Below are 55357 nucleotides of genomic sequence, written 5' to 3'. Positions count from 1 at the left end.
CTTGGCTATCGTATCGACAGCCTCGGCCTGGATCCCAAAGTAGCCGTGCGCCGCTTTGCCGCTCGGATATTGGCCCCGGCGTAACTCCTCAGCTAATGTTGGTCCGTCGTTCGGTTCGATTGGAGGATTTTGGATGGCTGACGCTCGATGCAGCTGCGGTGCAGTCACGCTCTCGCTTCCGGAAGAGCCATCCAAGATAGTCGTTGCTTGTCACTGCCTCGACTGTCAACGCCGAACCGGCGCGCCGTTCGGTGTCGGGCGCTTACTACCCCGACGAGGTTGTCATCATCTCGGGAATCTCAAAGAAGTTTACGCACGCTGCCGCAAGCGGTGGGGAAATGCATAACTATTTTTGTCCACAGTGCGGCACAACAGTCTATTGGAAAGTAACCAATTTGCCTGCGCTGATCGGCGTTGCAGTGGGCACGATGGCGAATCCAAATTATCCAGCGCCAGTTATCTCGGTTTTTGAGCAATCGAAACATTACTGGGTTCAAATTGACGGCGCCATTCAACATTTCCGGGAAAACTACGTCGCGAAGGGATCAAACTGAGGCTACTCGCCTCTGCAACGGGCCCATTTCCTGCCATTTAGTGCGGGATCGAAAGGTCTAGATGACCAAGCGATTTGCCAGATGATCCCAGCCGCTTGCTCCATCCTCATTGAAGAGTTTGCGTTAAGAACTCCCGAATAAACAAGCGAGCTTGGTTGGTTGCAGCCTCGTCGTAAGCGAGAGTCGGGTCTTTTCCAACGCAAGCATCGTTATAGGTGAAGGGCTTCTGTGTCTCACGATTAATTATTGTATGGTCGCTATCCTCCGCCAAGCGGCACCGGCGCACCACAATCGCCCCCCTCGACACTACGGGTGTCTTGAAGACCGGAACATCGAAGTTGTGATGTGCGCCTTGATACTCAATCAGCGTGGCGTCTTTGCCCGCTTTTGCTAGTCGATCCACGTAGCTGCGACAGGCGTCAATGGAACTGTAGTTATCCTCCGTGCCAATGAGGATGCGAATGGGCTTGCCAGCCACGTCGCCGTCTTTGAGATATGTCGTCGTGCAGTCCGGATAGAAGGCAACGTGTGCTGAAAAACGCAAGTTATTGGCCGGGCCGAACGTTTCGTACAGCACATTCATGGCCGAGTAGAGTGCTGCCTGACCTCCTCGCGAGAAACCCATGATAGCAATGCGGTTCGGGTCAATTCGCGGGTGCTTGGCCAGTAGGTCGAGAGCCCGATAGGCGTCGACAACCATGTTGAGGCGGCCAAGTTGCGCTTGATCATTCACCGTCGTGACGATCCCGCGTCCTGAGAAGCTGTCGACTACAAATGAAGCTATGCCGAGTTGGTGTAACTCCTTCGACCAATCCTCCATCCATGCGGCGATACCGGCTGAGCCATGAAGTAGGACCACAGCAGGCAACTTTTCAGTTTTAGTTCTTGGGATACGCAACTCACCCGCAATAGTGACCGGTTGCCCATCTCTTCGACCAGCCAAAAGCTCTGGGTCTTTGAGAGTGACAGACGTGATCGGATAGACTTCTATTCGTGGCATTTGAGCGTTGGCCGTTAAGACCGTTGCCGCAAAAATCGACGCTGTAGCAATTCCTGTCTTCATCGCGCACTCCATCGAAATCTCATAGGCACTGGCAGGCCTTCGAAAGGCAGCTAAGGGCCAAAGGCGGACGTTCAGAACGTCCTGACAAATGGTCCCCGGAACTGACTTCTCGCTCGAAGCGTCAGGGCGGCCTTCTCCGCGTCGTGCGGGAAGATCCATTCCGCCGCCGACATCCAGGCCCGCAATCTTTGCGACTGTGCGGGATCGCCCACAGATCGGTAGAACCGGCCGGCCAATCGTGAGGCGGCCTGCACCCGGCTGGTCCGCTTCCATCTGAGATCCTGATACGCCTTGAGGCGCGCCGGAATCTCGTTGCGTTTGGCGTGCTCCAGAACGACGGCAAGCGCGAAGGCATCCTCATGGCTTGCGCGGCGCCCTGCCCAAAATGCGGTACCATCGGATGGGCGGCGTCGCCGAGCAGTGTCACATGTCCGCGCGACCAATACGGCAATGGCGGCCGATCGTAGATACCCCAGCGAAACGTATGCTCGAGCGCGGCAATTAAATCTCGGACCGGTGCATCCCAGCTCTCGTACTCGGCTGCGAGAGCCCTGAGATCTCCCGGTGCGGACCAGGTCTCTTCCATGTCATGCATGGTCGGGACGAACGCGACGATGTTGATCAGCCGCCCCTGCGACACCGGAAAGCAGATGAAGCTGCGGCCCTCGCCCATCCACATGTGCAGGCCGCGCAGCTCTGCGCCCCATGAAAGCTTTTGCGAGGGCACCAAGCCGCGATAGGCCACGATGCCTTCACTCTTTGGGTGCGCCGTCAGCCCGATGTGCCGCTGGACCACAGAATGGATGCCATCCGCACCGATAACCACGTCCGCACCGTAGACCATGCCATTGGCAAAGGTCAGTCGCGCTCCGCTCTGCGTAGCTTCGACGGCCATACAACGATGTCCGAACCGAACTGATCCCTTCACGGCGCCAAGAAGCATCTCGAGAAACTCGACGCGGTGAACCTGATAGCTCAGGACGGTGGGGGAGCCAGTGGAGATAGGCTCTCCCATTGACGTCCGTCGCGTTAGTCCCTGGCTCCTCGTGGTGATCTTCTCGAGCTCGCCGCAAAGCGCCGTGCGGTTGAGCAAGATGAGCGCATTCGGTGGGATGGACAGCCCGGCCCCGGCCTCTCGCGGCGACTCTGCGCCTTCGAAAACCGTCACGGTCATGCCCCGCGCGCTCAGCGCAACCGCCGCAGATAATCCGCCGACCCCCGCGCCGACGATTGCGATGTTCAGCCTTTCGGCCATTCGTTCAACCCACTTAGCCGAGCATTCGATTTCGCATAACGATGAATCGTCAATTGCCGACGACATCATCGAGCAGCACCCACCTGGTACCGTCGAAACGCGCCATCCTGGCCTTTCTCCAGCCGATCCGGCTCGATGGACTAACGTTGATGGTGATGCCCGGCAGAAATGTCGGCAGCTGGAGCTCCTGGATGTTAGTGGCCTGCTTGATGAGGTTCTCCCGCGATAGGTCGTGACCGCATTTCTTCAGGACCTCGACGATGATCTGAGCTGTTGCATAGGGGAAAATGGATTCCTCGACATCGTCGTTCGGCGCCCACTCCTTCATAAAGGCTCGAAACTCGCGCATGCCGGCATCGTCGTCCCACATCGGGTCTTCAGATGTCTTCAGCCAGAACGCGCTGACCGCCCCTTTCGCGGCTGCAAGTCCTGCAGGACGCAGGACGGCTGAAATGCTGCTGACGCCGGACAGAAGCACATGCTGGACCTTCCAGTTCAGCTCATGCGCCTTGCGGATGGCCTGAGCGGCAAAGCGCGCATTGGCGGCGTGAAACAACGTATCGGCACCGGAGGCCTTAAGCGCGACGATATGTGAGTCGACCGTCGGCTCCATGATATCGTAGGCAGCCTCTGCGACCACCATCGTAGAAGCGCGGGACCCGAGAGCGGCCTTAAGGCCGGCCAAATTTCCCTTCCCGAGATCGTCGTTCTGATAGATGACGGCGACTTTCGCATCAGGCTTGGTCTTCAGCAGATAATCGGCGTAGATCTTGGTCTCGACCGGCTGCGGCATCATGAACGTGGTGGTCCACGGCAGGTTCTCGGGATCGTCGAGCTTGGGCGTGCTCGCGAGCAGCAGGATCTGCGGAACCTGCTTGCTGTTGAGGTACTTCGCCACCGCAAGGTTGGTCGGCGTGCCGATCGATCCAACGATCGCCAGCACGTCGTCGTCCTCGACCAGCTTGCGTGTCTGCTGCACCGTTTTGGCCGGCGTGAAGGCGTCATCGAGCGACACGAGCGTCACCTTGCGGCCGTTGATGCCTCCGGCCGCGTTGATCATTTTGAGATAGGCCGCCTCGATCCGGCCGAAGCGGCTCAGCGACGAGATCGGTCCGCTATAGGGAACCGTCTGGCCGATCTTGATCTCAGTATCGGTGACGCCAGGGCCGTATTTCTTGTCCGCTCCGGCAACGGGTGCAAGACCGGCGATCGAGAAACTGAGGGTGGCAAGGATCAGGGGCCGGATCATGGGAGGACGCACCTCGGTTTGGCGGCTTCGATAACGTTTTGCTATCCCGGACTGTAAGATGATGCTGTAGAATTGTCGCTGCGTCCCGAAACTTTGCCGAAATTTTCCGAAAGAAGTTCACGAGCAGCCTTGTTGAAGTCGTCACACCATTCGATTGTCGTGGGCGACCGGGTCGTGGACCTGGCAAGTGAAACATTGCGGGACAGGTGCGGCGACGTCGTCCCCCTGCGTCCGCGCGCCTGGGCAGTGCTGCGGCTGCTTGCGGCACGGGCGGGGCAACTAGTGGGCAAGAACGAGATCATGGATGAGGTCTGGTCGGACTGCGAGGTCACGGAGGATTCCCTCATTCAGGCGATCGGCGACATCAGGCGAGCTCTGGGCGACGGCGGCAGATCGGCCCTGAAGACACTCCCTCGCCGCGGCTACATGTTGGTGGCCGATGAAAGGCCGATCGATACAAAAGTCGTCTCAGGCAATACGCCGCAGCCCGCCGGTATCGAAGAGCTATCGGGATATTCGTCAACGCCGCATCTGTCGATCATCGTCCTGCCTTTCGCCAATATCGGCGGTGATCCTGCGCAGGACTATTTCGTCGATGGCGTGACCGAAAGCCTAACGACAGATTTGTCGCGCATCGCCGGCTCGTTCGTGATCGGCCGCAACACCGCGTTTACGTTCAAAGGAAAACCGGTCGACGCCAGGCAGATCGGCCGCGACCTCAACGTGCGCTACGTGCTGGAAGGCTCCGTGCAGCGTGGCAGCAACCGTTTCCGCCTGAATGCGCAGCTCATCGATACCGAAACCGGGAGCCATGTTTGGGCGGACCGCTTCGATAAGCCGGCGGCCGAACTATTGGACATGCAAGACGAGATCGTGTCCCGGCTAGCCAACACCTTGAACGCGGAGCTCATAGCCGCCGAAGCGCGACGCGCGGAACGATCACCCCGCCCGGACGCGATGGATCTGTATTTCCAGGGCCGCGCGCTCCAGAACAAAGGCGTGACGCGAGCGCTTTTGACTCAGGCCAGGGATTTCTTTGCGCGATCCCTTGCACTCGATCCCGGCAGCATCGAAGCGGCTATTGCCGCCGCTCAGGTCGACGTGTCCGTGGGATCGGCCTTCATGGCCGATGACGTCAACGTGCACTTTGGCGCCGCAGAGGCGGCCTTAAACAGCGCGTTGCTTCATGCTCCCAATCATCCCAGAGCGCACATGCTTCTCGGCGCCGTGCAGATCCAGACGAATCGTATCGACAATGGTATCGCCCAATGCCGGCGGTCATTGGTGCTCGATCCAAATCTGGCCGATGCACATGGGTTTATTGGCCTCGGCAAGTATCAATCGGGACGAAGCGAGGAGGTCGAGGGGCACATTCAGGAGGCGCTCCGGCTGTCTCCGCGTGATACGCGCGCTTTCCTGTGGTACATGTTTGTTGGGCTGGCCAAGTTGAGCGTCAACGCAGATCGCGAGGCCCTCGATTGGTTTGGCCGGAGCCTCCAAGCGAACCGAAATCACGCGCTTTCTCATTTTCACTTTGCGACCGCCCTGGCCCTGGTGGGAGACCTTCAGGAGGCTCGATCGATCGCTACAGCAGGACTCGCACTCGATCCTGGCTTTACGATCCGTCGCTACCGCATCAACGCCAAAGGCGACAATCCAATCTATCTCGCGCGACGCCAACGCTGCTTTGAGGGTTTGCGCCTAGCCGGCGTGCCGGAGGGGTGATCCGCAAAAAAGAAGGCTGTTCAGGCAGCCGCAAATCTCCGCTCCGGGTCAAAACGCGAAGAACTCAGGTTTGGCGAATCTGGTCCGCTCTGCCGCGATGAGCGGACCTCCGTCAGACCCCACGCAACTTCGCAGAGGCCACAAGCCGCGAGCACCTCGAAGCCGGCAGCGGGTATCGCAGGCCCTTGCTGGGCTGCCGGCAATCAAGCGATCAGGGGCACCTCCGCCTGCAGCGAGCCTCGGAACGGATTGCGCGCGGGACGCGGTCGTGAGCTCGATGACGCTTGGCACAACGGAAGGGCTCCCGATCCCGGTCCTTCCGATGCTGTCATTCTGCTCCTGTTTTGCCCGACGAAGCAATGGTTTCGCAAAATCAGCAAAATGCGCAGCGATCATTCGTCGAGGTCGTGCTCGCTCGAGCAGCGAGGGCGCCGTGACGATCCACCCGTCTCGTCGCGCTCTAACTCGTTGATTTTGCTATCCCCGGCTACTGTGCATGGGGTTGTTTTCGAGCTTTTTGTTTTGGAGGGCGCGAAAGCGCCACCGACCCGCGCCCTATCCGGCTCTCGCGCGCTACTTCATCACCCGCAGGCCCTTGGTCGTGAACCGCTGCGTCCTGCCGCCGGGCCGCAGGGGGCGCTTGGTACCAGCCGCCTTGCCGGTGCCGGGCGGCTGGTGCGCAGGCACGAGCTGGTGCGGCTGCGAGCCGATCAGGTCGCGGCGGCCCATCTCGATCAAGGCCTCGCGCAGCAGCGGCCAATTGTCGGGGTCGTGGTAGCGCAGGAAGGCCTTGTGCAGGCGGCGCTGGCGCAGGCCCTTGATAGCCTCGACCTTGTCGCTGCCGCCGTGGCGCACGCCGCGCAACGGGTTGACGCCGGTGTGGTACATCGCGGTCGCGGTCGCCATCGGCGAGGGCAGGAAGGTCTGTACCTGGTCGGCGCGGTAGCGGTTCTTCTTCAGCCACAGCGCGAGGTTCATCATGTCCTCGTCGGTCGTGCCCGGATGCGCCGCGATGAAGTAGGGGATCAGGTAATATTTCTTGCCGGCGCGTTCGGCCGCTTCGTCGAACATGCGCTTGAACTTGTTGTAGGCGCCGATGCCCGGCTTCATCATCTTGTCAAGCGGGCCGCGCTCGGTATGTTCGGGCGCGATCTTCAGGTAGCCGCCGACGTGATGGGTGACGAGCTCCTTGATGTATTCGGGGCTCTCCACCGCGAGGTCGTAGCGCACGCCGGAGGCGACCATCACCTTCTTGATGCCTTTCGTCTCCCGCACCTTGCGATAGAGCCGGATCAGATCGTCATGCGAGGTGTTGAGGTTCGGGCAGATCTCGGGGAAGACGCAGGACGGCCGGCGGCACGCCGCCTCGACCTTCGGGTCCTTGCACGCCATCCGGTACATGTTGGCGGTGGGGCCGCCGATGTCGGAGATGACGCCGGTGAAGCCCGGCGTCTTGTCGCGGATGCGCTCGATCTCGCGCAGGATCGATTCCTCCGAGCGGTTCTGGATGATGCGGCCCTCGTGCTCGGTGATCGAGCAGAAGGTGCAGCCGCCGAAGCAGCCGCGCATGATCGTCACCGAGAACTTGATCATCTCCCAGGCGGGGATGCGCGCATCGCCATAGGACGGGTGCGGGGCGCGCGCGTATGGCAGATCGTAGACCGCGTCCATCTCTTTCGTCGTGAGCGGGATCGGCGGCGGATTGAGCCAGAGGTCGCGGTCGCCGTGACGCTGCACCAGCGGCCTTGCATTGCCGGGATTGCTCTCCCGGTGCAGCACGCGCGAGGCGCGCGCATAGGCTTCCTTGTCCTGCTCGACCTGCTCCAGCGCCGGCAGGCGGATCACGGTCGCCCCTGGCTTGCGCGATGCGCCCTCGTCGGCGGAATCGAGATCGTCGGCGTGCAGCTCGGTGTAATCGTCCGGGACCTTGCGGAACAGCGCCACGCCCCTGATGTCGTCGAGCTCGCGCGGGGCTTCGCCGGCGGCGAGCCGGTGCGCCACCTCGACGACGGCACGCTCGGCGTTGCCGTAGAGCAGGAGATCCGCCTTGGCGTCGGCCAGCACGGAGCGGCGCACCTTGTCGGACCAGTAATCGTAATGCGCGATCCGGCGCAGCGAGGCCTCGATGCCGCCGAGCACGATCGGGGTGTCCTTGAACGCCTCGCGGCAGCGCTGGGCGTAGACGATCGTGCAGCGGTCTGGCCGCTTGCCGCCTTCGCCGCCCGCCGTGTAGGCGTCGTCGCTGCGGATGCGGCGGTCCGCGGTGTAGCGGTTCACCATGGAATCCATGTTGCCGCCGGTGACGCCGAAGAACACTTTTGGTTTGCCGAGCGCCCTAAACGGCTCCGCCGAATGCCAGTCCGGCTGGGCGATGATGCCGACCCGAAAACCCTGCGCCTCCAGCAGGCGGCCGATGATCGCCATGCCGAAGCTCGGATGGTCGACATAGGCATCCCCGGTCACCAGCACGATGTCGCAGGCATCCCAGCCGAGCGCGTCCATCTCGGCGCGGCTCATGGGGAGGAACGGCGCCGGCTTGCGCGGGCGGGCCTGGGCCATCAGCGGCTTTTCGGCGGTGATCATCTGGGTGTCCATGGCGCCTACGCATAGGGCCGGGGGCGGGCGAATTCAACCGCTCGGTGTGCCGGTGACGGAAGTTCCGGCGCCGATCGGATCTGGCCGCAGGAACCAACCGCGTTCGTGAGCATTCTGGCTTAAGGGTTCGACGCGAGCCCGGGTTGCGCGCGCCTTCAATCGATTCGGCGCTCGTGACGTCGCCTCTGGCGATGGGGGAATCGTGGGTACGGTCATAGAGAACTTGCTGATGCGGAAGCAGAAGCTGGTGGAACAGCTCGAAGCGGCGCCATCGGTCGAGGATCGCGACAGGATCGAGCACCAGCTCGAGCAGATCAACACCGCGCTCGATTTTCTGGACAGGCCGGGATCGAAGGAGGAGCGGTAGAGCATGATCCGGAAAAGTGCGTAGCGGTTTTCCAAAAAGATCATGCTCAAAACAATAACGCGCTCAATCCACCTTCAGCGCCTTGGCATAGACGATCCCCGAATTCGTGATGTGCGTCGTCATCAGGCCTTCGAAGGCGACGAACTCGCCGCGCGCGAACAGATCGAGCAGCTTGCGGTGCTCATCGAAGGACGTGCGGGTGCGCACGTCGATCGGCGAGGTCAGATTGGTGCGGAGCGCGGCGACGCGGCCGGAGACGAGCTGATAGGATTCGGCGAGATAGCGGTTGCCGCAATGGGCGAACAGCGCCTCGTGAAACGCGGCATCGGCACGGCCATAGGCGATGTTGTCCTTGGCCGCGACGGCCGGCTCCATCGCCGCGATCGCAGCGCTCATGGTCGCAATCGCACCGTTGCGGTCGTGGCGGAAGGCGAGCTCGGCCGCCTTGGGTTCGAGCGCGATGCGGAAGGTGCAGAGCGCATTGATGTCGTCCGCGCTCGGCGTGAAGACGAAGCTGCCGACCTGCGGCCGGATCACGACGAGCCCCTGCGCCTGCAACTGTCCCATCGCCTCGCGCACCGGCGTGCGGCTGACGCCGAAAGAATTGGCCACCATCTCTTCCGAGATCGCAGCGCCCAGCGCGAACTCGCCGTCGATGATGGCCTGGCGCAGTCGCTGCATCACCCGCTGCGATAGCGATTTCGGCGTATCGAGCTTGAGCGATCGCATGGTGCGTTCAGATCACCTTGCCGGGATTGAGCAGGTGATCGGGGTCGAGCGCCGCCTTGAGCGTGCGCATCAGCGCGATCTCGGCCTCGCTCCGGGCATGGCCCAGCCATTGCTTCTTCAATGTGCCGATGCCGTGCTCGGCGGAGATGCTGCCGCCGAGCTTGCGGACGAGACCGTAGATGATCGCGTCCATCTCCTCCTTCGGCTGCTGCGCGACGGAAAGGCCGGTGACCCAGGAGACGAGATGCAGATTGCCGTCGCCGATATGGCCGTAATAGACACTCTCGCAGCCCTTGATGCCGTCCGCGAGCGCGGCCTTGCAGCGACTGACGAACTCGTCCATCCGTGCCACCGCAAGGCCGATGTCGTAGGCGATGTGCGGCCCCAGCACCTGGCCGAACTCGGCGCAGATGTCGCGCACGCGCCAGAAGCTCAGCGTCTGCGCCAGCGATTGCGCGACAGCGGCATCCGCGAGCAGCCCGCGTTCCATCAACTCCTCGAGCCAGCTCTGGAAGCGCGGCGCATCGACGCTCTCGTCGGTGCCCTGCGCTTCCACCAGCACGTAGAGACCGTGGCCCGCGGTGACCGGCGGCTTCACGCCGGCGCGCGCCGTGATCACGTCCCAATAATCCGGCCACATCACCTCGAAGGCGGACAGCAGCGGGCCGAGCCCTGAGCGCGCCGCATCGAGCAGCGCAATCACGGCGGCATAATCCTTCAACGCGCACAGCGCGGCCATGGTCGAGCGCGGCTTCGGGAACAGCTTCAGCACGACGCGGGTGATGATGCCGAGCGTGCCTTCCGAGCCGATGAACAGATGCTTCAGATCGTAACCAGCATTGTTCTTCATCAGCTTGTTGAGGCTGGTGATGATGGTGCCGTCGGGCAGCACCACTTCGAGACCAAGCACCAGCTCGCGGGTCATGCCGTAACGGATCACGCGGTTGCCGCCGGCATTGGTCGAGAGATTGCCGCCGATCGCGCAGGAGCCGCGCGAGCCGAGATCGAGCGGAAAGAAGAAGCCGGCCTCATCGGCCGCCTTCTGGATCGTCTCCAGCGGCGTGCCGGCTTTCACCGTCATCGTCATCGAGGCGCGATCGATCTCTTCGATGCCGGTCATGCGCTCCAGCGAGATCGCGACCCAGCCTGTTTCGGGCGAAGCGCCGCGGCACAGCCCGGTCAGTCCGCCCTGCGGCACGAACGGCAGACGCGCCTGCCGGCAGGTCATAATCGCATCGGCAACGCCCTGCGCATCGACGGGGCGGATCACCGCCAGCGGCGTCTGCGGCAGGCTCGCGCTCCAGTCGTTGCAATTGCGCGCCGGCACATCGGTGCCAACAAGCACCGCGGCCGCGCCGAGCCTGTCGCGCAACGCGCCGAGCAATTGGTCGGGGCGTCCGGCGGGGGTCACCATGTCCATGCGAGACCTCCTGAAGATCTGGCTGCGCCCAAGGCGCGGGGGATTTGCATCAATGTTGTATGTAAGGTACAAGAACAAAAGTAAAGTGAAAACAAGGTCTCGGCAAGCGCGGAAGATCGTTGAAGATCAGCGGCTTGGCCGGGGGCGGCAGCAAAGGGTGGTGTGATGACCGAGGCAATTCGCGGGTTCTGGGTGGCGTCGGCGACGCCGCTGGCGACGGACGGCAGTGTGGACATCGCCAAGCTCGCCTCTCACGCCAAGCAGCTGTTCAGCAAGGGCGTCGACGGCGTCGTGCTGTTCGGCACCACCGGCGAGGGGACCTCATTCAATGTCACCGAACGCATTGCGACAATCGAAGCGATGCTCAAGGCCGGAATCGCGGCGGAGCGCATCGGAATCGGCGGCGGCTTCCCTGCCATCACAGACAGCATCGCGCTGACGCGCGCCGTGCTCGGCCTCGGCCTGCGCCATATCCTATTGCTGCCGCCCTATTTCGACCGCAGCGTCACCGCCGAAGGCATCGAGGACGCTTTCGCTGCTATCATTGACGCCGTCGGCGACGATCGCCTGCGTGCCTATCTTTATCACATCCCGCAGATCTCGGGCGTTGCGATCCCGACCAATGTCGCTGCTAGTCTGCGCAAACGTTACGGCAACGTGGTCGCCGGTCTGAAAGACTCCAGCGGCGACTTCAAGCAGTTCCAGGCATTCCGTGCCGCCGCGCCGGAGCTTGCCATCACCGTCGGCAACGAAGCCGATATCACTCGCGCGATCGCCGCCGGCGGCGCCGGCACCATCTGCGGCATGGCCAACATTGCGCCGGAGCTGGTCAAGGCGATGGTCGACGGCAAGGACGTCGAAGCGCGCATGCAGGCGGCGATCGACATCGTGGTGAAATCGCCGTCCTTCCTCACGACGCTGAAGGCGATCCTTGCGGCGCAGACCGGCGATGCAAGCTGGCTGCGCGTGCGACCGCCGCTCCGCGCCTTGTCCGACGGCACCGCGCTCAAGCGGAAGCTCGACCAACTGGTGGAGCCCGCCATCGCGTGAGATCGCGATGGCGTCCCGACGTGCTCTCGCAATTTCACGTGCAGCGTGTCACGCACGGTGCACCGGCAATTTATGATTGCCGTTCAGCGTCCGCCTCCTCTTAGAATGATTCAACACTAGAGCGATTCAAGCTCGGCTACGGTTCTCCTCGATCTCGGCGGCTGTTACACGCGCACACTTCAATGCTCCTGACTTGAAGTGGAATGAACTTGCGTGCCTTCGTGGATGGCCAACGTGACAACGGCCATCGAACCCGTGCCGGCAAGAGCCGTGCAGGACTTCTCATGGGAGCAGCGGTGCTGCTCATCGAATATCCCTCCATCACGACGAGTGCACAGGCGCAATCGGCTCTGCCGCCGGTGACGGTGGAGGCGCCGGCGCCACGACCGAAGCCGGCACGTGCATCGGAGCAGTCGTCACGCCGCACGCAAACGGCGGCGCGCCGCCAGCCCAGTCGCAATCCCGCACCCACAGCGCCGACGCTGTCGGAGCGTGCCGCCGCGGAAGCCGCCGCGCAACAGGCCGCCAAGCTCGGCTATCGTGCGATGCCGAGCTCGACCACGCTGCGCAGCGGCGCCTCGCCGCTCGACACCTCGCAGTCCGTCAACGTGGTTCCTGCGCAAGTGTTGAAGGACCAGCTCCCGCGCAACATCGATGACGCTCTCGTCAATATTTCCGGCATCACACAGACCAACACGCTCGCCGGCACACAGGACGCGGTGATCCGCCGCGGCTTCGGCGACAACCGCGACGGCTCGATCATGCGCAACGGCATGCCGCTGGTGCAGGGCCGCAGCCTGAATGCCGCGGTCGAGAGCGTCGAGGTGCTGAAGGGGCCGGCCTCGCTGCTCTACGGCATCATGGATCCCGGCGGCATCGTCAACACCATCAGCAAGCGGCCCGAGCTCTATCAGCACGGCTCGGTCACGCTGCTCGGCTCGGCCTACGCGAACAACCGTAATGGCGCCGACGGCACACTCGACATCACCGGTCCGATCGGCGACGGCGGTCTCGCCTATCGCTTCATCGGCTACGGCGTCAGCGAGGACTATTGGCGCAATTTCGGTCGCCACAGGGAAATGCTGGTGAACCCGTCGCTCGCCTGGTACGGCGACACCACGACAGTCCAGCTCACCTATGAGCACCGCGAGTTCATCTATCCGTTCGACCGCGGCACCGCCTTCGTCAACGGCGCTCCGCTGGCGATTCCGAAGACTCGCCGACTCGACGAGCCCTTCAACAACATGTGGGGCGCCTCCGACCTGATCCAGGGCTCGGTCGAGCAGAAGCTGGACGACAATTGGAAGGTCACGGCGGCCTACAGCTACAACACCGAGACCTACAGCGCCAATCAGCTTCGCATCACCAGCGTCAACGCCAAGACCGGCGTCGAGACCCGGAGCAACGACGGCACCCGGAACTCGCTGAGCAACGCCAGCTACGGCACCTCCTATCTGCAGGGGGACGTCTGGGTGGGTGGCTTCCGCAACGAGATCCTGTTCGGGGGCGAGGCGCTGTATCGCACCATCGACCGTCACGATTTGATCCGCCAGGCGACGCCGAGCTTCAATTTCTACAATCCCGTTTACGGACTCGTCACGCCGGGCACGACCGTTTCGCCTGTTGACAGCGAGCAGACCGACAAGCTCGGCACCCGCGGCTTCTTCGCCCAGGACACGTTCCACGTGACCAACTGGCTGTCAGTGGTCGGCGGCGTGCGCTGGATGGAATACGAGCAAATCGCCGGAAAGGGCCGGCCGAAATTCGTCACGAACACCAACTTGTCGGGAGACAAGGTGCTGCCGCTCGGCGGCGTCATCTTCAAGCTGAACGACCAGCTCTCCTACTACGTGAGCTACACGCAGTCACTGAAGCCGACCTCGACCATCGCGCCCTTCACCGGTGCTCCCATCGGCTTCGTCGTCGACTCCACCATTCTGCCCGAGGAGGGCACCCAATGGGAAACCGGCGTCAAATTCGATGTCAACAAGCGGCTGTCCGGCACTCTGGCGGTCTACGACATCGAGAAGAAGAACGTGCTGGTCTCCGACCCGTTTTCCAGCGGCACGATCTTGGTACGAACGTCCGCGAAGGCGCGGTCGCGCGGCGTCGAGTTGGACGTGACCGGCAAGCTGAGCGATCAATGGAGCATGATCGGAAGCTACGGCTACACCGATGCCCGCCTGGAGAACGATCCCGTCAACGGCAACGCCAAGTTGCTGAATGCTGCGATGAACACGGCTTCGCTCTATCTCGTTTACGATTTCGGCGATGCGCTCCCCGGACGCCTGCGGCTCGGCGGCGGCGCGCACTACGTCGGTGACCGGCCGGGCGACTCCGCCAACAAGTTCTTCCTGCCGGCTTATACGGTCGCAGACGTCTTTGCGACTTACGACACGAAGATCGATAATCTGCCGGTGACCTACCAGTTCAACGTCAAGAACCTGTTCGACAAGGTCTACTACACGTCCAGCACCGGAAACGCGCTCAACGTCGCGATCGGCGACGCGCGGCGCTTCTCCCTGGCGGCGACGGTGAAGTTCTAGCCATGGCTGCACGGCTGGGCCACACCATCAAAGCCGCCCTGCTCCAGGTCCATTCCATCGCGGGCCTGGTGCTCGCGCTGCTGCTTGCCCTGATCGCGCTGACCGGCGCGATCATGAGTTTCGAGGACGAGATCGTCGCTCATCTCAACGCCGGCATCATGCACGTCGTGCCGCGCGAGACGCCGGCGCTGATGCCGGACGAGCTGGTCGCGCGACTGAAGGCGCGGCAGGATTTCGGCCAAATCTCGGGTCAAGTCTCGGGTCAAGTCTCGGCCGTCATGCTGTCGAGCGATCCGACTGCGGCCGCGCGGGTCCGCTTCGCGCGCGACGAGCAGGGCGCGCGGCCGAATTCGCTCTATGTCGACCCCTATGATGCGCGCGTGCTGGGTGTGCCGCGTGGCGAGGCGTTCTTCGCGACGGTTCGGAAGCTGCACCGCTGGCTGCTGATCCCTGGCGATGCCAAGGGCTGGGGACGCCAGATCACCGGCGTCGTCGCGCTCGGCCTGATCGTCATGCTGGTCTCGGGTCTCGTGCTGCGCTGGCCGCGTCGCGTGCGCAGCGTGAAGATGTGGCTCAAGCCCAATGTCGGTCTCAGCGGGCGCGGGCTGCACCGCTCGCTGCATGCGGTCATCGGCACCTGGGTTCTTCCGGTCTATCTGGTGATGACGCTCACGGGGCTCTGGTACTCGTTCGACTGGTACAAGGACGGCGTCGTTTGGCTGCTGGCGCGCCCGGAGATCAGTGCCGCGAAGATGCAGCCAAAAATGTCCGCGAAGGCGCCGCGTGCGGCGGCCCGTGCCGAGCCGGCGCAGCCGATCGGGTTCGACCAGGCCTGGACGACGTTCCGGCGTGAGGAGGGCGACCGCTTTGCCAGGGCTCTGCTGACGCTGCCGCCAGGGCCCGGCACGGTGATACGGATCAGGTCGTGGGGAAGGGACCGGGCGCTCGACACCTCGCGCGATGAATTCCGCATCGATGCCGTCAACGGTCAGTTGGTCTCCGCCGAGCGCTATTCCGACAAGACATTCGGCGAGAAGATCATCGCCAACGTGCTCGATATCCATCGCGGCGCTGTCCTGGGCTGGCCCGGCAAGCTGGTGTTCATGATTGCCGCCGCCCTGATGCCGCTGTTCTCGGTCACCGGCATTTTGCTCTATCTGTCGCGCCGCAAGTTGCGACGCCCGGCGCAGGCGCCGCTGGGGCGGCTGGTTCCGGGCGAGTGAGTTGCTGCCGAAGGGCTAGCCAACACCTCGACAATCGTTCAAAAGCCCGTGGCACGTCCTTATCAGGTTTTCGCCATGAAGCTTCCGACCGTCACCCCCGCCGATATCCGCCGCGCGCTGCTTCTGCGCGAGGAGATCGCGCTGCTCGATCTCAGATATGAGGCAGCGTTTGCTACCGGCCATCCGCTGTTCGCCGCAAACATGGCCGCCGACCGGATTGCGATCGAGGCCGAGCTGCGGCTGCCGCGCAAGGACGTGGCGATCGTGCTCTATGATGACGGCGAGGGGCTGGTCGCCTCCGGCGCCGAGCGTCTGGCTGCACTCGGCTACAGCAATGTCAGCGCACTCGCCGGCGGGTTGAGGGCGTGGCACGATGCGGGCTTCGAGGTGTTCGAGGACGTCAATTCCTATTCCAAGGCTTTCGGCGAGCTGGTCGAGGCGCGTCGCCACACGCCCTCGCTGAGCGCCGACCAGGTGGCAAAGCTGATCGCCGACAAGGCCAATATCGCCATCCTCGACGTCCGCCGTTTCGACGAATATGCGACCATGAACATCCCGGGCTCGGTCAGCGTGCCCGGCGCGGAGCTGGTGCTGCGGGCAGGCAAGGCCGCGCCTGATCCCGACACCACCATCATCGTCAACTGCGCCGGCCGCACCCGCTCGATCATCGGCACCCAGTCGCTGATCAATGCCGGCGTGCCCAACAAGGTGCGGGCGCTGCGCAACGGCACCATCGGCTGGACGTTGGCGCGGCATGCGCTCGATCACGGCGCCGACAGGCGCGGTGCGATCGGCCCGTTCGAGGGCGGCCCGGCCAATGCTCGCGATGTCGCCTATCGCGCCGGTGTCCGCCATATCGGTGCCAGCGAGATGGCTGCGCTTGCCGCGCAGACCCATCGCACGCTCTATCGCTTCGACGTGCGTGAGGCGGAAGAGTATGCGGCCGGGCATCTCCCCGGCTTCCGCCATTATCCCGGCGGCCAGCTCGTGCAGGAAACCGACATGGCCGCGCCCGTGCGCGGCGCGCGCATCGTTCTGACCGACGACAGATGCGTCCGCGCCGACATGACGGCGTCCTGGCTGGCGCAGATGGGCTGGGAAGTCTACGTGCTCGAAGGCGGCTATGACGGCGCGCTGGAAGTCGGTCCACCGTTGGTCATGCCGAAGCCCGACCCGACCCACCGCTACCGCCGGCCCTATGAAGGCACCGATGTGGCTGAAGCTGCGATGCAGGCCTATCTCGATTGGGAACACGGCCTCGTCGAGCAGCTCCGCCGCGACGGCACGCACGGCTTCTACGTGATTTGACCTGGGCGCGCGAATAACGGGCCTGGTACACCAAGCACCGCTCCGGCCATCTTCTCCCCGTATCCGTTCCCTATTGTGCTGCGCACCGCCCGCGGTCTATGAGCTGCGGCAAAGCTGCCATTTACGGAGATGTCATGTCCGCCCCAGGCCAAAGCCCTGAGCGAAGCGCCAAGGCGCTGCTGCTCGAAGGCGTCAATGATAGCGCTGTCGATCTGTTCAGGAGCGCGGGCTTCACCAATGTCGAACGGCTGACCAAGGCGCTGGACGGCGCAGATCTGCGGCGCGCGCTCGAGGGCGTGTCGCTGCTCGGCATCCGTTCGCGCACCCAGATCACCGAAGAGGTGCTCGGGGCGGCCGGCCAGTTGCTCGCGATCGGCTGCTTCAGCGTCGGCACCAACCAGGTCGATCTTTCGGCGGCGCGCAAGCGCGGTATTCCCGTCTTCAACGCGCCGTTCTCCAACACGCGCAGCGTCGCCGAGCTCGTGATCGGCGAGATCGTGATGCTGCTGCGGCGGATCTTTCCGCGCTCGGTGTCGGCCCACGCGGGGGGCTGGGACAAGTCGGCGGCCGGCAGCCGCGAGGTGCGCGGCCGCACGCTCGGCATCGTCGGCTACGGCAATATCGGCTCGCAGCTTTCGACCTTGGCCGAAGCGATGGGCATGCGCGTGATCTATTTCGACCGCACCGACAAGCTTCGCCACGGCAACACCGAGCCGGTCGAGAAGCTCGAAGATCTGCTGGCTCAGAGCGATGTGGTCAGCCTGCACGTGCCGGAGACGCCTGAGACTGCGGGCATGATCGGCGAGAAGGAGCTGCGGGCCATGAAGCCGGGCTCGTTCCTGATCAACAACAGCCGCGGCACCGTGGTCGATCTCGATGCGCTGGCGCGCGCCTTGCACGATGGCCATCTCGCCGGCGCGGCTGTCGACGTCTTTCCCGTCGAGCCTTCGTCGAATGCCGATCGTTTCAAGAGTCCCATTCAGGGCCTCGAGAACGTCATCCTCACCCCGCATATCGGGGGCTCGACTGAGGAGGCGCAGGAGCGGATCGGCGGCGAGGTGGCGCGCAAGCTGGTCGACTATTTCATCACCGGCTCGACCATGGGCGCGGTCAACTTCCCGGAGGTGCAGCTGCATCTTCGTCCCTCCGGTGCACGCTTCAGCCATGTCCATCGCAACGTGCCGGGCATGCTGCGGCGGCTGAACGAGGTCTTCCTTCAGCGCGACATCAACATCGCCGCCCAATATCTGGAGACCGCCGGCGACCTCGGCTACGTCGTGCTCGACGCCGATCTCGGTGGACAGGATTCCGGCGAGCTGCTGCAGCAGATCCGCGGCCTCGAGGGAACAGTCGGCGCGCGGCTGGTGTTCGAGCATTAGTGGCTTGTTGACTGCCGTCGAGAGGTCGCATTCAATGCGATCTTCGGACAGACGAACGAACAAAAGTTGGGTGGAAACAATGACGCTGACGAGGGCGAAGCTGTGCGCATGGCTCCTCGGGACCGCAGCTGCGTTGAGCGCGAACGCCGCGTGCGCCGCGACATTGGCGGAAGACGCCGAGACCGTCTGCAACGGCCTCGTCGGTGGCGCTGACGCCGTGAAGATCGATTCCGCGATCCTGCAGGCGCCGTCGCAACTGGCCGTGGCCGAGCGAGGGCCGACGCCGTCGGGGCGCATCACACCGGCCAATCCGCGCTTCTGCAAGGTGCTCGGCCATATCGATCCCACCGATCCCAAGGCGCCCCCGATCAAATTCCAGGTCAACCTTCCCGTCGAATGGAACGGTCGCTCGCTGCAATATGGCGGCGGCGGCTTCAACGGCGTGCTGATCACGGGCCTTGCGCTGCCGCCGGCCTACCCCTTCGACAAGCCGTCGCCGCTGGCGCGCGGCTTCGTCACCTACGGCACGGACTCTGGCCACGAGACCAAGCAGGGCGAGCCGCCGCAGGTCTTTGCGCTGAACGACGAAGCCTTCGAGAATTTCGCCCATCGCGCCTACAAGAAGGTGCGCGACGCTGCGGTCGGGCTGATGCAGCGGGCCTACGGCAGGAAGCCGGAGAAGATGTACTTCATGGGCTCGTCCGAGGGCGGCCGCGAAGGCCTCACCATGGCGCAGCGCTATCCGGATGATTTCGACGGCATCTTCGCCCGCGTGCCCGTGATCAACTGGGTCGGCCTGCAGCATGCCGGCACGCGCTCGGGTCTCGTCACCATGGGCGAGGGCTGGATCAACCCGGCACAGGTCAAGCTCGTCGGTGAGGCCGTGCGCGCGGCTTGCGACAAGGCCGACGGCTCCGACGATGCGCTGGTGCAGGATCCCGTCGGCTGCAAGGCGGCATTCAAGGTCGAGACGCTGCGCTGCGCGGCCGGGCAGAGCGGTGACCAATGTCTCACCGACGCGCAGATCAAGGCGGTGAACACGCTGCATGCCACCTACAAATTCCCGTTCGCGCTCGCCAACGGTCTCGACGACTATCCGGGCTGGGGCGTCTCCGGCGAGGACATCCCCGCGGTCGGGCCGACCGGCGGCTGGGTCTCCTGGTGGCTCGGCACCGCGCCGCCGGCACAGCCGCCTGCACCGAACAACGGCATCGCCTGGATCTACGGCGCCGGCGGCATCCAATATGTCTTTGCGCGCGATCCCAAGCTCGACGTCACCACCTACAAGGTGGAAGAGCACAAGGCGCGGCTGCTCGAGGTGTCGAACCTGATGGATTCGACCGATCCTGATCTCAGCCGTTTCCGCGCGCGGGGCGGCCGGCTGATCGTGCTCGAGCACATGGCCGACTACGCCCAGAGCCCCTATGCCGGCATCCGCTATTTCGAGAGCGTCGAGCGCAAGATGGGCAAGGCCGAGACCGCCGAATTCGCGCGCCTCTACACCGCTCCCGGCGTCGATCATGTCGGCTCCGGCGCGCCGGCCAATGTCGACATGCTGAGCGTGCTGGTCGACTGGGTCGAGAACGGCAAGGCGCCCGGCGACCTCGTCGTTGCCGAGCAGAAGGTCGAGGCGCCGTCCTTCGCGACGTTGCGCGCACTGCCGCTATGCCGCTGGCCGGCCTGGCCGCACTACAAGAGCGGCCCGGTGACGGAGGCATCGAGCTTCACCTGCGCGCCCTAAGGCGCGACAGGCCGGATGGATGACAGCGAACGTCACTCCGCTGCCATCGCCTGAGCCGCGCCGAGCAGACGCGCATTGAGCCGGCCGCCGGAGAACAGCATGTCGTCGAGGGCTTCGTCGATATCGGCCGAGACGATCGACTTGCCGCCGTCGCGCGCCAAGCTCGCTTGCGCCAGCCGCCGCATCAGCTCCTTGATGAAGGCGCAACTCGTCCCCTCGCTGCGGCGGGCAGCCTCGATGACGATCGCGTCGTCGAGCGGCAATCCCTTGCCATACAGGCGCACTAGCTTCTTGCGGCCATTTTCGTCGGGGAGTGGCACTTCAATGGCCTGGTCGATGCGGCCGGGGCGACCGGCAAGGGCGGCTTCGAGGTCCTGTGGCCGATTGGTGGTGAGAACGAAGAGGATGTCGGCATCCTGCTTCAGCCCGTCCATCTCATTGAGCAGCCTGTTGAGCATGGATTCTTCGCACGGCCCCATGTTGCGGCGGTCGCGCGCGATCAGGTCGACGTCCTCAATCACCACCATGGAGGGCTGCAGCAGCCGTGCCAGGCTCATATAGGCGCTGAGAAGGCCGATCTGCTCAGCCGTGATGATCAGGGTGGTTTGTTCAGGCAGATGCGTTGCGAGATAGCGAATCGTATGGGTCTTGCCTGTGCCGGGCGCTCCATAAAGCAGGATGCCCTTGCGCGTCGATTGCCCAAGCCGCCGCAACTGCTCGCGGGTGCCGACTGAAATTCAGTACATTGCGATCGAGCAGCCGCAAAGTCCGCTCCGGCAGGATCACCTCGTCGCGTCCGACGGTCGGCAGCCGGTGCACATTGATGCCGCTGGACTGGCCGCGGTCGTCGGAAGACGCCTCGAGCGACAGGATCTTGCCGCGATAGGTGCGCGACGCCTGCACGGCGTTTTCGAGCTCTCCGAAGCAACGCTGCACCACGGTCGCCCCCGCGCTTCCGGCGGACACCATGATTTCGATCCGGACGCCGGCCTGGCGACCAGGTTCGCGATTGGCGCAGAGCAGGACCGCATATCGCAAACCGTCCAGCTCGCAAAGCCACAAACCGTTGTCGAGGCATCGGGACGGACTGCTCTCGCCAACATCACCTCTGAATATTGCAGCGGTGCGATCGCCACGGCGGCTCGATCGTCGCTGAGCAGGCGCGCAAACGAAAGCGTCTCGTAATGTGCCTCGGCGAGTCCGAACAAGTCGACGTGCGCTCCCAGCAGCTTCTCAAGCGCGGCTTGGACGTCCACTCGCATGTGGCCGGGAAATTGCCGGGTGGTCGTCACGAGCTTGCTGAGCGGAACGTCCTCGAAGTACGCGTCCAGAACTCCGAACGCATAGGCGAGCTCACCTTCCGTTGCTTGCTCTTGGTCTGCCTCTTCCGCCTGCTCCTGCCCCTGCGTCACGGCGTTCCTCTTCTCTGCAACTGAAACGAGTGTAGAACAAATAACGAACATGAGAGCGAGAGAACGTCAAGCGCTTTGACAAGGAAATTGGCAGGCGCTATTTTACTTCGCATGCGAAATAACGGCGCCGGCACGGGGCACCATCGGCTGATCTACCTGCTGAGTGTCGCCCATCGCCGGCTGCAGCGCTGGATGGTGGCGCGGCCGGAGAGCGAGGTGACGCCGGCGCAGGCCGGGCTGCTGTTCATCCTCGGCAAGCAGGACGGCATCCTAATGGGCGAGGCGGGCGCGGCGCTCGACATGGGGCCGGCCGGCATTTCCGGTCTCGTCGACCGCACGGTGGCCGCGAAGCTGGTCGAGCGGCGGGCCGATCGCGACGACGGTCGCGCCTTTCGCATCTGGTTGACGCCGAAGGGGCGCACCGCGCTGGCACAGGCGAAGACGAGCGCAGCGGAGGTCAATGCGGCGCTGACGGAAGGTTTCACGGCCGCGGAAATCGACATCGTCGCACGCTGGCTGACGAGCATTCAGGACAAGTTTCCAAGAAGTTCAGATGAATAACCACGGAGCAGACGAATGACCGAGCACGTCCGGATCGAGAACAGCGGCGGAATCCTCACCCTTACGCTGGCGCGTCCCGACAAGAAGAACGCGCTGACGGACGCGATGTACGGCAAGCTTGCCGACACGATCGAGGCCGCCGAGCTGGACCCGTCCACCCGCGTGATCCTGATCCGCGGCGAGGGCGACATGTTCACCGCCGGCAACGACGTCGGCGAATTCGCGGCTGTCGCGGCCGGCATGTCCGAGGGCAGCCGCAACGTGGTTCGCTTCATCCAGTCGCTGGCGTGCTGCATCCGGCCGCTGGTCGCTGCCGTACAGGGCCGTGCCGTCGGCGTCGGCACCACGATGCTGCTGCATTGCGACCTCGTCGTGCTCGCCGACAATGCGCAATTGTCGACGCCGTTCGTCAGCCTCGCGCTGGTGCCCGAAGCCGCCTCCAGCCTATTGATGCCGGCGCGCATCGGCCACGCGCGCGCCTATGAGATGTTCGCGCTTGGCGAAACCGTGCCGGCCAAGTCCGCGCTGGACTGGGGCCTCGCCAACCGCGTGGTGCCGCTCGACAAGCTCGACGCCGAAGCGCTTGCGCTGGCGCAGCGTCTCGCCCGCCAGCCGGCCGGGGCCCTCATCGCGACCAAGCGGCTGATGCGCAACGGCGAGGCGCTGGTCGCGCAAATGCAGGCCGAAGGCGAGCAATTCGCGCAGCGCCTGCGCACCGCCGAAGCGCGCGAGGCGTTTACAGCGTTTGCGGAGCGCCGCCCGCCGGATTTCACGAAGGTGGCGTGAGCCTGCCGTCTCCACAGCGGGCAACTCCGCGGCGCGCTTATCATTTGATATAAAGCTTAACGAAACTTTGGCATGTGGCCGTGCAAGATGCCCGCTCGCGGCGAGCGGGTCTTTGGGTCCATGTCCATTTTTAAGAAATCGGTAAGCACGCTCCTTCTGGTCCTGATGACGCTGCTGGCGGCCGGCGCGCTGACCAGCACGGCCATCCAGATGGGCGGGGCTTTCGGCCGGTACAGCGACAGTCTGGAGACCGAGCGGCTCGCGAATGCCGACAAGTCGATCTTCCATGGCGTGGTTGCCCTGCGCAGCAATCGTGGCGATGCCCAGAGCGCGCTGCTCGGCGAGGACGATCCGCGCGCCAAGCTCGGCGTTGCCGAGAAAGCCGAGCAGGCCGGTTTCGACGCCATCAGCGCTGCGCTCTCCACCGTCGAATTCGCCCGCCGCGACGAGCTCGCCAGCACGCTGAAGCAGCGCTGGAGCGAGGCCGCACCAAAATTCCAGTTGTTCTACGACGAGGCCAGGCTGCCGCGCGCCGAGCGCAAGCTGGAGCGCACCGCACCCTGGTACGATGCGGTCACCAAGGTGATCGAGACCGCCAATCTCGCGTCCACCGCGGTGTCGAACCGCGCCTGGATGAACGATCCTTACATCGCCCGCATGATCCAGGCCCGCCGCCTCGCCTGGCAGGTGCGCGACCGCTACGGCATCCAGTGCTCGACCCTGCGACCGAACGTCAACGCCAGCAAGCCGCTCGACGACACCCAGAAGCAGACCGTGGCCGGATGGAACGGCGTCGTCACAGCCGGCTGGACCGGCATGGAGGAGCTGCTGGCTGCGCCCGACGTGCCGGCCGATCTCGTCAACGCGGCCAAGGAGGCGAAGGCCAAGACTGACGGCGCCCTCAAGCAGATCGGCGAGCTCACCAAAGGCTTCGACGGCAGCGGCCGTCCCGCGATGCCCGCCTCGGAATGGAACGCGTTGTGCCAGTCTCCGTTCGCCTCGATCGTCGCGGTCGCGAGCAAGGCGCTCGACCTGTCGATCGCGCGCGCGGAGGCGGTTCAGGCGAAAGCGCTGACCAATCTCATCGTGCAATCCTTCGCGTTCCTGCTCGCGCTGGCCGTGACCCTGGCCGGTGTGTTCGTGGTCCGCAACCGCCTCATGCGGCCGGTGCGGGCCATCCTCGACGCGATCGCCCGCATCAGCGCGCGCGACTATGCGACGCCGGTGCCGCAATCGCGGCATCCCGACGAGTTCGGCACCATGGCGGCCGCGCTCGAAAGCCTGCGCGAGAGTGCGGCGACCGCGGAGCGGCTCGGCCGGGAACGCGAATCGCAGCAGGCGCTTCAGCTCGCCCGCTCCGGCACCGTCGATGCCGCCTGCCGCAGCTTCGACGATACGGTGCAGGCGGTCATCCAGAGCGTTGCGGCCTCGACGCGCGAGCTCGATGCCACCGCAAGCGGCGTGCGTTCGCTGGTCCTGGAATCGAGCAGCCAGACCGCGGCGGTCTCCTCGGCAGCGGAGCAGGCCACCAATAATCTCGAGACCATCGCCGCCGCGACCGAGGAGCTCTCCGCATCGGTGGGCGAGATCTCCGCGCAGGTGCAGTCGAGCGCCCGCGAGGCCCGCGAGGCGGTGGCCCAGGCCGAGCAGACCAATGCGACGGTCGAGATCCTCGATCAGACGGCGAGCCGCATCGGCGAGGTCGTGAAGATGATCAACGCGATCGCGGCCCAGACCAATCTGCTGGCATTGAATGCCACCATCGAAGCCGCGCGCGCGGGCGAGGCCGGCCGCGGCTTCGCCGTGGTTGCGGGCGAGGTCAAGAGCCTCGCGGCGCAAACTGCGACGGCGACGGAAGAGATCTCGCGCCAGGTCGAGGAAATCCAGGGCGCCACCGGCCAGGCGGTCGCCGCGATCCGCTCGATCGGCGGGGCCATCAGCGGCATCGACGAGAAGATGACGGCGATTGCCGCCGCGGTCGAAGAGCAGCGTGCGGCCACGACGGAAATCTCGCGCAACTTCCAGCAGGCGGCCCAGGGCACCCGCGAGGTCACCGACACGATCGGCAGCGTCGCCAGGCTCAACCAGGAGACCGGCAATGCCGGCACGGTGCTGTCGGAGTCGGTCAAGAAGATGTCGGCGGATGCCGATCGCCTTCGTGTCGCGGTCGAGGGCTTCCTGGGCGCCGTAAAGAGCGCCTGATTTTCGTACTCTTTCCACCGGACGTCGCGCGGGCATTGCCGCAGCTCGGCACTGCAGGTACATCTGTGCCGTCTCGCTCCCGCGGGCGCAGCCACAGACGCAAGACACATCAGGGATGGAGAGTTCGATGCCGGTCACCCCACACAAGGCCCAACGCCCTTATCGCGGCGTGTTCCCGGTCGCACCCACCATCTTCGACGAGCGCGGCGAGCTCGATCTCGAGGGCCAGCGCCGCTGCATCGATTTCATGATCGATGCCGGCTCGCACGGCATTTGCATCCTCGCCAATTTCTCCGAGCAGTTCGTGCTCACAGATGCCGAGCGCGAGACGGTGATGCACACGGTGCTGGAACATGTGGCCGGCCGGGTTCCCGTGATCGTCACCACCACCCATTTCAGCTCGGCCGTCTGCGCGGTGCGCAGCAAGCAGGCCGAGGCGGCCGGCGCCGCCATGGTGATGGTGATGCCGCCCTATCACGGCGCGACCTTCCGCGTCCCCGAGAGGGGCATCGTCGAGTTCTTCAAGGTGCTCTCCGGCGCGATCGACATCCCGATCATGATCCAAGACGCGCCGGTGGCCGGCACGCCGTTGTCGGTCGAGCTGCTGGCGCGGCTGTCGCGCGAGTTTTCCAACATCCGCTATTTCAAGATCGAGGTGCCGGGCGCGGCCTCAAAACTTCGTAGCCTGATCGAGGCGGGCGGCAAGGACATCGAAGGCCCCTGGGACGGCGAGGAGGCGATCACGCTGCTCGCCGATCTCGACGCAGGTGCCACCGGCGCCATGACCGGCGGCGGCTATCCCGACGGCATCCGCCAGATCATCGATCCCTATTTCGCGGGCGATCGCGAGAAGGCGAAGGCCGCCTATGAGCGCTGGCTGCCGCTGATCAATTACGAGAACCGCCAATGCGGCCTGATCGCCTGCAAGGTGATGATGCAGGCCGGCGGCGTGATCAAGTCGGAGGCGGTGCGGCATCCGCTGCAGCCGCTGCATCCGGCAACGCGGGCGGGGCTACTGGAGCTCGCCAAGGAACGCGACGCACTGGCGCTCAGGTGGGGGAAATAGCTCTCGCCTCCGTCATTGCGAGGAGCCCTTGCTACGAAGCAATCCAGGCTGCTTCCGTGGAAAGACTCTGGATTGGCTTCGCTCCGCTCGCAATGACGAGGGCCGCCCGTTTCGCCTGAAGGCGTCGAATTAGCGTGGGCCGGGCCGTTTCCCATCGCCCGCCGATGGCATATTGTACGCTCGCCAACCGACCCTGCGGAGAGTCCCAAGACATCGCGCAACAGCTCTTCTTTTGCCACTATCCCGAGCCAGGTTGGTGCAAAACCGACAGAACAGGGAGGCAGTGCCATGACGATGAGGCCAGATCCCACCTTTCACGCATCGCCCAAGCTTGCGATGGAAGCGCCTGCGGAGAACTTTGCTTACACCTTGCTGCTCAGTCCGGATTTCTCAAAGCCGGATGCTCTCGCGGTCATCGACGTCAAGCCGGGATCGCCGACCTATAGCCAGATCGTTCACACCGTGACGATGCCCAACAAGGGCGATGAGTTTCATCACTTCGGCTGGAATGCCTGCTCCTCCGCCCTGTCGCCGCTCGCTGGACACGCCTTCATCGAGCGGCGCTATCTCATCATCCCCGGGCTGCGCTCGTCGCGGATCTACGTCATCGATACCAAGCCCGATCCGACCCAAGCCAAGATCCACAAGATCATCGGGCCAGAGGAGGTCTTCAAGAAGACCGGCTACTCGCGGCCGCACACGATCCATTGCGGGCCGGACGGCATTTACGTGAGCACGCTGGGCGGCGGCGGCAAGGACGGCACCAACGGGCCTCCGGGCGTCTTCATCATGGATTGCGAGACGTTCGAAGTTCTTGGACGATGGGAGATCGACCGTGGCCCGCAGACGCTGCATTATGATTTCTGGTGGAATCTGCCGCGCGATTACATGGTGACGAGCGAATGGGCGTTACCGCCGCAGTTCGAGAACGGGATCGTCCCGGAAGATCTGCTTGCGAATAAATATGGCCATCGTCTCCACTTCTGGGACCTTCGCGCCCGTCGCAACGTCCAGACCATCGACCTCGGCGCCAATCATCAGATGGCGCTGGAGGTGCGGCCGGCGCACGATCCGGTTCGCGAGTACGGCTTCGTCGGTGTCGTGGTCGACACCACCAACCTCGAGGCGTCGATCTGGACCTGGTGGCGCGAGGATGGAAGATTCCATGCCGAGAAGACGGCGACGATTCCTCCCGAACCCGCGCCCAAGGAGAAACTGCCGCCGCTGCTGCAGGGATTCGGCGCCGTGCCGCCGCTAGTGACGGACATCGACCTGTCGATGGACGACCGGTTTCTCTATGTCTCGTGCTGGGGGACGGGTGAGATGCGCCAGTACGACGTCAACGATCCCAGAAAGCCGAAGCTTGCGGGCTTAGTCCACATCGGCGGCATCGCGCGGCGCACGCCCCATTCGAACGGAAAGGCCTTTGCGGCGGGTCCGCAAATGGTCGAGATCAGCCGCGACGGCCGGCGCGTGTACTGGACCAATTCGCTCTATTCCACCTGGGACGACCAGTTCTATCCGGACGGGGTTCCGGGCGTGGAAGTCATGGCCAATGTCGGTCGCAACGGCGGCCTCGAGCTCGACAAGGACTATTTCGTGAGCTTCCCCGACGGATATCGTGCGCACCAGATCAGGCTCGAGGGCGGCGACTGTTCGACGGACTCCTTTTGCTACCCGTCGGTCTAGATGGGATGCATGCGAGCCCGGCCCTTGGCTGGCTGTGGCTCGCGCTTGTTGCGAGCGGCCTCTACCACGGGGCCAATCCGGGAATGGGATGGCCGCTCGCCGTTTCAGCCGGACTTATGGACAAGAGCCCGCGCGCGCTCTTCCGTGCATTGTGGGCTTTGGCGGCCGGGCATCTTCTGGCAACACTTCTCGTGCTGCTGCCGTTCGCCTTCCTGCTCGTACTGGCCGAATGGCAGCGTCAGATCCAGATCGTCGCGAGCCTTCTCGTCGTCGGCTTTGGCGTCTACCGGCTGATCGACCGGCGTCATCCGCGCGCGCTGGCACGGATTCCGCCGACGCAATTGGCGCTCTGGTCATTTGCCGTCGCCATCGCTCACGGCGCTGCTCTGATGCTCGTGCCGATCTATCTCGGGCTCTGCCAGGCCTTCGAGCTCGATGCCGGCCATGAGGCGGCGGGCGCGCTGATGCAGGCAAATCTCGGGATGGCGGTGCTGGTGTCCCTGGTGCACGTTGCCGCCATGGTCGGCGCTGGCGGATGTCTGGCGTGGCTGGTCTACCGCCATCTGGGATTGAGGTTCGTCTCGCGAAGCTGGTTCAACCTGGATGCAGTCTGGGCGACCAGCCTCGTTCTGGTTGGCGCGGTGGCGCTCGCTTTCAATCTTGCGACCGCGCGCTGAGGTCTACCGCACCAAAGCCCACTCGCCTATGATGCGAAACCGCGCCTTGGCATCATCCTGCTTGAACAGCGCGATGCGATCGATCTCGAGCGTCTCGATCCCCAGCGCCGCAAACCTTATCCGCAGCATCTGAAGGATCGGCCCGCGCCGTTCCGCATCCAGCCGACCCGTCAGCGTCATGTGGAAGCGGAATTCCTCCATCACGTAAGGATAGCCCCAGCGGTCGAGATAGTCGCGCTGTCGCTCGCTGAGCTTCTCCGGCTTGCGACGGGCACGATCTTCCGCCGTCAGCGCGGCACGAAACGGGTCGAACTCGCGAACGCAATCGGCGGCGAGCTGTTGGACAGCCTCGACCGGCTCGGCCGGAATGACGGCAATGAAGCCGCTGATGGAATCCACGATTGGCCGGATCACGGGACGCGGCGGTGCCATGCCCGCGAAGGCCGCGCAGGCGGCCATCAGCTCGGCTTCGGTCTTGCCAGGCGCCAGCGCCATCGGCGCCTTCAGCGTGGCGTGAAAGCCGTATTTGCGTGGATCGGCGCTGACCTCGCGCCAGTCCGGCGCGACACGCAGTGCTTGTTGCGGAAACGGCAGCTCGTCTCCGCTGTAGGCATCATAGCCGAGCAGTTCGGCACCGAAGCGGGAGAGGGCGCTGTCGCTGCCGGCGGCAAAATAGATCGCGTAGCGGGGGAAACCTGTCATTGGCTCAGCATAATCAATTTACGCCGCGGCGACAGCCTCGCGCGGCGCCGCCATTGCGGTGAGCAGCCGAATCGCATCGGTGAGATGCACGAGCTTGCCGCCTGAGATCACCGCGATCAGCCGCGGCCGCAGCTCCACGCTGTCGTCGACAAGCAGAACGTCGGCGCGGCGTCCCTCCGCGAGCAGCCCGCGATCGGTGAGTCCGGTCGCGCGCGCCGGGCCGGCGGAGACCAGATCCCAGGCCTGTGCCAGCGGCACCACGCCATCGGCGGCCAATCGAAACGCGGCGAGCAGCTGCGCGGGATAGTAATAGTCCGACGCCAGCACCGAGCAGAGCCCTTTTGCGATCATGTCGGAGGCCCTGGTCCAGCCGGTGTGGCTGCCGCCGCGCACGACGTTCGGCGCGCCGTAGACGATGGCATCGCCGTGGCTGGCCGCTGCGCGCGCCGTCTCCTCGTTGATCGGAAATTCCGCGATTCCCGCGCCGAGCTCGCGAAACTCCCGGCGCATCGCCGGGCTCGCGTCGTCGTGCGAGAGCATCCGTACCTCGGCCCCGCGGGCCGCGGCGGCCAGCCGCGACACCGAAGCGGGCACCTCGCCGGCGCGCGAGACCACGCGTTCGACCAGGCGGTCGAATTCTTCGCTCGACAGCCCGGTGCGCTCCACCATGCGGTTGCGCTTGCGAGGCTTGGCCATGTCGGCGACGGTGCCGTCCATGTGGTCATTGAAGGCGAGCAGGTCGACGCGGCCCTCGGCGAGCCATTGTGCGATCTCGGCCTCGGCATCGAGATTGTAGGTCTCGTGCCGCAGGTGGAAGCGGGTGTCGGCGGCGAATTGCGGACGCTGCCGTTCGATCGCCTCCATCAGGCCGCGCGCATTGCCGGCGCTGCGCAGGCCCGGCTCCCAGGAGCAGGTCGTGGCGTGAAACACAGTGGTGATGCCGTTGCTGATCGCTTGGCGGTCGCTGTCGGCGAGCGCGACGTCGATCGGAAAGTCGACGCCGGCGCGCGGCATCAACTGGCGCTCGAAGGCATCGCCGTGCAGATCGACGATGCCTGGCAGCACCAGCAGGTCACGGGCATCCAGCCCCAGCCGCGCCCGGCCGCGAGAGGCATCGACCTCTGCAATGTCGGTTCCGGAGACGAGAAGAGAGGTTTCGACGAACTCGGTGCCGATCAGGGCCCGGCCGCCTTCGATGAAAATGTCTGTCACGCGACCGCGCTTCGTTTGCTGGCAGGAGAATTCTTCAGCGAGCCCGCCCGTACTTCGTATGTCGAGAGAAAATCTTCAATCCCGAGCTTGCGGAAATTGGGCAGCGCTTCGCGCAATTTGTCGTGATCCCAGTCCCACCAGGCAAGCTTTGCAAGCCGTCCGGCGATCTCCTCCGAGAACCGCCGCCGCACGATACGGGCCGGATTGCCGGCGACGATGCTGTAGGCCGGCACGTCCTTGGTGACGATCGCGCCGGCGGCGATCACCGCGCCGGTGCCGATGTTGCGGCCCGGCAGCACGATCGCGCCATGGCCGATCCAGACGTCATGGCCGATATGAACGTGATGCTGACGCCGCCAGTCGAAGAATTCGGAATCGTCGCTCTCACCCTCGAAATAGGCGCTGGAGCGGTAGGTGAAGTGCGCCTGCGTGGCGCGGTGCATCGGATGGTTGCCGGGATTGATGCGGGTCATCGCCGCGATCGAGCAGAATTTTCCGATGGTGGTGTAGGTGATCTGCGCATCGTTCACGACGTAGGAGTAATCGCCCATCGCCACTTCATGCAGGATCGTGCGTGCGCCGACCTCGGTGTAGGCGCCGAGCCTGGTCTCATGCAGCTTGGCCGAGGGATCGACGGTCGGCTGAACCGAAAGAGCTCTGGCGGCCATGTTGCATCCGAAGTGCGAGTGTGGGTGTTTCTCTTCGAGCGGGCAGATGACGGTGTCATGACAAAGAAATGACAGGGGATGTTGTGCGTAGGATCGCCGCACCGCAGCGGCGCTGTCACACAAGTGTTAAGCACGGGCGTTAGCGGTTGGCTCCAGCTACTCTGGAGCCCCTGTATGCTGGTGGTTGAAGGCCTGACGTGTCGCTTCGGCGCGAAAGCCGCGGTGGACGATGCTTCGTTTCAAGTTTCCCCCGGCGGCTTCGTCGGGGTGATCGGGCGATCCGGCGCCGGCAAGTCGACATTGCTGCGGACCATCAACCGCCTCGTGACGCCGACCGGGGGGCGCATCCTGTTCGACGGCGTCGACGTCACCTCGCTGCGCGGCAAGGAGCTGCGGAAGTGGCGCGCCCGCTCGGCGATGATCTTCCAGCAGTTCAACCTGGTCGGCCGTCTCGACGTGCTCACCAATGTCCTGATGGGGCGTCTTGCGACGATGCCCGCCTGGCGCTCGCTGTCGCAGGCCTGGCCCGAGCAGGACAAGGCGCTGGCGATGTCGGCGCTCGAGCAGTTCGACATCGCTTCGCTCGCCGCCCAGCGCGCCGACCAGCTCTCCGGCGGCCAGCAGCAGCGAGTCGCCATCGCCCGCGCATTGGTGCAGCAGCCCAACATCATCCTCGCCGACGAGCCGATCGCCTCGCTCGATCCGCGCAACACCAAGATCGTGATGGATGCGCTTTTGCGCATCAACAAGCATTTCGGCATCACGGTGCTCTGCAACCTGCATTCGCTCGACCTGGCGCGGACCTATTGCGACCGCCTGATCGGCATGGCCGCCGGGCGCGTGGTATTCGACGGCGCGCCGTCCGCGCTGACTGATCACGTCGCACGCGAGCTCTATGATCTCGAAGCCGCCGACGTCGTGGGTGGCCTGCCTGTCCCGGCGCCCGAGGGCGTGCCGGCGCTCGGAACCGCCGCGGCTGCCTGAGCCGCGTCGCACCTGTTCAATTGCCAGTTTGCGTCAACCGACCCCAACCGATGAAGAGGGTATCATGATCACTCGCAGATTAGTCCTTGCCGGCGCCGCCGCGCTCGCCTTCACCGCCTCCGCGTCGGCCAACGACTGGAAGGCCAAATATCCCGAGCTGACCTTCGCCGTCGTCCCGGCCGAGAACGCCTCCGGCGTGACCGAGCGCTGGACGCCGTTCGTAGATTACTTGTCGAAGCAACTCGGCGTGAAGGTCACGCTGCGCATCGCCAACGACTACGCCGCCGTCATCGAAGGCCAGCGCGCCGGCAACATCCACATCGCCAGCTACGGCTCGGCCTCGTTCGCCCGTGCCCGCCTGACCGGCGTCAAATCCGAGGCCTTCGCGAACGACATCAACGCCGACGGCTCGACCGGCTATTATTCCGTGTTCTTCGTCAAGGCGAACAGCCCCTACAAGAAGATCGACGACCTCAAGGGCAAGAACCTCGGGCTCGTCGACCCGAACTCGACCTCCGGCAACAACGTGCCGCGCTTCGAGCTCGATAAATTGGGCATCCACGATGCCGACAGCTATTTCGGCAAGGTCGTCTTCACCGGCAGCCACGAGAACGCGATGCTGGCGCTGGCGCAGGGCACGGTCGAGGTTGCCGCCAACCAGTGGACCAGCGACGACGATTCCACGCTGGCGCAGATGCTGACCAAGGGCATGCTGAAGAACGCCGACGGCTCGGCGATGAAGAAGGACGATTTCCGCATCATCCACAAGTCGGCGCCGATCATCAACGGCCCCTATGCCTACAATTCGGAGCTGCCGGAAGAGGCCAAGGCCGCCATCGCCAAGGCGTTCTTCGACGCACCGGCCAAGGACAAGGCTGCGTTCGACCGTCTCTCCGACGGCCAGAAGAAGGGTTTTCATCCCGCCACCACCAAGGACTGGGATGGCACGATCGAGCTGATCAAGTTCGTCGACGCGCTGCGTAAGAAGAAGGCGTCCTGAGTCTTCGGGGCGATGCACCTGAGCCGGGTCCCAAGGACCCGGCTCTTTCTTTGACGGACCTGTTGGACCCATGACGACAGCGGTTTCGATCCTCCCCGCGCAGCAGCTCGCCGCGCTGAATGCTGCCTATCGCCAGGCGGTTTCGCGGCGACGGCTCCGCCTGCTGTTGGGAACCGCGATCTTTGCCGCGGCGCTGGTGCTCGCCGCGATCGGCGCCGAAGTGAATCTGCGCACGCTTTTCAGCTATTTCGGCAACTTCGTCAGCTATTTCGATCGCATCCTCACGCTCGAGAACGGCCAGCGGGTCTGGACTGATGTCGGCGAGTGGTTCTGGGGCTGGCGCAAATGGCTGAAGATGCTGGCTGAGACGCTGCTGATCTCCTATGTCGGCACGCTGATCGGCGCGACCTTCGCCTTCGCCCTTAATTTCTTCGCGGCCGAGAACACCTCGCCGGCGCCCTGGCTGCGCTTCGTCGTGCGGCGTCTGCTCGAATTCGCCCGCACCGTTCCGGGGATCGTGTTCGCGCTGGTCTTCGTCATCGCCTTCGGGCTTGGACCGATGGCAGGCGTGCTGGCGATTGCGATCCACTCCACCGGCGCGTTGGGAAAACTGTTCTCTGAGATCGTGGAGAATGCCGACATGAAGCCGGTCGAGGGCATCCGCTCGACCGGGGCGAGCTGGCTCGCCTGCATGCGCTTCGCCATCGTGCCGCAGGTCACCGCCGGCTATGCCAGCTACGCGCTGCTGCGCTTCGAGATCAACGTCCGCGAAGCCTCCGTGATGGGCTTCGTCGGCGCCGGCGGCATCGGCCAGGAGCTCGTCGTCGCCATTCGCAAGTTCTACTATTCGGACGTCAGCGCGATCCTGCTCACGATCATCGTCACCGTCTTCATCATCGACATCGCCACGGGCTGGCTGCGCGGCCGCCTGTTCGGCAAGGAGGCACGGACGTGACGAGGCCGCAGGAGGTTGATACCGCACAGATACGCGCGCGCTATCCCGATGTGTTCGAGCGGCCGGCCTCGGCGCGGCTCGCGACGCCCGCGATGATCGCCGCGGCGCTCGCGATCCTGATCTATGGCTTCGTCGATCTCGATTTCTCGCCGTCGCGCTTCTTCGCCGGTCTCAGCCAGCTCGGCTGGATTACCTTGATGATGATCCCGCCGGATCCCGGTTCGTCGCTGCCGATCTATCTGAAGGCGCTCGGAGAAACGCTCTCGATCGCGCTGCTCGGCACCACGCTGGCGGCGGTGTTCGCGCTGCCGGTGAGCTTGCTCGCTGCGCGCAACATCGTGCCGTCGAACATCCTGCGCTTCCCGGTCCGCCGTTTCCTCGATTCGATCCGCGGCGTCGACACCCTGATCTGGGCGCTGGTGTGGATCAACGTGGTCGGGCTCGGCCCTTTCGCCGGCGTGCTCGCGATCGCGGTGGCGGATTTCGGCGCCTTCGGCAAGCTGTTCTCGGAAGCGATCGAGAGCGCCGACCAGAAGCAGGTCGAAGGCATCCGCGCCTCCGGCGGCAGCGCCCTGCATGAGATTCGCTTCGGCCTGATGCCGCAGGTGCTGCCCGTGATCGCCGGCCAGGTGCTCTATTTCATCGAGTCCAATACGCGCTCGGCCACCATCATCGGCATTGTCGGCGCCGGCGGCATCGGCCTCCAGCTCGCCGAACAGATCCGCGTGCTGGAATGGCAGAGAGTGTCGTTTCTGATCCTGATGATCCTGGTCGCGGTTGCCGCGATCGATTTCATCTCGGGCAAGCTGCGGTTTGCCATTATTGGACGGCGCGCTGTCGCCTGAGCAACGGTGCCGTAGGGTGGGCAAAGCGCAGCGTGCCCACCGATCCTCGAATTTGCGGAGTGATGGTGGGCACGGCGCAAGCGCGCCTTTGCCCACCCTACGAGGTCTCACCCGTTCTCCACCAGAAACTCCACCCGCTCTGCCGCGAAGCGCGAGTGCTTCGTCACCAGCGGCTTGCCCGTGAGATCGTGGTCGGTGGCGTCGACCACCAGGATCGGCCGACCCAGCGCCAGATCGAGCCGTGCGGCGTCGCTCGCGTCGACGATGCCCGCGGTGATCCGCGTTGCGCCGCGGCGATAGTCGCGGACGCCAAAATGCTCCAGCAGCTTCGTCATCGAGCGCGTTGCCGCGAACACGGCGCCCGCATCCGGGAACAGGTCAGCTGAGAGCCAAGTGGTAGAAACGCAGATCGGCGTGCGGTCGGCGAGGCGAATCGCCTCGATCCGCACCAGGGGCGCGCCGGTCTTTAATCCCAGCTCCCGCGCGAGTTCGCGCGTCGCGACGTCATCGGTCGCCTCGATCAGCCGGCCATGCGGTTCGCGGCCCTCAGCGCCAACGATCTCGGAGAAGCGCGTGCGCGAGCGCAAGGGATAAGCGAGCTTCTGCGCCTCGACATAGGTTCCGCTGCCGCGCTCGGCGCGCACCAGGCCGCGCTCGGCAAGGGCCGCCAGCGCGCGCCGCACGGTGTGGCGGTTGACGCGATAGGTCTCGGCGATCTCCATCTCGCCCGGCAATTTGTCGCCGGCCGCAAAGCGGCCGTCGGCGATGCCGCGCTCGATGCCGTCGGCCACGAGGCGCCAGAGCGCGACGCCCGAGGAGGCTGTGTCCTGCATGCTCATGTCGCGGGAAACCTACTCCAGAAATCACAGCATTGTCACGAAACAGTCATGGCGCGCCCGTATGAAGTTGTCTATTATCATAGACAACTTCGACACGGCAAGTTCTGTAGAAGGTTCGGTGGACCAGGTGACCCAGCACAACGACCAGCAAGCCCAGCGCAAGGCCGCAATGGCGGTGCTGGCGCACGCGGAGGCGGGCGAGATCGCCGCTCGCCTCCGCAACTTGTCCCTCCCGGACCATCAGGATTTGCGCACGCCCGAGAACGGCCTCGTCATGCTGCGCGGCCGGGTCGGCGGCGACGGTGCGCCGTTCAACCTCGGCGAAGCCACGGTGTCGCGCGCAGCGGTGCGGCTTGCGAGCGGCGAGGTCGGGTTCGGCTACACGCTCGGTCGCGACGGTGAGAAGGCGCGGCTGATCGCGCTGTGCGATGCGCTGGTGCAGTCCCGCGATTTCGGCGGAGCGGTGGAGCGCGACGTTATCGCGCCGTTGCGCGAGCAGCTTATGGTCAGGCGCAAGCAGGCGGCGGCAGTGACCGCCGCGACGAAGGTTGATTTCTACACCATGGTGCGCGGTGAGGGGTGAGATCATGACCACGATTGCGGAACTGCCGCCGGGTTTCGCCGACAAGGTGCTGTCGGCGCAATCGACCTTTCGCTCGGTCATGGACGCCATGGCACGGCCGGGCTCGGTCCAGCGCATCGTGCCGATGGCGGGCGCGCCGGGACCGATGATGCGAGGCACCGCCGCGATTGCGCTGACGCTGTTTGACCACGACACGCCGCTCTGGCTCGATGCGCGGATGGCGCAGAGCTCGGACGTGACGAAGTGGCTGAAGTTCCACACCGGTGCGCCGGTCGTGCAGGATTCGTCGATCGCTTCGTTCGCGCTTATCAGTGACGGCGGCGCCTTGCCTTCGTTCGAGTCCTTCGCGCTCGGCACCAGCGAGTATCCGGACCGCTCGACCACGGTGATCATCCAGGTCGACAGCCTTGCCTCTGGGCGCAGCTTCGAGCTGCGAGGCCCCGGCATCGATGGGATCGCCACGCTGCAGGCGTCGATCAAGCCTTTCGACCTGTTCGAGCGCCTGCACATGAATGAAGCGCTGTTTCCGCGCGGCATCGATGTTGTGCTGGTCGCCGATGACGCCGTGGTCGCGATCCCCCGCACCACGCGCGTCGTGAGCAAGGGAAGCTGAAACCATGTATGTCGCAGTCAAAGGCGGCGAACGCGCCATCGAGAACGCCCATCGCCTGCTCGCGCATAAGCGGCGCGGCGACCAGAGCGTTGCGGAAATCACCCTCGACCAGATCTCGGAGCAGCTCGGCCTTGCCGTCGATCGCGTCATGAGCGAGGGCTCGCTCTATGACCGCGAGCTCGCAGCCCTTGCGATCAAGCAGGCGCGCGGCGATTTGATCGAGGCGATCTTCCTGGTACGCGCCTTCCGCGCCACCCTGCCGCGTTTCGGCGCCAGCGAGCCCGTCGATACCGGCGCGATGCGGGTGCAGCGGCGGGTGTCGGCGACCTTCAAGGACATTCCCGGTGGCCAGATCTTGGGGCCGACCTTCGACTACACGCACCGCCTGCTCGATCCCTCGCTCGCCGAAGGTTTCGTGCCGGAGAGGCCGGCAGCGGCCGAGGCCTCCACCGCGCCGACCCCGCGCGTGACCGACATTCTCGGCCGCGACGGGCTGATCGAATCATCGCCGGAGGCCGAGGACGGCGCCAGCGTCGGCGATCTCACCCGCGAGCCGCTGAATTTCCCCGCCGATCGCGATCTGCGCCTGCAGAATCTTGCGCGGGGTGACGAAGGCTTTCTGCTCGCGATGGGCTATTCCACCCAGCGCGGCTACGGCCGCAACCATCCCTTTGTCGGCGAGATCCGCTTCGGTGAGGTCGAGGTCGACTTTGTCGCGGAAGACGTCGGCTTCGCCGTGCCGCTCGGCGCGATCGAGCTCACCGAGTGCCAGATGGTCAACCAGTTCAAGGGCTCCGCGACCGAGGCGCCGTGCTTCACCCGCGGCTATGGCCTCGCCTTCGGCCAGAGCGAGCGCAAGACCATGTCGATGGCGCTGGTCGACCGCGCATTGCGCGCCCGTGAGCTCGGCGAGGAGGCACTGGCCCCGGCGCAGGACGAAGAGTTCGTGATGTCGCATTCGGACAACGTGCAGGCGACCGGCTTCGTCGAGCACCTGAAGCTGCCGCACTATGTCGACTTCCAGTCCGAGCTCGGCCTCCTGCGCAAGCTGCGCCAGGAGTTTTCTAAAGCGTTCGCCGATGCCAATACGCAAGATGCCATGAAGGAGGCCGCGGAATGAACGCGCCCACCTACAATTTCGCCTATCTCGACGAGCAGACCAAGCGGATGATTCGCCGCGCAATCCTCAAGGCGATCGCCATCCCCGGCTATCAGGTGCCGTTCGCGAGCCGCGAGATGCCGATGCCCTATGGCTGGGGCACCGGCGGCGTGCAGGTCACGGCTGCGATCCTCGGTCCCGCCGACGTGCTGAAGGTGATCGACCAGGGCTCCGACGACACCACCAACGCGATCTCGATCCGCAAGTTCTTCGCCAAGACCGCGGGCGTTGCGACGACGACGGCGACGGACCAAGCAACGGTGATCCAGACCCGCCACCGCATCCCGGAGACGGCGCTGCGCGCCAACCAGGTGCTGGTCTATCAGGTGCCGATCCCGGAACCCCTGCGCTTCCTCGAGCCGCGCGAGACCGAGACGCGGCGCATGCATGCGCTCGCCGAATACGGCCTGATGCATGTGAAGCTCTACGAGGACATCGCGCGCTTCGGCCACATCGCTACAGCCTATGCCTATCCGGTCAAGGTCAACGCGCGCTATGTGATGGACCCGTCGCCGACGCCGAAATTCGACAATCCCAAGATGGACAATTGCCCCGCCCTGCAATTGTTCGGCGCCGGCCGCGAGAAGCGCATCTACGCGATTCCGCCCTACACCCAGGTGGTGTCGCTCGATTTCGAGGATCACCCGTTCGAGCCCTACCGCTTCAACGCGCCCTGCGCGCTCTGCGGGGCGGAGAATTCCTATCTCGACGAGATCGTCACCGACGACAAGGGCGGGCGCATGTTCGTGTGCTCGGACACCGATTATTGCGAGGGCCGCCAGGCCGCCGGCCATCACGGCAGCCTCAGTGCTGCGCCGTACAAGGAGAAGGCGCGGGAGGCCGCGAATGGCTGATCAGAATTTCATTGAGAACGACGAGCCGCTGCTGGTCGCAAAATCCCTCAGCAAGTCGTTCGGCCGCATCCATGCCTGCCGCGACGTCTCGTTCTCGCTGTATCCCGGCGAAGTGCTGGCGATCGTCGGCGAATCCGGTTCGGGCAAATCGACGCTGCTGCAGATGCTGTCGGGTCAGCTTGCACCGAGCGCGGGCCAAGTGTCGTACCGGATGCGCGACGGCGTCACCCGCGATCTCGCCTCGCTGGGCGAAGCCGAACGGCGCTTCCTGTTCCGCACCGATTGGGGCTTTGTGCATCAGGATCCCGCACAGGGCCTGCGCATGGCGGTCTCGGCCGGCGCGAATGTCGGCGAGCGGCTGATGGCGGTAGGGTGGAATCATTACGGCCGCATTCGCGACACCGCGTCCGATTGGCTCACCCGGGTCGAGATCGACACAGCGCGCATCGACGATGCGCCGCGCACCTATTCCGGCGGCATGCGCCAGCGCCTCCAGATCGCCCGCAACCTCGTCACCGAGCCGCGGCTCGTCTTCATGGACGAGCCGACCGGCGGACTCGACGTGTCGGTACAGGCGCGCCTGCTCGACCTGTTGCGCAGCCTGGTCGCCGAGCTGAACCTTGCCGTCGTCATCGTCACCCACGATCTCGCGGTGGCGCGCCTGTTGTCGCACCGCGTGATGGTGATGAAAGGCGGCCGCGTCATTGAGACCGGTCTCACGGACCAGGTGCTCGACGACCCGCGCGAACCTTATACCCAGCTCCTGGTCTCCTCGATCCTGCCGCCATGAGCTTTACGATATGAGCTTTCCAATGACCGCCATGATCGACATCGCTGACGCCGGCAAGACCTTTACGATGCACCTGCAGGGCGGCATCGAGCTGCCGGTCGTGCGCGGGGTGACCTTCCAGGTCAATCCGGGCGAGTGCGTCGTGCTCTCGGGGCCGTCGGGCGCCGGCAAATCGTCGATCCTGAAGATGATCTTCGGCAATTATCGCTGTGACAGCGGCCGCATCGGCATCCGCCATCGCGGCAAGGTGGTCGATCTTGCCACCGCCGAGCCGCGCCAGGTGCTCAACATCCGCCGCTCCACCATCGGCTATGTCAGCCAGTTCTTGCGGGCCGTGCCGCGGGTTGCGACCATCGACGTCGTGGCGGAGCCGCTGATCGTGAACGGCATGAGCCGGGCCGATGCGCAGGCGCGCGCCGGCGAGCTGCTGCATCGTCTCAACATCCCCGAACGGCTTTGGCAGCTTCCACCCGCGACCTTCTCCGGCGGCGAGCAGCAGCGCGTGAACATCGCCCGTGGCTTCATCTCGGACCTGCCGATCCTGCTGCTGGACGAGCCGACCGCCTCGCTCGATGCCGCCAATCGCGCCGTGGTGGTCGAGCTGGTCGCCGAAAAGAAACGTCAGGGCGTCGCCATGGTCGCCATTGTCCATGACGACGAAATCCGTCATTTGATTGCCGACCGCATCGTCGACGTCACCAGCTTTGCCGCCGCGGCCTGAAGGAATGGGGAAATGAAGAAGGAATCCGTGATCGCCAACGCCCGGATCGTGCTGGCTGACCGGGTGATCGAGCAGGGTTGGCTCGCGCTTGCCGACGGCCGCATTGCGGAGATCGGCGAGGGGAGGGCGCCCGCGGGTGCCGAGGATGCCGGTGGAGATCTGATCATGCCCGGCCTGATCGAGCTCCACACCGACCATCTCGAAGCGCATTACGTGCCGCGGCCAAAGGTGTTCTGGAATCCGGTCGCCGCCGTCATCTCCTATGACGGCCAGCTTGCGACCTCGGGCATCACCACCGTGTTCGATTCGCTCCGGGTCTGGCGCGAGGACGGCGCCGAGGAGGTCGATGGCCGCGCTGGCGTGCTCGCTGCCGCGATCACCACCGCGCGCGAGGCCAACCTGCTGCGCGCCGACCACTTCCTGCATCTGCGCTGCGAGATCCCGATGCCGAGCGTGGTCGAGGAGGCCAAGGAGCTGATCGACCGTCCCGACGTCAAGCTGATGTCGCTGATGGACCACACGCCGGGCCAGCGCCAGTTCCGCGATGAGGTCAAGCTGCGCGACTATTACCGCGGCAAGGGCGGGGGCAAGACCGATGCCGAGCTCGACGAGCTGTTCGCGAAGCGCTTCGAATATCAGAGGCTCTATGCCGCGGCCAACATGCGCGAGATCGTGGCGCTGGCGCATGAGTACAACATTCCGCTGGCGAGCCACGACGACACCACCGAGGAGAACGTTGCGGACGCCGTGCGCGACCGCGTTTCGGTCGCGGAATTCCCGACCACGCTGGAGGCCGCGCGCGGCCTGCACCAGGCCGGCATCGACATCCTCATGGGCGCGCCGAACGTCGTGCGCGGCGGCTCCCACTCCGGCAACATCGCGGCGGTCGATCTCGCCCGCGAAGGCCTGCTCGACATCCTGTCGTCGGATTACATCCCGTCGAGCCTTTTGATGGCCGCGCTGCAATTGCCCGAGCATGTGCCCACGATCAGCCTCCCGGCCGCGGTCCGCACCGTGACGAAGGCGCCCGCCGAAGCGGTCGGTCTCACCGACCGCGGTGAGGTCGCGACCGGCAAGCGCGCCGATTTGATCCGCGTCCATGTCGCAGGCCACGTTCCCGTGGTCCGCAGCGTCTGGCGCGAAGGACACCGCGTCGCATGAGCGAGATGGCGACCGCGGGCGAAGGCGAGACGGGTGCGATCGGCCCCGGCCGGCTCGTGCTCGTGGTCGGCCCCAGCGGCGCCGGCAAGGATACCTTGCTGCGGCTGGCGCAAATAGCCTGCAGCGACGATCCTGACATCGTCTTCCCCCGTCGCATCGTGACGCGTGCGTCCTCGGCCGATGAAGACAATATCGCGGTCAGCCCCGACGAATTTCGCCGCGCGAGCGAGCACGGCGACTTTGCCGTGTACTGGGAGGCGCATGGGCATTCCTATGCACTGCCGCTCGAGATCAACGACGACGTCCGCGCGGGCCGCACCATCGTCGTCAACGTCTCACGCACCGTGATCGCCGCCTTGCGCCGGGCCTATGCCAACGTCGTGGTGGTCGCGATTACGGCGCCGCCGGAGGTATTGGCGCAGCGGCTTGCCGCGCGCGCCCGGAAAAGCGATGGCAACATCGCCGAACGGCTGTCGCGCAGCGTCGACGACGCGTCGGCGCACGCCGATGTCACCATCCTCAATGCCGGCAGCGCAGACTATCACAGCCGCCAGCTCGTGCGCGTGATCAGGAATGAAGGCTGGCAAGGTTAGTTGCTGGGAATAACGGAGAGAGTGGAATGACGGTGATTGAAACGGTCGAGCAGCTAGAGGCCATCTACGGCGTCACGAACGATGCCTCGACCGTCAAAGTTGCCGACCACGTCACCCCGCTCTACCGCATCTTCATTGAGAAAGCGCCGTTCGCCGCGCTTGCCACCATCGGGCCCGAGGGCATCGACTGCTCGCCGCGCGGCGATCTGCCCGGCTTCGTCCGCATCCATGACCCCAAGACGCTGATGCTGCCCGATCGCCGCGGCAACAACCGGGTCGATTCCTTACGCAATATCGTGCGCGACCCGCGCGTGTCGCTGATGTTCCTGATCCCCGGCTCCGGCAATGCGGTGCGGGCCAACGGCCGCGCGCATCTGTCGATCGATCCGGAGCTGCTGGCCTCGTTCAAGGTCGAGGGCAAGGCGCCGCGCAGCGTCATGGTGATGCACGTCGAGGAGATCTACTTCCAATGCGCGCGCGCCATCGTCCGCTCCGACCTCTGGAATCCGGACAAACGCGTCGATCCGAAGACGCTGCCGACACCGGGGCAGATTCTTGCGGAGATGAGTGACAACAAGGTCGGCGGCGCGGAGTATGATCGCGCCTGGCCGGAACGGGCGGCAGCAACGATGTGGTGAGCTTCCGCGCTCTCTCGTCTCCCTCGCCCCGCTCTTGCGGGGGAGGGCGGGGTGAGGGGCCTCTATCCGCACGTGAGATCGCCGTGGGACCTGTACCCCCTCACCCGGATTGCATCTTCGATGCAATCCGACCTCTCCCGCAAGCGGGGAGAGGTGAAGAGGAGCCCGCCGCTCCCCCCTTTCAATTAAACGCCATCCCGCCACTCAACGCGACCGTCTGTCCGGTCATGTAGGCGTTGTCGACCAGCAGCATCACGGCCTTCGCCACCTCCTCCGCCGTGCCGAAGCGGCCGAGCGGGATGCGGCTGACGAGCGCGGGCTGGCTGCGCATCATGTCGGTCTCGATCAGCGACGGCGCCACCGCATTGACGGTAATGCCCTCTTTCACGAGCCGCGCCGCATAGCCGCGCGTCAGGCCCTCCATGCCAGCCTTTGACGCATTGTAGTGCGGGCCGATCGAGCCGGCACCGCGCGCGGCCCCGGAGGAGATGTTGACGATGCGGCCCCATTTCCGCGCGCGCATCGATGGCAGCACCGCTTGCGTGCACAGGAAGGCCGATTTCAGGTTGACCAGGATGGTGCGGTCGAAATCGTCCTCGGTGAGATCGTCCACGCCACGCGTGATGGCAATGCCGGCATTGTTGACCAGAATGTCGATCGGCCCGAGCCCGGCCGTCACGCGCTCGACCATCTCGGCGACGGCCCCCGCTTGGGAGACGTCAGCGGCGACCACGGTGGCGCGGCCGCCCTGCTTGCTGATCTCGCCCGCAAGTTTCTCGGCCTGGTCGATCGTTTCGCGGCAGTTGATCGCCACCGCCGCACCGGCTTCAGACAGCGCACGACAGACGGCTGCGCCGATTCCGCGCGAGCCGCCGGTCACGAGCGCCGTGCGCCCTTTCAGAGCATCCGCCATACCTGGAACCTCCCAAATTGTGTTTACTCGAAGCGTACCATGCTTGCTGCTCGCGCGCGTTGAACTCATCGCGAGATGAATATGTCTGTCGTTGCTGGCGGCGGGAGAAGCGCGCGAGCGCGCGCGCCGTAAATTTGGATAGCCATTTCATTGACCAATCGTGCCGATCCCTCGATATTCGAGGCATCCAAACTGCTCATCGAGCCTGAAGCCGCGCCATGAATACCGATCACCAGCGCAATCAGAACGACATGCATACGTGCATGACGCGGCGCTGTTTCTCGGCGGCAACGGGCGCCTGTTGTTGTTGCTGACCGTTTCCTAGCAGCACGTCACATCGAAAATCCCAAGACAGGAACGCCGAATTTCCGGCGAACGAGCAGTCATGTCCCAGACCCGGTCGAACGCCTACATCATCGAGATCCAGGACCGCGCCGCCGGCATCATCACGCGCGATGAGCGTGGCTTCCGTTTCTTCTCCTCCGAGCGCCTGTTCGACAGCCTCGAAGGCCGCCAGTTCCGTTCGGCCCGTGAGGCCGAGCGTGCCGCCCGTGCGGTGTTCTCCGAGCGGAGCAGCCGCGCGAGCTCGCAACTCTTTCCCAACTGATCCAACCGAAAGGACCTCGTTATGATCACCCGACGACACATTCTGGCAACGACGCTCTTGCTTGCGACGGCCCTGGCTGCCCCCGCCCACGCCGAGGACAACCCGGCCGAGATCCGCATCGGCACGCAGAAGGGCGGCTTCTTCCCGGCGGTGCGCCAGCGCCAGACGCTCGAGAACGCCTTCAAGCCGCTCGGCATCGAGATCAAGTGGATCGACTTCCAGTTCGGTCCGCCGCTGCTGGAGGCCATCAATGTCGGCAGCGTCGATTTCGGCTATGTCGGCGACTCCCCGCCGATCTTCGCGCAGGCCGGCGGCGCCAAGATCCGCTATGTCACTGCGGTGAAATCGGACGGCAACACCCAGGCGATCATCGTGCCGAAGGATTCGGCCATCAAGTCGCTCGCTGATCTCAAGGGCAAGCGCGTCGCCTTCGGCAAGGGATCAAGCGCGCATAATCTGCTGGTCGCTGCGCTCGAGAAGGCTGGCCTGTCCTGGTCCGACATCACGCCGGCGCCGCTTGCCCCAGCAGACGCGACGGCCGCCTTCATCAAGGGCTCGGTCGATGCCTGGTCGATCTGGGATCCCTATCTCGCGCTCGCCGAGCTGAAGGAAAAGGCGCGCGCCATCGCTTTCGACAAGGACGTGCACAAGCCGAATGCCTTTTACATCGCGGGTTCCGACTTCGTGGACAAGTACCCATCGCTGGTCGCCAAGCTCAATGCCGCCTTTGCCTCCGAAGGCGGTTGGGCCAACGGTCATCACGAGGAAGTCGCCAAGGCGCAAGCCGAGGCCACTGGCGTCGACATCGAGGCCGTCAGGCGCTTCGTCGATCGCTCCAACTTCAGCGTGGTGCCGATCGACGGCGAGGTGATCAGGAGCCAGCAGGCGGTCGCCGATCGTTTTGCAAAGCTCGGCCTGATCCCGAAGCCGGTCAACGTCTCCGACATCGTCTGGAAATGGACGCCGGGTTCTTGAACCGGCGCGACTGATCAGCGCTTGCGGCGCGCCCTGGTGCGCGCCGCCTTTTTGGCGGCGGCGGAGCGGGTCTTGGCGCCCTTGGTCCGGCTTGCCTTCCGTGCGGCCGCCGAACGCGAGGCGGCGCTGCGGCTCTTTGCGGCACGCTTGGCCTGCTTCGATAGCGCGCTGCGCGATGCGGTCGAGCGCGGCTCCTTCTTCAGGACGCCTTCGACAGCGCGCGATACTTTCGGCCTCCGCTTCGGCGTGCGTTTGCCCTGGCCGACCTCGTAGGCGTATTTGGCGCTGCGTCGCGTCGACTTCTTGGTGCGCCCCTTGCGCGGCGGCGGCAGATCGACGCCGGCGCGGCGCGCCTCGGAAAGACCGATGGCAATGGCCTGCTTGGTCGAGCGTGCGCCGTGCTTGCCCTTGCGGATCTTGTCGATCTCGTCCTTGACGAATTCGCCGGCCTGCGTGCTGGCCGACTTGCCGGCGCGCTTGTCCTGCCTGGCTTTGCGAATGACTTCCTGTCTTGGCATGTTCGGTTCCCCTTTTTGATTCAGAGGGATGTCAGACCGCAACGCGCAAAACAGAAGATCGATCCGCTCAGTTCCTCAGCGCCGCCAACAACTCGTCCGGCCGCTCGGCCATGATCATGTGACCGGCGCCGGGCACCACGACGGTCTTCGCATGTGGGATCGCCGCGGCGAGCGCCTTGCCCGCCTTGGCCGGTGTCATCATGTCCCGCTCGCCGAGGATCAACGTTGCCGGCACCTTCACGCTCGCCGCAGCGGCAAGCGCATTCGTATAGGAGTTGCAGGCCGACAGATCCCTGAACAGCACGCCCGGCTCGCATGCCCGGAGCACCGCCTGCGCACCACCATGCATCCACAGGCCCGGCGCCAGGCTGCCGCCGAGCTCCGCGTTGAAGCCGAGGCCCCAGATCGAGACCATGTCGTTGGCATCCTGCGAGTTGGCCTCGGCGGCTTTCAACAAATCCGGACCCACCGTCATGGTCGCGGCGGTGCCGATCAGGCTCAGCGCGGAGACCTTGTCGGGGTGCCGCGCGGCGGTCTCCAGCGAGATCAGCGAGCCCATGGAGTGACCGATCAGATGCGCCTTCGCAGTGCCCGCCGCATCGAGCAGCGCCGCCGTCCAGTCGGCCATCTCGGCGATGCTGCCGAGCGAAGGTCCGGCCGAGCGGCCATGGCCGGGCAGGTCGGGCGCCAGCACGGCAAAGCCGTGATGGGCGAACCAGCGCGTGTGCAGCGCCCAGGTCGAATGGTCGAAGCCGGCGCCGTGGATGAAGACCACCGCGGGCAGGGACTTGTCGAAGTCGCGGCCGCCGGTTGCGACAAACACATCGGTGCCGTTGACGGAAAGCTTCATGGTGTCAGGCCTTTTGCGAGATGCGCAGCGCTTGGTTCAGGTCGTCGATGATGTCGCTTGCGGTCTCGATGCCGACCGACAGCCGCACCAGCTCCTCGCCGATGCCGGCGGCCTTGAGCTGCTCGGCATCCATCTGCTGATGTGTGGTCGAGGCCGGATGGATCACCAGCGTCTTGGCATCGCCGACATTGGCGAGATGGCTGATCATCCGCAAGCTTTCGATGAACTTGCGCCCGGCAGGCCGCCCGCCCTTGATGCCGAAGGACACGATCGAGCCGGCGCCGCGCGGCAGCAGCTGCTTTGCAAGCTGGTAGTCCGTGTGATCCTCGAGGGACGGGTGCAGCACCCAGTCGACAGCCTTGTTGGATTTCAGCGCTTCCAGCACCAGATGCGTGTTCTGCATATGCCGGTCCATGCGCACGGGAAGCGTCTCGACGCCCTGGAGCAGCTGGAACGCGTTGGTCGGCGACAGGCAGGCGCCGAAATCGCGCAAGCCCTCGGTGCGCGCGCGCATGATGAAGGCGGCGGTGCCGAACTGCTCGTCGAAGACGATGCCGTGATAGCCGCCATAGGGCTCGGTCAGCACGCCGAACTTGCCGGAAGCGCGCCAGTCGAAGCGGCCGCCGTCGACGATGGCGCCGCCGATCGCAATGCCGTGGCCGCCTATCCATTTGGTCGCCGAGTGCATGACGATGTCGGCCCCTAACTCGATCGGACGGCTGAGATAGGGCGTGGCAAAAGTGTTGTCGATCAAGAGCGGAATCCTGGCCTCGTGCGAGATCGCCGCGACCTTCGGGATGTCGAGCACCTCGAGACCGGGATTGCCGATGGTCTCGCCGATTACGAGCTTCGTGTTCGGCTTGATCGCCGAGCGGAACGCGTCGAGATCGCGCGGCTTGACGAAGGTGGTGGTGATGCCGAAGCGCGGCAGCGTGTGCGCCAGGAGGTTGATGGTGCCGCCGTAGAGCGAGCTCGACGCCACGATGTGATCGCCGGCATTGAGCAGCGTGGCGATGGCGAGGTGCATCGCCGCCTGGCCGCTCGCCGTGCAGATCGCGCCGACGCCGCCCTCCAGCGCCGCGAGCCGCTCCTCCAGCACGCCGGTGGTCGGATTGGAGATGCGGGTATAGATGTGGCCGGCGCGCTCTAGATTGAACAGCGCCGCGGCGTGGTCCGAATCCTGGAACACGTAGGACGTGGTCTGGTAGATCGGCACCGCCCGGGCGCCGGTCACGGGATCCGGATGCTGGCCCGCATGCAGGCTCAGGGTCTCGAAGGCAGGCGGTTTCGGCGCGGGCATGCGTGGCCTCGTTCGACAGTCGGTGATGGCGGCCGTTGTGCCACAAAACGGAGTGGCACGTCAGCCCATTGACAGCTCACACAAGCCCGGCCATGACGCTGTCGCAGGCTTATCGTGCCCTAGCCGAGATTGCCGCGAATAGCCAGCTCGATGATCCGCGCCTCCCGCAGCAGGATCTCCGCGACCTCCTGCTCGCGCCTTGGCCCGAGCCTCGTGCGAACGGCTGAGACTGTCATCGCTGCAGCCGGTTGCCCGTCCGGTGTCTTGATCCAGGTCGAGATCGATTTCGTCCCCTGCACCAGGCCGATCTCTCTCATGCCGTATCCGAGCCGCCTGGCGGCGGTGACCTCGCCGAGCACGGTCGCGACGTCGGTCCGGTAGGCCTCGAACCTCTTCTCGTTCGCCGCGACGATCTTCCGCGCCTCCTGCGCCGGCATCGCGGCGAGGATGGCAACGCCGGCGCTGGAGACGCCGAGCGGCCGGCGCGCGCCGACCTCGATCGACAGCACCTGGATCGGATAGACGCCGATCCGGCGATCGACGCACAGCGTGTCGTTGCCGGTGCGCACCGTCAGGAACAGCGTGTCGCCGATCTCGGCCGACGCGCGCTGCAGCGACGGATTTGCGGCCACCAGCAGCCGCGAGGGCCGGGGACGCGCCAGCGCCAGCTCCGGTACCTGGTTGCCGATCGCGTAGCGGCCGCTCCTGCCGTGCCGTTCGACGATTCCTTCCTCGATCAGCACGTGGACGATGCGATGCACGGTCGGGCGGGTGAGGCCGGTCGTGCGGACCACCTCGGCCAATGGCACACCGTCTTCCCGACCTGCGGCCAGGATGCGCAGCACCGCGAGCGCGCGCCGGATCGCCTGCGCGCCCTGTCGCGGTTCCACGGCGCTGCGGACGGATTTCGTCGCGCGTCTCTTGTCCATAATATGGACAAGAACGCCACAATTCCCTCGACAGGGCAAGCGCGCATCTGGAGATTGCGCTCCGATCGGGATGCCATGCACGAAGTCATCTGCGCCCGATACGGAATTGGAAGCGCCGCCGGGAGGTTAACATGAGATTAATCTGGATTGCCATTGCTGCTGCAGCCGCAATGCTGGCGGGGCCCGCCTCTGGCCAGCAATGGCCGGCGCGCAACGTCAAGCTGATCGTGCCTTATCCCGCCGGCGGCAATGTCGACAGCGCCGCGCGCATCATCGCCGACAAGCTGCAGGAAAAGCTCGGCCAGCCCTTCGTCATCGAGAACAAGGCCGGCGCCGGCGGCATGATCGCGGGCGAAGCCTTCGCGAAGTCGGCGCCCGATGGTTATACGCTGTTCGTCGGCGCCAACGGCCCGGTGCTGTTCGCGACCGAGATCAACAAGCGCGATGCCTACAACTGGGAGAAGGATTTTCTGCCGATCTCGACGATCTCGATGACGCCGCTGGTGCTCGAGGTTCATCCGTCGGTGCAGGCGACCACGCTCAAGGAGTTCCTCGACCTCGCCAAGCGCGAGCCCGGCAAGCTGACCATGGCCTCGCCCGGCCCCGGCACCACCAACCATCTGCTCAGCGAGCTGATGCAGTCCAGCCTCGAGCTGCAATGGGTCACGGCGCATTACCGCGGCAACGCGCCGGCCATCAACGATCTCCTGGGCGGCCAGGTGCAGTTCGCCTTCGACCAGCTCACCGTCAGTCTGCAGCACATCAAGGCCGGCCTGTTTCGTGCGCTCGCCGTCACCAGCCCGCATCGACTGAAGTCGCTGCCCGACGTGCCGACCTTCGCCGAACTCGGCTACAAGGATTTCGACGGCCAGACCTTCACCGGCCTGTTCGCACCATCAGGTACGCCGGCGCCCATTGTCGAGAAGCTGCACGAGACGCTGGTCGCGATTCTCAAGGACCCCGCCGTGATCGATAAGTTCGAAAAGCTCGGCGGCGAAGCCACGCCGATGACACCGGACGAATTCAAGGCCTATCTCGAACGCGAGGACGCCAAGTGGATTCCGGTGGTGCGCAAGGCCAACATCAGGGCGGATTGATCGATGCGGATCGACCCGGCCGAGCTCGGCGCCGAGCGCATCTACCGCCTGATGACCGGCATCGTGGTGCCGCGCCCGATCGCCTGGGTGACGAGCCTGTCGCGCACGGGCGTGCTCAATCTCGCTCCGTTCAGCGCCTTCACTTTCGTCTCGCAGAAGCCGCCGATGCTCGCCATCAGCGTCGGCCGCAAGGGCGCCGACTACAAGGACACTGCACACAACATCCTCGACACCGAGGAATATGTGATCCACATCGCGGATACGCCGCTGATGAATGCTGTGCACGACAGCTCCGTCGAGCATCCGCCGGAAATCAGCGAGGTGGAGCATCTCGGCCTGGAGACGCTCGCGAGCGAGCGCATCAAGGTGCCGCGGCTCGCCGCCGCGCCGGTCGCGATGGAGTGCCGTTTCCGGCAGTGCCTCGAATTCGGGGACGCCAAGAGCCGGCTCATCGTCGGCGAAGTCGTTCTGTTCCATTTGCGCGATGGTCTCGTGCACGACGGCAAGGTCGAGACCAGGGCGCTCGACCCGATCGCGCGTATCGGCGGACCGCGCTATGCCCGCCTCGGCGAGATCGTGACGCTGGGCAGCGTCTTCCAGACTCCCAAGTCGAAAGACTGAGCGCGGGCCTCATCGCCGGCCGCGGCCTCAAGATCATCGGAGGAAATACAATGCGACTGCTGAGCTATCTGCTGGACGGCGAGGCGCGCTATGGCGCGGCCGTGGACGGCGGCGTGGTCGATCTGACCAGGCGCATCGGCCGCGACTATTCGGATGTGAAGGCGCTGATCGCGGCCAACGCACTCGCCGATGCGCAGGAAGCTGTCGCGGGACAGAAGCCGGACCATGCGCTGGACCAGCTCGTCCTGCTGCCGCCGGTGCTGGCGCCGGAGAAGCTCTGGTGCATCGGCGTCAATTACGCCGAGCGCAATGCGGAGTATAAAGACAATTCGGACCTGCCCAAATATCCCAGCCTGTTCGTGCGCAGCATGTCCTCGATGACCGGGTCCGGTCAGCCGATCGAGAAGCCCAAGGTTTCGGACCAGCTCGACTATGAAGGCGAGCTCGTCATCGTGATCGGGCAGGGCGGCCGCCACATTCCGCGCGAAAGAGCGTGGTCGCACATCTTCGGCATGACGCTGTGCAACGAAGGCACGATCCGCGACTGGCTGCGCCACGGCAAGTTCAACGTCACGCAGGGCAAGAACTTCGATCGCTCCGGCAGCATCGGCCCGTGGATCGTCACCGCCGACGAGCTCGATCCGCGCGGGCCGCACGACATCGTCACGCGCGTCAACGGCGAGGTGCGGCAGCAGGACACGACGGAACGGTTGATGTTCCCGTTCGACTTCCTGATCTCCTATCTCTCGACCTTCGCCACCCTCAAGCCCGGCGACATGATCGTCACGGGGACGCCGACGGGCGCGGGCGCCCGCTTCGATCCGCCGCGCTGGCTGAAGGTGGGCGACATCGTCGAGGTCGAGTCCAGCCGCATCGGCGTGCTCAGCAACAAAGTGGCTGCGGAGAGCTAATCCATGCTGGACACCGCCACGATCGAACGCTTCGCCGCGCGGCTCGACGAAGCCGCGCGCACGAAATCGCTGATCCCGATGTTCACGAAAGAATATCCCGATTTCAGCATCGAGGATGCCTACGCGGTCCAGCGCGCCTGGACGAAACTCCAGCTCGGCCGGGGCCGCATCATCAAGGGGCACAAGATCGGCCTGACCTCGAAGGCGATGCAGAACGCGGTCGGCATTAACGAGCCCGACTACGGCGTGCTGTTTGCCGACATGTTTTACGCCGATGCCACGCCTGTTCCGTTCGACCGCTTCCACGCGCCGCGGATCGAGGTCGAGCTCGCCTTCGTGCTGAAGGCGCCGCTGCGCGGGCCCGATTGCACCATTTTCGATGTGCTCAACGCCACCGACTACGTCACGCCCGCGCTGGAGATCCTGGAGACGCGCATGCACCGCGTCGATCCGGAGACCGGCAAGACCCGCAAGGTCATGGACACGATCTCGGACAACGCGGCCAATGCCGCACTGGTGCTCGGCGGCCGGCCGATCCGCCCGATGGACGCGGATCTGCGCTGGATCGGCGCATTGCTGTTCCGCAACGGCGAGGTCGAGGAAACCGGGCTTGCCGCCGGCGTGCTCAATCATCCCGCCAACGGCATTGCCTGGCTCGCGAACCGCCTCGCGCCGCATGACGAGCAGCTCAAAGCCGGCGAGGTCGTGCTGGCGGGATCGTTCACGCGGCCGGTCGACATCCGCCGCGGCGACACCTTCCATGCCGATTACGGCGCCTTCGGCTCGGTGTCGTGCCAATTCGTCTGAAGCAACAATACAAGGGAGCGCACCATGAGTGGTCAAACGCGGCGCAGGAGCATCCACATCGGCGGCTTCAAGCACGTCAACCCGATTCCGAACGCCTGCCGCATCGGCAATCTCGTGATGTCGGGCGTCATCCTCGGTCGCGATCCCGCGACCAATGCGATGCCCGAAAGCTTAGATGCCCAATGCGCCAATATGTTCGCCCATATGAAGGCGACGGTGGAGGCCGCCGGCGGCACCACCGATGACATCATCAAGATGACGGTGTGGCTGAAGGATCGCGGCAACCGCGGCCCCGTCAATGTCGAATGGCTGAAAATGTTTCCGGACGAGCATTCGCGCCCCGCACGTCACGCGTTGCCGATGGACAACATGGATGGCGGCGCGCTGGTGCAATGCGACTTTACCGCCGTGATCGACTGAGGGAGCGCTTGCATGCCGACCTATCTGCCGTTCGACCCCAATCCGCGCCGTCCAAGCAAGGCCCCGCCGCCCAAGACCATCGACAGCCAGTTCCACGTGCTGGGGCCGATCGATAAATATCCGGAGCGTCCCGGGGCCGCCTATCGGATGCCGACCGCGACCTGGGAAGCGGCGCTGCGCATGCATAAGGCGCTCGGCATCGAGCGCGGCATCATCGTGCAGACCACGACCTATGGCGCCGACCATGCCGTCGTGCTCGACGGCCTTGCCGCGATGGGCCCGAACTATCGCGGCTGCGCCAATGCGCTGGTGTTCGCGGAAGCGAACGACGCCTATCTCGCCAAGCTGCATGACGCCGGCGTGCGCGGCGCGCGCTTCAGCTTCCGCCAGGAGCTCGGCGCCGTGCTGTCGGACGCCGATTTCGCCCGTGCCATCGCCCGCATCCGCGAGCTCGGCTGGTACGTCAAGATCCAGCCGGAGAAGGACGGCATCGTCTCCAGCGTCGCCAAATATGAGAACCTCGACGTGCCCGTGCTGATCGACCATATGGCGCGCCCCGACCCCGAGGCCGGCAGGAACGATCCGAACCTGCGCAAGATGCTGGAGCTGCTCGCCAAGGGCAATTTCTGGGTCATGCTCTCACTCGGCGAGAAGACTTCAAAGACTGGGGCTCCCTACGACGACGTGATCCCGATCGCGCGCGCCTATATCGAGGCCGCCCCCGACCGCTGCGTCTGGGCCAGCGACTGGCCCCATCCGGTCTCGGTGAAGCAGCCGCCGAACGATGCCGATCTGCTCGAGCTGATGTACCGCTACGCGCCCGACCAGGCGGAGCTGGAGAAGATTTTGGTGCACAATCCGGCCAAGCTGTTCGGCTTTGCGGATTAGATCCTGAGAGGATTGGGCTGAGCTCCTCGCCAAGCGCGCGGTGCGCTCCCTCTCCCGCTTGCGGGAGAGGGTCGGGGTGAGGGCTCTTTCCTCTAGGGGATTGTCTCATTGTGGAGACACCCTCTCCCCAGCCCTCCCCCGCATGCGGGGGAGGGAGCACAGCTCCCTCGGAGCGCGATTGCGCCTCACATCGGCTGCTTCGCCAGCCGATCCCGCACCTCCGCGGCGATCTCGAACGAGCGCAGCCGTGCGGAATGGCCGTAGATCTGCCCCGTCGTCATCAATTCGTCCGCGCCGGTCTCGGCGATCAGCGCCTTCAGCTTCGCTTCGACCACATCGGGCGAGCCGACCGCCGAGCACGACAGCGCTTGCGCAACGCCGGCCTTCTCCGCCGGCGACCACAGCGCGTCCATGTCGTCCACCGGCGGCGGCAGCGGCCCCGGCGTGCCGCGGCGCAGGTTGATGAATTGCTGCTGCAGTGAAGAGAACATCCGCTGCGCCTCTTCATCGCTGTCGGCCGCGAACACGTTGACGCCGATCATCGCATAGGGCTTGTCGAGCTGCGCCGATGGCTCGAACCGCGCGCGATATTCGCGCAGCGCCGGCATCATCATCTGCGGCGCGAAATGCGAGGCGAACGCGAAGGGCAAGCCGAGCATCGCCGCAAGCTGCGCGCCAAAGGTGCTCGATCCCAAAATCCACAGCGGCACCCTGGTCCCCATGCCGGGCACGGCGCGGATCGCCTGGTTCGGCTGCACGTCGCCGAGCAGCGCCTGCAGCTCCAGCACGTCATGCGGGAAATTTTCGGACGTGGTGGCAAGGTCGCGCCGCAACGCCCTTGCGGTGAACTGGTCGGTGCCCGGCGCGCGGCCGAGCCCGAGATCGATCCGCCCGGGATAGAGCGATTCCAGCGTGCCGAACTGCTCGGCGATGACCAGCGGGGAATGGTTCGGCAGCATGATCCCGCCGGAGCCGACGCGGATCGTCTTGGTGCCCCCCGCGACATGTCCGATCACCACGGACGTGGCAGCGCTGGCGATGCCCGTCATGTTGTGATGCTCGGCCAGCCAGAACCGCTTGAAGCCCCATTTCTCGGCATGCTGGGCCAGATCAAGCGAATTGCGGAAGGCCTGCGCCGCGTCGCCGCCCTGGCGAATGGGTGCGAGGTCGAGCACGGAGAAGGGGATCATCGAGGCACCGGCGGGAGGGAACTGCGCCATCACATGTAGTGTCAGCGCGTAGGATGGGTAGAGCACTTGCGAAACCCATCATGCTTCGTCGTCGGACAAGGCCTCGATGGCTTTCGCTGCGCTCTACCCATCCTTGTATTAGCGCGATCGCCTATAATGAGCCGTTCCGTGAGGAATGGCCCAGCCCGGGTAGCCGCCCGAGCTGGGTCGCCGTTCGATCGGATCGGTACCCATCGAAGCCTTGAGGGCTGTCTGACGTAGCGAGATCGCGATCGGCACTTCATCGGGACCCGAATGGTTGAACGAACTTTAGGTTCGCATCACAAGGGAGGGATCGACGAAGATGGCCAAGCATACCACGATCTGTGCCGGGATCGATACCGGCAAACGGAAGCTCGACGTGGCGATCGAGGGCCG

At 64.8% G+C, this 55357-nt stretch carries 54 protein-coding genes and 1 pseudogene; 37 read left to right on the top strand and 18 right to left on the bottom strand.

Going from position 1 to position 55357, the window contains the following annotated elements; translation table 11 throughout:
* Positions 1–133 precede the first annotated feature (133 nt).
* Positions 134–554 (top strand): annotated as a pseudogene (locus HZZ16_RS28125) (GFA family protein).
* Positions 555–660: 106 nt separating this feature from the next.
* Here HZZ16_RS28125 and HZZ16_RS28120 read toward each other — a convergent pair.
* From HZZ16_RS28120 to HZZ16_RS28110, 3 genes are all read right to left on the bottom strand, one after another.
* Positions 661–1617, bottom strand: a complete 957-nt coding sequence (locus HZZ16_RS28120; protein ID WP_197953079.1) for a dienelactone hydrolase family protein — start codon at positions 1615–1617, stop codon at positions 661–663.
* A 121-nt stretch (positions 1618–1738) separates the two neighbouring features.
* Positions 1739–2872: an FAD-dependent monooxygenase gene (locus tag HZZ16_RS28115; RefSeq protein ID WP_197953078.1), complete on the bottom strand. Its 1134-nt coding sequence runs from the start codon at positions 2870–2872 to the stop codon at positions 1739–1741.
* A gap of 49 nt (positions 2873–2921) precedes the next feature.
* Positions 2922–4121 (bottom strand): ABC transporter substrate-binding protein, encoded by a 1200-nt coding sequence (locus tag HZZ16_RS28110; RefSeq protein ID WP_197953077.1) that lies wholly within the window; start codon positions 4119–4121, stop codon positions 2922–2924.
* A 129-nt stretch (positions 4122–4250) separates the two neighbouring features.
* Here HZZ16_RS28110 and HZZ16_RS28105 point away from each other — a divergent pair, with 129 nt between their 5' ends.
* Positions 4251–5846, top strand: a complete 1596-nt coding sequence (locus tag HZZ16_RS28105) for a winged helix-turn-helix domain-containing protein (RefSeq protein ID WP_197953076.1) — start codon at positions 4251–4253, stop codon at positions 5844–5846.
* Positions 5847–6419: 573 nt separating this feature from the next.
* Here HZZ16_RS28105 and HZZ16_RS28100 read toward each other — a convergent pair.
* Positions 6420–8441, bottom strand: a complete 2022-nt coding sequence (locus tag HZZ16_RS28100; protein WP_197953075.1) for a YgiQ family radical SAM protein — start codon at positions 8439–8441, stop codon at positions 6420–6422.
* A gap of 229 nt (positions 8442–8670) precedes the next feature.
* Here HZZ16_RS28100 and HZZ16_RS28095 point away from each other — a divergent pair, with 229 nt between their 5' ends.
* Positions 8671–8808, top strand: coding sequence for a hypothetical protein (locus HZZ16_RS28095; RefSeq protein ID WP_172784656.1), 138 nt, complete (start codon positions 8671–8673; stop codon positions 8806–8808).
* Between the two features lie 63 nt (positions 8809–8871).
* On the opposite strand, the gene HZZ16_RS28090 is transcribed toward HZZ16_RS28095, so the two are convergent.
* Together HZZ16_RS28090 and HZZ16_RS28085 are read right to left on the bottom strand one after the other, a co-directional pair.
* A complete protein-coding gene (locus HZZ16_RS28090; protein WP_197953074.1) occupies positions 8872–9537 on the bottom strand; it encodes a GntR family transcriptional regulator in 666 nt (221 codons plus the stop codon).
* Positions 9538–9544: 7 nt separating this feature from the next.
* Complete coding sequence (locus HZZ16_RS28085; protein ID WP_197953073.1) at positions 9545–10957, bottom strand: FAD-binding oxidoreductase; 1413 nt, start codon at positions 10955–10957, stop codon at positions 9545–9547.
* A 165-nt stretch (positions 10958–11122) separates the two neighbouring features.
* Here HZZ16_RS28085 and HZZ16_RS28080 point away from each other — a divergent pair, with 165 nt between their 5' ends.
* The 6 genes from HZZ16_RS28080 to HZZ16_RS28055 all read left to right on the top strand — a co-directional run bounded on the left by HZZ16_RS28080 (position 11123) and on the right by HZZ16_RS28055 (position 20204).
* Positions 11123–12007 carry a dihydrodipicolinate synthase family protein gene (locus HZZ16_RS28080; protein WP_197953072.1) on the top strand — a complete coding sequence of 295 codons (885 nt, stop codon included), beginning with the start codon at positions 11123–11125 and terminating at the stop codon, positions 12005–12007.
* 203 nt (positions 12008–12210) lie between these two features.
* Complete coding sequence (locus HZZ16_RS28075; protein ID WP_197953071.1) at positions 12211–14553, top strand: TonB-dependent siderophore receptor; 2343 nt, start codon at positions 12211–12213, stop codon at positions 14551–14553.
* Between the two features lie 2 nt (positions 14554–14555).
* The gene (locus HZZ16_RS28070; RefSeq protein ID WP_197953070.1) at positions 14556–15776 is read left to right on the top strand and encodes a PepSY-associated TM helix domain-containing protein; all 1221 of its coding nucleotides are present in this window, start codon (positions 14556–14558) and stop codon (positions 15774–15776) included.
* Positions 15777–15851: 75 nt separating this feature from the next.
* Entirely contained in the window at positions 15852–17084 is a 1233-nt protein-coding gene (locus tag HZZ16_RS28065; RefSeq protein ID WP_197953069.1) for a rhodanese-like domain-containing protein, read from the top strand.
* A gap of 134 nt (positions 17085–17218) precedes the next feature.
* A complete protein-coding gene (gene serA, locus HZZ16_RS28060; RefSeq protein ID WP_197953068.1) occupies positions 17219–18463 on the top strand; it encodes a phosphoglycerate dehydrogenase in 1245 nt (414 codons plus the stop codon).
* Positions 18464–18542: 79 nt separating this feature from the next.
* Positions 18543–20204: a tannase/feruloyl esterase family alpha/beta hydrolase gene (locus HZZ16_RS28055; protein WP_197953067.1), complete on the top strand. Its 1662-nt coding sequence runs from the start codon at positions 18543–18545 to the stop codon at positions 20202–20204.
* 32 nt (positions 20205–20236) lie between these two features.
* Here HZZ16_RS28055 and HZZ16_RS37590 read toward each other — a convergent pair whose 3' ends face one another.
* The gene (locus HZZ16_RS37590) at positions 20237–20917 is read right to left on the bottom strand and encodes an AAA family ATPase (protein ID WP_246510480.1); all 681 of its coding nucleotides are present in this window, start codon (positions 20915–20917) and stop codon (positions 20237–20239) included.
* Between HZZ16_RS37590 and HZZ16_RS37585 the strand changes: the two genes are divergently transcribed.
* The 7 genes from HZZ16_RS37585 to HZZ16_RS28020 all read left to right on the top strand — a co-directional run bounded on the left by HZZ16_RS37585 (position 20883) and on the right by HZZ16_RS28020 (position 28597).
* Complete coding sequence (locus HZZ16_RS37585) at positions 20883–21389, top strand: hypothetical protein (protein WP_246510479.1); 507 nt, start codon at positions 20883–20885, stop codon at positions 21387–21389. The two genes, HZZ16_RS37590 and HZZ16_RS37585, sit on opposite strands and share 35 nt — an antisense overlap.
* Before the next feature lie 338 nt (positions 21390–21727).
* Positions 21728–22177, top strand: coding sequence for a MarR family winged helix-turn-helix transcriptional regulator (locus HZZ16_RS28045; protein WP_197953066.1), 450 nt, complete (start codon positions 21728–21730; stop codon positions 22175–22177).
* Positions 22178–22192: 15 nt separating this feature from the next.
* Positions 22193–22963 (top strand): enoyl-CoA hydratase, encoded by a 771-nt coding sequence (locus HZZ16_RS28040; protein ID WP_197953065.1) that lies wholly within the window; start codon positions 22193–22195, stop codon positions 22961–22963.
* Between the two features lie 120 nt (positions 22964–23083).
* The gene (locus tag HZZ16_RS28035) at positions 23084–25165 is read left to right on the top strand and encodes a methyl-accepting chemotaxis protein (protein ID WP_197953064.1); all 2082 of its coding nucleotides are present in this window, start codon (positions 23084–23086) and stop codon (positions 25163–25165) included.
* Positions 25166–25292: 127 nt separating this feature from the next.
* A complete protein-coding gene (locus HZZ16_RS28030) occupies positions 25293–26231 on the top strand; it encodes a dihydrodipicolinate synthase family protein (protein ID WP_197953063.1) in 939 nt (312 codons plus the stop codon).
* Positions 26232–26519: 288 nt separating this feature from the next.
* The gene (locus HZZ16_RS28025; RefSeq protein WP_197953062.1) at positions 26520–27920 is read left to right on the top strand and encodes a selenium-binding protein SBP56-related protein; all 1401 of its coding nucleotides are present in this window, start codon (positions 26520–26522) and stop codon (positions 27918–27920) included.
* 5 nt (positions 27921–27925) lie between these two features.
* Positions 27926–28597, top strand: coding sequence for a hypothetical protein (locus HZZ16_RS28020; protein ID WP_197953061.1), 672 nt, complete (start codon positions 27926–27928; stop codon positions 28595–28597).
* Between the two features lie 3 nt (positions 28598–28600).
* Here the strand turns inward: HZZ16_RS28020 and HZZ16_RS28015 are convergent, their stop codons facing one another.
* From HZZ16_RS28015 to HZZ16_RS28005, 3 genes are read right to left on the bottom strand one after another with little or no spacing between them, the layout of a single operon-like run.
* A complete protein-coding gene (locus HZZ16_RS28015; RefSeq protein WP_197953060.1) occupies positions 28601–29299 on the bottom strand; it encodes a DUF1045 domain-containing protein in 699 nt (232 codons plus the stop codon).
* A gap of 18 nt (positions 29300–29317) precedes the next feature.
* Complete coding sequence (locus HZZ16_RS28010; protein ID WP_197953059.1) at positions 29318–30511, bottom strand: alpha-D-ribose 1-methylphosphonate 5-triphosphate diphosphatase; 1194 nt, start codon at positions 30509–30511, stop codon at positions 29318–29320.
* Positions 30508–31179 carry an LbetaH domain-containing protein gene (locus HZZ16_RS28005; protein WP_197953058.1) on the bottom strand — a complete coding sequence of 224 codons (672 nt, stop codon included), beginning with the start codon at positions 31177–31179 and terminating at the stop codon, positions 30508–30510. Before HZZ16_RS28005 ends, HZZ16_RS28010 begins: the two co-directional genes overlap by 4 nt.
* A 174-nt stretch (positions 31180–31353) precedes the next feature.
* Here HZZ16_RS28005 and phnC point away from each other — a divergent pair, with 174 nt between their 5' ends.
* From phnC to phnE (HZZ16_RS27985), 4 genes are all read left to right on the top strand, one after another.
* Positions 31354–32163 (top strand): phosphonate ABC transporter ATP-binding protein, encoded by an 810-nt coding sequence (gene phnC / locus HZZ16_RS28000; protein WP_197953057.1) that lies wholly within the window; start codon positions 31354–31356, stop codon positions 32161–32163.
* A 64-nt stretch (positions 32164–32227) separates the two neighbouring features.
* A complete protein-coding gene (gene phnD, locus HZZ16_RS27995) occupies positions 32228–33163 on the top strand; it encodes a phosphonate ABC transporter substrate-binding protein (RefSeq protein ID WP_197953056.1) in 936 nt (311 codons plus the stop codon).
* A gap of 70 nt (positions 33164–33233) precedes the next feature.
* Positions 33234–34118, top strand: a complete 885-nt coding sequence (gene phnE, locus HZZ16_RS27990) for a phosphonate ABC transporter, permease protein PhnE (RefSeq protein WP_197953055.1) — start codon at positions 33234–33236, stop codon at positions 34116–34118.
* Complete coding sequence (gene phnE, locus HZZ16_RS27985) at positions 34115–34963, top strand: phosphonate ABC transporter, permease protein PhnE (RefSeq protein WP_197953054.1); 849 nt, start codon at positions 34115–34117, stop codon at positions 34961–34963. Before phnE (HZZ16_RS27990) ends, phnE (HZZ16_RS27985) begins: the two co-directional genes overlap by 4 nt.
* A 107-nt stretch (positions 34964–35070) precedes the next feature.
* Here phnE (HZZ16_RS27985) and phnF read toward each other — a convergent pair whose 3' ends face one another.
* On the bottom strand, positions 35071–35802 hold the full coding sequence (phnF, locus tag HZZ16_RS27980) for a phosphonate metabolism transcriptional regulator PhnF (RefSeq protein WP_197953053.1): 732 nt from the start codon (positions 35800–35802) through the stop codon (positions 35071–35073).
* Between the two features lie 118 nt (positions 35803–35920).
* Between phnF and phnG the strand changes: the two genes are divergently transcribed.
* The 9 genes from phnG to HZZ16_RS27935 are packed head-to-tail and all read left to right on the top strand — an operon-like array spanning position 35921 to position 42914.
* Positions 35921–36385, top strand: a complete 465-nt coding sequence (phnG, locus tag HZZ16_RS27975; protein WP_197953139.1) for a phosphonate C-P lyase system protein PhnG — start codon at positions 35921–35923, stop codon at positions 36383–36385.
* A 4-nt stretch (positions 36386–36389) separates the two neighbouring features.
* Entirely contained in the window at positions 36390–36998 is a 609-nt protein-coding gene (gene phnH / locus HZZ16_RS27970; RefSeq protein WP_197953052.1) for a phosphonate C-P lyase system protein PhnH, read from the top strand.
* Between the two features lie 4 nt (positions 36999–37002).
* Positions 37003–38118, top strand: a complete 1116-nt coding sequence (locus HZZ16_RS27965) for a carbon-phosphorus lyase complex subunit (RefSeq protein ID WP_197953051.1) — start codon at positions 37003–37005, stop codon at positions 38116–38118.
* Positions 38115–39011, top strand: a complete 897-nt coding sequence (locus HZZ16_RS27960; RefSeq protein ID WP_197953050.1) for an alpha-D-ribose 1-methylphosphonate 5-phosphate C-P-lyase PhnJ — start codon at positions 38115–38117, stop codon at positions 39009–39011. The genes HZZ16_RS27965 and HZZ16_RS27960 overlap by 4 nt, the downstream gene beginning before the upstream one ends.
* Positions 39004–39801, top strand: a complete 798-nt coding sequence (gene phnK / locus HZZ16_RS27955) for a phosphonate C-P lyase system protein PhnK (RefSeq protein WP_197953049.1) — start codon at positions 39004–39006, stop codon at positions 39799–39801. The genes HZZ16_RS27960 and phnK overlap by 8 nt, the downstream gene beginning before the upstream one ends.
* A 22-nt stretch (positions 39802–39823) precedes the next feature.
* A complete protein-coding gene (gene phnL / locus HZZ16_RS27950) occupies positions 39824–40522 on the top strand; it encodes a phosphonate C-P lyase system protein PhnL (protein WP_197953048.1) in 699 nt (232 codons plus the stop codon).
* 12 nt (positions 40523–40534) lie between these two features.
* Positions 40535–41683 carry an alpha-D-ribose 1-methylphosphonate 5-triphosphate diphosphatase gene (locus HZZ16_RS27945; RefSeq protein WP_197953047.1) on the top strand — a complete coding sequence of 383 codons (1149 nt, stop codon included), beginning with the start codon at positions 40535–40537 and terminating at the stop codon, positions 41681–41683.
* Complete coding sequence (gene phnN / locus HZZ16_RS27940) at positions 41680–42276, top strand: phosphonate metabolism protein/1,5-bisphosphokinase (PRPP-forming) PhnN (RefSeq protein ID WP_197953046.1); 597 nt, start codon at positions 41680–41682, stop codon at positions 42274–42276. The genes HZZ16_RS27945 and phnN overlap by 4 nt, the downstream gene beginning before the upstream one ends.
* Positions 42277–42302: 26 nt before the next feature.
* A complete protein-coding gene (locus HZZ16_RS27935; RefSeq protein WP_197953045.1) occupies positions 42303–42914 on the top strand; it encodes a pyridoxamine 5'-phosphate oxidase family protein in 612 nt (203 codons plus the stop codon).
* 181 nt (positions 42915–43095) lie between these two features.
* Here HZZ16_RS27935 and HZZ16_RS27930 read toward each other — a convergent pair whose 3' ends face one another.
* Positions 43096–43827, bottom strand: a complete 732-nt coding sequence (locus HZZ16_RS27930) for an SDR family NAD(P)-dependent oxidoreductase (RefSeq protein ID WP_197953044.1) — start codon at positions 43825–43827, stop codon at positions 43096–43098.
* Between the two features lie 65 nt (positions 43828–43892).
* Entirely contained in the window at positions 43893–44084 is a 192-nt protein-coding gene (locus HZZ16_RS27925) for a hypothetical protein (RefSeq protein WP_197953043.1), read from the bottom strand.
* Positions 44085–44212: 128 nt separating this feature from the next.
* On the opposite strand from HZZ16_RS27925, the gene HZZ16_RS27920 reads away from it, so the two are divergent.
* Positions 44213–44434: a hypothetical protein gene (locus HZZ16_RS27920; protein WP_197953042.1), complete on the top strand. Its 222-nt coding sequence runs from the start codon at positions 44213–44215 to the stop codon at positions 44432–44434.
* 21 nt (positions 44435–44455) lie between these two features.
* On the top strand, positions 44456–45409 hold the full coding sequence (locus HZZ16_RS27915) for an aliphatic sulfonate ABC transporter substrate-binding protein (RefSeq protein WP_197953041.1): 954 nt from the start codon (positions 44456–44458) through the stop codon (positions 45407–45409).
* A gap of 14 nt (positions 45410–45423) precedes the next feature.
* On the opposite strand, the gene HZZ16_RS27910 is transcribed toward HZZ16_RS27915, so the two are convergent.
* The 4 genes from HZZ16_RS27910 to HZZ16_RS27895 all read right to left on the bottom strand — a co-directional run bounded on the left by HZZ16_RS27910 (position 45424) and on the right by HZZ16_RS27895 (position 49006).
* Entirely contained in the window at positions 45424–45927 is a 504-nt protein-coding gene (locus HZZ16_RS27910; protein WP_197953040.1) for a DUF6496 domain-containing protein, read from the bottom strand.
* Between the two features lie 67 nt (positions 45928–45994).
* Positions 45995–46777, bottom strand: coding sequence for an alpha/beta fold hydrolase (locus tag HZZ16_RS27905; RefSeq protein ID WP_197953039.1), 783 nt, complete (start codon positions 46775–46777; stop codon positions 45995–45997).
* Between the two features lie 4 nt (positions 46778–46781).
* Positions 46782–48077 carry an O-acetylhomoserine aminocarboxypropyltransferase gene (locus HZZ16_RS27900; RefSeq protein ID WP_197953038.1) on the bottom strand — a complete coding sequence of 432 codons (1296 nt, stop codon included), beginning with the start codon at positions 48075–48077 and terminating at the stop codon, positions 46782–46784.
* 119 nt (positions 48078–48196) lie between these two features.
* The gene (locus HZZ16_RS27895) at positions 48197–49006 is read right to left on the bottom strand and encodes an IclR family transcriptional regulator (protein ID WP_197953037.1); all 810 of its coding nucleotides are present in this window, start codon (positions 49004–49006) and stop codon (positions 48197–48199) included.
* A 131-nt stretch (positions 49007–49137) separates the two neighbouring features.
* On the opposite strand from HZZ16_RS27895, the gene HZZ16_RS27890 reads away from it, so the two are divergent.
* The 6 genes from HZZ16_RS27890 to HZZ16_RS27865 are packed head-to-tail and all read left to right on the top strand — an operon-like array spanning position 49138 to position 53750.
* Positions 49138–50103 (top strand): Bug family tripartite tricarboxylate transporter substrate binding protein, encoded by a 966-nt coding sequence (locus HZZ16_RS27890; RefSeq protein ID WP_197953036.1) that lies wholly within the window; start codon positions 49138–49140, stop codon positions 50101–50103.
* A gap of 3 nt (positions 50104–50106) precedes the next feature.
* Positions 50107–50724, top strand: coding sequence for a flavin reductase family protein (locus HZZ16_RS27885; RefSeq protein WP_197953035.1), 618 nt, complete (start codon positions 50107–50109; stop codon positions 50722–50724).
* A gap of 50 nt (positions 50725–50774) precedes the next feature.
* A complete protein-coding gene (locus tag HZZ16_RS27880; RefSeq protein ID WP_197953034.1) occupies positions 50775–51635 on the top strand; it encodes a fumarylacetoacetate hydrolase family protein in 861 nt (286 codons plus the stop codon).
* A 3-nt stretch (positions 51636–51638) separates the two neighbouring features.
* Positions 51639–52442, top strand: coding sequence for a 2-oxo-hept-4-ene-1,7-dioate hydratase (hpaH, locus tag HZZ16_RS27875; protein ID WP_197953033.1), 804 nt, complete (start codon positions 51639–51641; stop codon positions 52440–52442).
* 24 nt (positions 52443–52466) lie between these two features.
* Complete coding sequence (locus HZZ16_RS27870) at positions 52467–52862, top strand: RidA family protein (protein WP_197953032.1); 396 nt, start codon at positions 52467–52469, stop codon at positions 52860–52862.
* A gap of 12 nt (positions 52863–52874) precedes the next feature.
* A complete protein-coding gene (locus tag HZZ16_RS27865) occupies positions 52875–53750 on the top strand; it encodes an amidohydrolase family protein (RefSeq protein ID WP_197953031.1) in 876 nt (291 codons plus the stop codon).
* Between the two features lie 185 nt (positions 53751–53935).
* On the opposite strand, the gene HZZ16_RS27860 is transcribed toward HZZ16_RS27865, so the two are convergent.
* Positions 53936–54940 (bottom strand): LLM class flavin-dependent oxidoreductase, encoded by a 1005-nt coding sequence (locus HZZ16_RS27860; protein ID WP_197953138.1) that lies wholly within the window; start codon positions 54938–54940, stop codon positions 53936–53938.
* Positions 54941–55357: the final 417 nt, after the last annotated feature.

It is taken from the genome of Bradyrhizobium glycinis (assembly GCF_016031655.1).
GTDB classification, from domain to species: Bacteria; Pseudomonadota; Alphaproteobacteria; order Rhizobiales; family Xanthobacteraceae; genus Bradyrhizobium; species Bradyrhizobium glycinis.
The sequence above is the reverse complement of the archived record's forward strand: the minus strand, read 5'-3'. Positions and strand labels throughout refer to the sequence as shown.

Excerpts from the sequence above, each read along its gene's own strand:
- HZZ16_RS28120 (WP_197953079.1), bottom strand. The coding sequence starts at position 1,617 with ATGAAGACAGGAATTGCTACAGCGTCGATTTTTGCGGCAACGGTCTTA.
- HZZ16_RS28115 (WP_197953078.1), bottom strand. The coding sequence starts at position 2,872 with ATGGCCGAAAGGCTGAACATCGCAATCGTCGGCGCGGGGGTCGGCGGA.
- HZZ16_RS28110 (WP_197953077.1), bottom strand. The coding sequence starts at position 4,121 with ATGATCCGGCCCCTGATCCTTGCCACCCTCAGTTTCTCGATCGCCGGT.
- HZZ16_RS28100 (WP_197953075.1), bottom strand. The coding sequence starts at position 8,441 with ATGGACACCCAGATGATCACCGCCGAAAAGCCGCTGATGGCCCAGGCC.
- HZZ16_RS28095 (WP_172784656.1), top strand. The coding sequence starts at position 8,671 with ATGCGGAAGCAGAAGCTGGTGGAACAGCTCGAAGCGGCGCCATCGGTC.
- HZZ16_RS28090 (WP_197953074.1), bottom strand. The coding sequence starts at position 9,537 with ATGCGATCGCTCAAGCTCGATACGCCGAAATCGCTATCGCAGCGGGTG.
- HZZ16_RS28085 (WP_197953073.1), bottom strand. The coding sequence starts at position 10,957 with ATGGACATGGTGACCCCCGCCGGACGCCCCGACCAATTGCTCGGCGCG.
- HZZ16_RS28080 (WP_197953072.1), top strand. The coding sequence starts at position 11,123 with ATGACCGAGGCAATTCGCGGGTTCTGGGTGGCGTCGGCGACGCCGCTG.
- HZZ16_RS28075 (WP_197953071.1), top strand. The coding sequence starts at position 12,211 with ATGAACTTGCGTGCCTTCGTGGATGGCCAACGTGACAACGGCCATCGA.
- HZZ16_RS28070 (WP_197953070.1), top strand. The coding sequence starts at position 14,556 with ATGGCTGCACGGCTGGGCCACACCATCAAAGCCGCCCTGCTCCAGGTC.
- HZZ16_RS28065 (WP_197953069.1), top strand. The coding sequence starts at position 15,852 with ATGAAGCTTCCGACCGTCACCCCCGCCGATATCCGCCGCGCGCTGCTT.
- serA (WP_197953068.1), top strand. The coding sequence starts at position 17,219 with ATGTCCGCCCCAGGCCAAAGCCCTGAGCGAAGCGCCAAGGCGCTGCTG.
- HZZ16_RS28055 (WP_197953067.1), top strand. The coding sequence starts at position 18,543 with ATGACGCTGACGAGGGCGAAGCTGTGCGCATGGCTCCTCGGGACCGCA.
- HZZ16_RS37585 (WP_246510479.1), top strand. The coding sequence starts at position 20,883 with ATGCCCTTGCGCGTCGATTGCCCAAGCCGCCGCAACTGCTCGCGGGTG.
- HZZ16_RS28045 (WP_197953066.1), top strand. The coding sequence starts at position 21,728 with ATGCGAAATAACGGCGCCGGCACGGGGCACCATCGGCTGATCTACCTG.
- HZZ16_RS28040 (WP_197953065.1), top strand. The coding sequence starts at position 22,193 with ATGACCGAGCACGTCCGGATCGAGAACAGCGGCGGAATCCTCACCCTT.
- HZZ16_RS28035 (WP_197953064.1), top strand. The coding sequence starts at position 23,084 with ATGTCCATTTTTAAGAAATCGGTAAGCACGCTCCTTCTGGTCCTGATG.
- HZZ16_RS28030 (WP_197953063.1), top strand. The coding sequence starts at position 25,293 with ATGCCGGTCACCCCACACAAGGCCCAACGCCCTTATCGCGGCGTGTTC.
- HZZ16_RS28025 (WP_197953062.1), top strand. The coding sequence starts at position 26,520 with ATGACGATGAGGCCAGATCCCACCTTTCACGCATCGCCCAAGCTTGCG.
- HZZ16_RS28020 (WP_197953061.1), top strand. The coding sequence starts at position 27,926 with ATGCATGCGAGCCCGGCCCTTGGCTGGCTGTGGCTCGCGCTTGTTGCG.
- HZZ16_RS28015 (WP_197953060.1), bottom strand. The coding sequence starts at position 29,299 with ATGACAGGTTTCCCCCGCTACGCGATCTATTTTGCCGCCGGCAGCGAC.
- HZZ16_RS28005 (WP_197953058.1), bottom strand. The coding sequence starts at position 31,179 with ATGGCCGCCAGAGCTCTTTCGGTTCAGCCGACCGTCGATCCCTCGGCC.
- phnC (WP_197953057.1), top strand. The coding sequence starts at position 31,354 with ATGCTGGTGGTTGAAGGCCTGACGTGTCGCTTCGGCGCGAAAGCCGCG.
- phnD (WP_197953056.1), top strand. The coding sequence starts at position 32,228 with ATGATCACTCGCAGATTAGTCCTTGCCGGCGCCGCCGCGCTCGCCTTC.
- phnE (WP_197953055.1), top strand. The coding sequence starts at position 33,234 with ATGACGACAGCGGTTTCGATCCTCCCCGCGCAGCAGCTCGCCGCGCTG.
- phnF (WP_197953053.1), bottom strand. The coding sequence starts at position 35,802 with ATGAGCATGCAGGACACAGCCTCCTCGGGCGTCGCGCTCTGGCGCCTC.
- phnH (WP_197953052.1), top strand. The coding sequence starts at position 36,390 with ATGACCACGATTGCGGAACTGCCGCCGGGTTTCGCCGACAAGGTGCTG.
- HZZ16_RS27965 (WP_197953051.1), top strand. The coding sequence starts at position 37,003 with ATGTATGTCGCAGTCAAAGGCGGCGAACGCGCCATCGAGAACGCCCAT.
- HZZ16_RS27960 (WP_197953050.1), top strand. The coding sequence starts at position 38,115 with ATGAACGCGCCCACCTACAATTTCGCCTATCTCGACGAGCAGACCAAG.
- phnK (WP_197953049.1), top strand. The coding sequence starts at position 39,004 with ATGGCTGATCAGAATTTCATTGAGAACGACGAGCCGCTGCTGGTCGCA.
- phnL (WP_197953048.1), top strand. The coding sequence starts at position 39,824 with ATGACCGCCATGATCGACATCGCTGACGCCGGCAAGACCTTTACGATG.
- HZZ16_RS27945 (WP_197953047.1), top strand. The coding sequence starts at position 40,535 with ATGAAGAAGGAATCCGTGATCGCCAACGCCCGGATCGTGCTGGCTGAC.
- phnN (WP_197953046.1), top strand. The coding sequence starts at position 41,680 with ATGAGCGAGATGGCGACCGCGGGCGAAGGCGAGACGGGTGCGATCGGC.
- HZZ16_RS27935 (WP_197953045.1), top strand. The coding sequence starts at position 42,303 with ATGACGGTGATTGAAACGGTCGAGCAGCTAGAGGCCATCTACGGCGTC.
- HZZ16_RS27930 (WP_197953044.1), bottom strand. The coding sequence starts at position 43,827 with ATGGCGGATGCTCTGAAAGGGCGCACGGCGCTCGTGACCGGCGGCTCG.
- HZZ16_RS27925 (WP_197953043.1), bottom strand. The coding sequence starts at position 44,084 with ATGCATGTCGTTCTGATTGCGCTGGTGATCGGTATTCATGGCGCGGCT.
- HZZ16_RS27920 (WP_197953042.1), top strand. The coding sequence starts at position 44,213 with ATGTCCCAGACCCGGTCGAACGCCTACATCATCGAGATCCAGGACCGC.
- HZZ16_RS27915 (WP_197953041.1), top strand. The coding sequence starts at position 44,456 with ATGATCACCCGACGACACATTCTGGCAACGACGCTCTTGCTTGCGACG.
- HZZ16_RS27910 (WP_197953040.1), bottom strand. The coding sequence starts at position 45,927 with ATGCCAAGACAGGAAGTCATTCGCAAAGCCAGGCAGGACAAGCGCGCC.
- HZZ16_RS27905 (WP_197953039.1), bottom strand. The coding sequence starts at position 46,777 with ATGAAGCTTTCCGTCAACGGCACCGATGTGTTTGTCGCAACCGGCGGC.
- HZZ16_RS27900 (WP_197953038.1), bottom strand. The coding sequence starts at position 48,077 with ATGCCCGCGCCGAAACCGCCTGCCTTCGAGACCCTGAGCCTGCATGCG.
- HZZ16_RS27895 (WP_197953037.1), bottom strand. The coding sequence starts at position 49,006 with ATGGACAAGAGACGCGCGACGAAATCCGTCCGCAGCGCCGTGGAACCG.
- HZZ16_RS27890 (WP_197953036.1), top strand. The coding sequence starts at position 49,138 with ATGAGATTAATCTGGATTGCCATTGCTGCTGCAGCCGCAATGCTGGCG.
- HZZ16_RS27885 (WP_197953035.1), top strand. The coding sequence starts at position 50,107 with ATGCGGATCGACCCGGCCGAGCTCGGCGCCGAGCGCATCTACCGCCTG.
- HZZ16_RS27880 (WP_197953034.1), top strand. The coding sequence starts at position 50,775 with ATGCGACTGCTGAGCTATCTGCTGGACGGCGAGGCGCGCTATGGCGCG.
- hpaH (WP_197953033.1), top strand. The coding sequence starts at position 51,639 with ATGCTGGACACCGCCACGATCGAACGCTTCGCCGCGCGGCTCGACGAA.
- HZZ16_RS27870 (WP_197953032.1), top strand. The coding sequence starts at position 52,467 with ATGAGTGGTCAAACGCGGCGCAGGAGCATCCACATCGGCGGCTTCAAG.
- HZZ16_RS27865 (WP_197953031.1), top strand. The coding sequence starts at position 52,875 with ATGCCGACCTATCTGCCGTTCGACCCCAATCCGCGCCGTCCAAGCAAG.
- HZZ16_RS27860 (WP_197953138.1), bottom strand. The coding sequence starts at position 54,940 with ATGATCCCCTTCTCCGTGCTCGACCTCGCACCCATTCGCCAGGGCGGC.